Origin of the sequence: Kribbella monticola, from assembly GCF_003261635.1 — a bacterium.
GTDB classification, from domain to species: domain Bacteria; phylum Actinomycetota; class Actinomycetes; order Propionibacteriales; family Kribbellaceae; genus Kribbella; species Kribbella monticola.
The window spans coordinates 1-56,753 of the sequence record NZ_QFXK01000032.1; the positions used below are offsets into that span (position 1 = coordinate 1).

52 protein-coding genes and 1 pseudogene (1 of these 53 running past the window's edge) are annotated in these 56,753 nt (G+C 66.7%); 28 read left to right on the forward strand and 25 right to left on the reverse strand.

Annotation, left to right across the window (positions count from 1 at the left end):
• Positions 1–615: restriction endonuclease subunit S (locus tag DIZ26_RS22090; protein ID WP_198676224.1), on the reverse strand; the 615-nt coding region annotated here is incomplete at its 3' end.
• 91 nt (positions 616–706) lie between these two features.
• The gene (locus DIZ26_RS22095) at positions 707–2,623 is read right to left on the reverse strand and encodes a restriction endonuclease subunit M (RefSeq protein ID WP_112244532.1); all 1,917 of its coding nucleotides are present in this window, start codon (positions 2,621–2,623) and stop codon (positions 707–709) included.
• A gap of 355 nt (positions 2,624–2,978) precedes the next feature.
• On the opposite strand from DIZ26_RS22095, the gene DIZ26_RS22100 reads away from it, so the two are divergent.
• Positions 2,979–3,449, forward strand: coding sequence for a hypothetical protein (locus DIZ26_RS22100; protein WP_157979780.1), 471 nt, complete (start codon positions 2,979–2,981; stop codon positions 3,447–3,449).
• Positions 3,450–4,039: 590 nt separating this feature from the next.
• On the forward strand, positions 4,040–5,083 hold the full coding sequence (locus DIZ26_RS22105; protein ID WP_157979781.1) for an InlB B-repeat-containing protein: 1,044 nt from the start codon (positions 4,040–4,042) through the stop codon (positions 5,081–5,083).
• Positions 5,084–5,361: 278 nt separating this feature from the next.
• Here DIZ26_RS22105 and DIZ26_RS22110 read toward each other — a convergent pair whose 3' ends face one another.
• Complete coding sequence (locus DIZ26_RS22110) at positions 5,362–5,889, reverse strand: hypothetical protein (RefSeq protein WP_112244538.1); 528 nt, start codon at positions 5,887–5,889, stop codon at positions 5,362–5,364.
• Between the two features lie 22 nt (positions 5,890–5,911).
• The gene (locus DIZ26_RS22115; RefSeq protein ID WP_112244540.1) at positions 5,912–6,424 is read right to left on the reverse strand and encodes a hypothetical protein; all 513 of its coding nucleotides are present in this window, start codon (positions 6,422–6,424) and stop codon (positions 5,912–5,914) included.
• Between the two features lie 103 nt (positions 6,425–6,527).
• Here DIZ26_RS22115 and DIZ26_RS22120 point away from each other — a divergent pair, with 103 nt between their 5' ends.
• The 6 genes from DIZ26_RS22120 (at position 6,528) to DIZ26_RS22145 (ending at position 11,685) form a co-directional block, all read left to right on the forward strand.
• Positions 6,528–7,094, forward strand: a complete 567-nt coding sequence (locus DIZ26_RS22120; protein ID WP_112244542.1) for a TetR/AcrR family transcriptional regulator — start codon at positions 6,528–6,530, stop codon at positions 7,092–7,094.
• Positions 7,095–7,229: 135 nt separating this feature from the next.
• Positions 7,230–7,523: a hypothetical protein gene (locus DIZ26_RS22125; protein ID WP_112244544.1), complete on the forward strand. Its 294-nt coding sequence runs from the start codon at positions 7,230–7,232 to the stop codon at positions 7,521–7,523.
• A gap of 68 nt (positions 7,524–7,591) precedes the next feature.
• Complete coding sequence (locus DIZ26_RS22130; RefSeq protein ID WP_112244546.1) at positions 7,592–8,299, forward strand: GPR1/FUN34/YaaH family transporter; 708 nt, start codon at positions 7,592–7,594, stop codon at positions 8,297–8,299.
• Positions 8,300–8,320: 21 nt separating this feature from the next.
• Positions 8,321–10,651: a molybdopterin oxidoreductase family protein gene (locus DIZ26_RS22135; protein ID WP_112244548.1), complete on the forward strand. Its 2,331-nt coding sequence runs from the start codon at positions 8,321–8,323 to the stop codon at positions 10,649–10,651.
• Positions 10,648–11,136 carry a hypothetical protein gene (locus DIZ26_RS22140; RefSeq protein WP_112244550.1) on the forward strand — a complete coding sequence of 163 codons (489 nt, stop codon included), beginning with the start codon at positions 10,648–10,650 and terminating at the stop codon, positions 11,134–11,136. The genes DIZ26_RS22135 and DIZ26_RS22140 overlap by 4 nt, the downstream gene beginning before the upstream one ends.
• A 48-nt stretch (positions 11,137–11,184) precedes the next feature.
• Positions 11,185–11,685: a DUF2231 domain-containing protein gene (locus tag DIZ26_RS22145; RefSeq protein WP_112244552.1), complete on the forward strand. Its 501-nt coding sequence runs from the start codon at positions 11,185–11,187 to the stop codon at positions 11,683–11,685.
• 3 nt (positions 11,686–11,688) lie between these two features.
• On the opposite strand, the gene DIZ26_RS22150 is transcribed toward DIZ26_RS22145, so the two are convergent.
• A complete protein-coding gene (locus DIZ26_RS22150; RefSeq protein ID WP_112244554.1) occupies positions 11,689–13,281 on the reverse strand; it encodes an amidase in 1,593 nt (530 codons plus the stop codon).
• A gap of 135 nt (positions 13,282–13,416) precedes the next feature.
• Positions 13,417–13,674, reverse strand: coding sequence for a metal-sensitive transcriptional regulator (locus tag DIZ26_RS22155; RefSeq protein ID WP_112244556.1), 258 nt, complete (start codon positions 13,672–13,674; stop codon positions 13,417–13,419).
• A 119-nt stretch (positions 13,675–13,793) separates the two neighbouring features.
• On the opposite strand from DIZ26_RS22155, the gene DIZ26_RS22160 reads away from it, so the two are divergent.
• The 5 genes from DIZ26_RS22160 to DIZ26_RS22180 all read left to right on the forward strand — a co-directional run bounded on the left by DIZ26_RS22160 (position 13,794) and on the right by DIZ26_RS22180 (position 18,812).
• Positions 13,794–15,173, forward strand: a complete 1,380-nt coding sequence (locus DIZ26_RS22160; RefSeq protein ID WP_112244558.1) for an MBL fold metallo-hydrolase — start codon at positions 13,794–13,796, stop codon at positions 15,171–15,173.
• Positions 15,174–15,200: 27 nt separating this feature from the next.
• A complete protein-coding gene (locus DIZ26_RS37950; RefSeq protein WP_198676225.1) occupies positions 15,201–15,368 on the forward strand; it encodes a hypothetical protein in 168 nt (55 codons plus the stop codon).
• 560 nt (positions 15,369–15,928) lie between these two features.
• Complete coding sequence (locus tag DIZ26_RS22170) at positions 15,929–17,023, forward strand: HesA/MoeB/ThiF family protein (protein ID WP_112244562.1); 1,095 nt, start codon at positions 15,929–15,931, stop codon at positions 17,021–17,023.
• Positions 17,020–18,222: a PqqD family protein gene (locus DIZ26_RS22175; protein WP_112244564.1), complete on the forward strand. Its 1,203-nt coding sequence runs from the start codon at positions 17,020–17,022 to the stop codon at positions 18,220–18,222. Before DIZ26_RS22170 ends, DIZ26_RS22175 begins: the two co-directional genes overlap by 4 nt.
• Positions 18,219–18,812 carry a DUF3105 domain-containing protein gene (locus DIZ26_RS22180; protein ID WP_112244566.1) on the forward strand — a complete coding sequence of 198 codons (594 nt, stop codon included), beginning with the start codon at positions 18,219–18,221 and terminating at the stop codon, positions 18,810–18,812. The genes DIZ26_RS22175 and DIZ26_RS22180 overlap by 4 nt, the downstream gene beginning before the upstream one ends.
• Here DIZ26_RS22180 and DIZ26_RS22185 read toward each other — a convergent pair.
• From DIZ26_RS22185 to DIZ26_RS22205, 5 genes are read right to left on the reverse strand one after another with little or no spacing between them, the layout of a single operon-like run.
• Positions 18,809–19,333: a gamma carbonic anhydrase family protein gene (locus tag DIZ26_RS22185; protein ID WP_112244568.1), complete on the reverse strand. Its 525-nt coding sequence runs from the start codon at positions 19,331–19,333 to the stop codon at positions 18,809–18,811. The genes DIZ26_RS22180 and DIZ26_RS22185 overlap by 4 nt on opposite strands.
• Positions 19,334–19,335: 2 nt before the next feature.
• Positions 19,336–20,577 (reverse strand): MFS transporter, encoded by a 1,242-nt coding sequence (locus tag DIZ26_RS22190; RefSeq protein WP_112244570.1) that lies wholly within the window; start codon positions 20,575–20,577, stop codon positions 19,336–19,338.
• Positions 20,574–21,941: a GH1 family beta-glucosidase gene (locus DIZ26_RS22195; RefSeq protein WP_112244572.1), complete on the reverse strand. Its 1,368-nt coding sequence runs from the start codon at positions 21,939–21,941 to the stop codon at positions 20,574–20,576. Before DIZ26_RS22195 ends, DIZ26_RS22190 begins: the two co-directional genes overlap by 4 nt.
• Positions 21,931–22,542, reverse strand: coding sequence for a YbjQ family protein (locus tag DIZ26_RS22200; RefSeq protein ID WP_112244574.1), 612 nt, complete (start codon positions 22,540–22,542; stop codon positions 21,931–21,933). Before DIZ26_RS22200 ends, DIZ26_RS22195 begins: the two co-directional genes overlap by 11 nt.
• Positions 22,543–22,569: 27 nt before the next feature.
• Entirely contained in the window at positions 22,570–25,806 is a 3,237-nt protein-coding gene (locus DIZ26_RS22205) for a penicillin acylase family protein (RefSeq protein WP_112244576.1), read from the reverse strand.
• Between the two features lie 149 nt (positions 25,807–25,955).
• Here DIZ26_RS22205 and DIZ26_RS22210 point away from each other — a divergent pair, with 149 nt between their 5' ends.
• The 3 genes and pseudogenes from DIZ26_RS22210 (at position 25,956) to DIZ26_RS22220 (ending at position 29,332) form a co-directional block, all read left to right on the forward strand.
• The gene (locus DIZ26_RS22210; RefSeq protein WP_112244578.1) at positions 25,956–26,546 is read left to right on the forward strand and encodes a TetR/AcrR family transcriptional regulator; all 591 of its coding nucleotides are present in this window, start codon (positions 25,956–25,958) and stop codon (positions 26,544–26,546) included.
• Between the two features lie 84 nt (positions 26,547–26,630).
• On the forward strand, positions 26,631–27,734 hold the full coding sequence (locus DIZ26_RS22215; RefSeq protein ID WP_112244580.1) for an aminotransferase class V-fold PLP-dependent enzyme: 1,104 nt from the start codon (positions 26,631–26,633) through the stop codon (positions 27,732–27,734).
• Between the two features lie 423 nt (positions 27,735–28,157).
• Positions 28,158–29,332: pseudogene (locus tag DIZ26_RS22220) on the forward strand (IS30 family transposase).
• A gap of 71 nt (positions 29,333–29,403) precedes the next feature.
• On the opposite strand, the gene DIZ26_RS22225 reads toward DIZ26_RS22220, so the two are convergent.
• Positions 29,404–31,587 (reverse strand): DEAD/DEAH box helicase, encoded by a 2,184-nt coding sequence (locus DIZ26_RS22225; RefSeq protein ID WP_112244582.1) that lies wholly within the window; start codon positions 31,585–31,587, stop codon positions 29,404–29,406.
• A gap of 603 nt (positions 31,588–32,190) precedes the next feature.
• Here DIZ26_RS22225 and soxR point away from each other — a divergent pair.
• Together soxR and snpA are read left to right on the forward strand one after the other, a co-directional pair.
• Complete coding sequence (gene soxR, locus DIZ26_RS22230; protein ID WP_112244584.1) at positions 32,191–32,667, forward strand: redox-sensitive transcriptional activator SoxR; 477 nt, start codon at positions 32,191–32,193, stop codon at positions 32,665–32,667.
• A gap of 153 nt (positions 32,668–32,820) precedes the next feature.
• On the forward strand, positions 32,821–33,486 hold the full coding sequence (gene snpA, locus DIZ26_RS22235; protein WP_198676226.1) for a snapalysin: 666 nt from the start codon (positions 32,821–32,823) through the stop codon (positions 33,484–33,486).
• Between the two features lie 205 nt (positions 33,487–33,691).
• Here the strand turns inward: snpA and DIZ26_RS22240 are convergent, their stop codons facing one another.
• Entirely contained in the window at positions 33,692–34,714 is a 1,023-nt protein-coding gene (locus DIZ26_RS22240; RefSeq protein ID WP_112244586.1) for a LacI family DNA-binding transcriptional regulator, read from the reverse strand.
• Between the two features lie 231 nt (positions 34,715–34,945).
• Between DIZ26_RS22240 and DIZ26_RS22245 the strand changes: the two genes are divergently transcribed.
• On the forward strand, positions 34,946–36,025 hold the full coding sequence (locus DIZ26_RS22245) for an ABC transporter ATP-binding protein (RefSeq protein WP_112244588.1): 1,080 nt from the start codon (positions 34,946–34,948) through the stop codon (positions 36,023–36,025).
• Between the two features lie 108 nt (positions 36,026–36,133).
• On the opposite strand, the gene DIZ26_RS22250 is transcribed toward DIZ26_RS22245, so the two are convergent.
• Positions 36,134–37,123 (reverse strand): ABC transporter permease subunit, encoded by a 990-nt coding sequence (locus DIZ26_RS22250; protein ID WP_112244590.1) that lies wholly within the window; start codon positions 37,121–37,123, stop codon positions 36,134–36,136.
• Positions 37,120–38,052, reverse strand: a complete 933-nt coding sequence (locus DIZ26_RS22255; protein WP_112244592.1) for an ATP-binding cassette domain-containing protein — start codon at positions 38,050–38,052, stop codon at positions 37,120–37,122. Before DIZ26_RS22255 ends, DIZ26_RS22250 begins: the two co-directional genes overlap by 4 nt.
• A 185-nt stretch (positions 38,053–38,237) precedes the next feature.
• On the opposite strand from DIZ26_RS22255, the gene DIZ26_RS22260 reads away from it, so the two are divergent.
• Genes DIZ26_RS22260 through DIZ26_RS22280 form a run of 5 tightly spaced genes read left to right on the forward strand, consistent with a single transcriptional unit; the run spans position 38,238 to position 42,679 of the window.
• Positions 38,238–38,558 (forward strand): metal-sensitive transcriptional regulator, encoded by a 321-nt coding sequence (locus DIZ26_RS22260; protein ID WP_232828515.1) that lies wholly within the window; start codon positions 38,238–38,240, stop codon positions 38,556–38,558.
• A 31-nt stretch (positions 38,559–38,589) separates the two neighbouring features.
• Positions 38,590–38,808, forward strand: coding sequence for a heavy-metal-associated domain-containing protein (locus tag DIZ26_RS22265; protein ID WP_112244594.1), 219 nt, complete (start codon positions 38,590–38,592; stop codon positions 38,806–38,808).
• Positions 38,805–39,800 carry a hypothetical protein gene (locus DIZ26_RS22270; RefSeq protein ID WP_112244595.1) on the forward strand — a complete coding sequence of 332 codons (996 nt, stop codon included), beginning with the start codon at positions 38,805–38,807 and terminating at the stop codon, positions 39,798–39,800. The genes DIZ26_RS22265 and DIZ26_RS22270 overlap by 4 nt, the downstream gene beginning before the upstream one ends.
• Before the next feature lie 19 nt (positions 39,801–39,819).
• Entirely contained in the window at positions 39,820–42,063 is a 2,244-nt protein-coding gene (locus tag DIZ26_RS22275) for a heavy metal translocating P-type ATPase (protein WP_112244597.1), read from the forward strand.
• A 1-nt stretch (position 42,064) separates the two neighbouring features.
• Positions 42,065–42,679 (forward strand): DUF4396 domain-containing protein, encoded by a 615-nt coding sequence (locus DIZ26_RS22280; protein WP_112244599.1) that lies wholly within the window; start codon positions 42,065–42,067, stop codon positions 42,677–42,679.
• 47 nt (positions 42,680–42,726) lie between these two features.
• Here the strand turns inward: DIZ26_RS22280 and DIZ26_RS22285 are convergent, their stop codons facing one another.
• The 5 genes from DIZ26_RS22285 to DIZ26_RS22305 form a co-directional block, all read right to left on the reverse strand.
• Positions 42,727–44,274 (reverse strand): glycoside hydrolase family 13 protein, encoded by a 1,548-nt coding sequence (locus DIZ26_RS22285; RefSeq protein ID WP_112244601.1) that lies wholly within the window; start codon positions 44,272–44,274, stop codon positions 42,727–42,729.
• 24 nt (positions 44,275–44,298) lie between these two features.
• A complete protein-coding gene (locus tag DIZ26_RS22290) occupies positions 44,299–45,267 on the reverse strand; it encodes a carbohydrate ABC transporter permease (protein WP_112244603.1) in 969 nt (322 codons plus the stop codon).
• 8 nt (positions 45,268–45,275) lie between these two features.
• The gene (locus tag DIZ26_RS22295; RefSeq protein ID WP_112244605.1) at positions 45,276–46,199 is read right to left on the reverse strand and encodes a carbohydrate ABC transporter permease; all 924 of its coding nucleotides are present in this window, start codon (positions 46,197–46,199) and stop codon (positions 45,276–45,278) included.
• Positions 46,199–47,575, reverse strand: a complete 1,377-nt coding sequence (locus DIZ26_RS22300) for an ABC transporter substrate-binding protein (protein WP_112244607.1) — start codon at positions 47,573–47,575, stop codon at positions 46,199–46,201. The genes DIZ26_RS22295 and DIZ26_RS22300 overlap by 1 nt, the downstream gene beginning before the upstream one ends.
• A 236-nt stretch (positions 47,576–47,811) precedes the next feature.
• On the reverse strand, positions 47,812–48,819 hold the full coding sequence (locus tag DIZ26_RS22305; protein ID WP_112244609.1) for a LacI family DNA-binding transcriptional regulator: 1,008 nt from the start codon (positions 48,817–48,819) through the stop codon (positions 47,812–47,814).
• A gap of 108 nt (positions 48,820–48,927) precedes the next feature.
• On the opposite strand from DIZ26_RS22305, the gene DIZ26_RS22310 reads away from it, so the two are divergent.
• A complete protein-coding gene (locus DIZ26_RS22310) occupies positions 48,928–50,172 on the forward strand; it encodes a DUF4032 domain-containing protein (protein ID WP_112244611.1) in 1,245 nt (414 codons plus the stop codon).
• Between the two features lie 151 nt (positions 50,173–50,323).
• On the opposite strand, the gene DIZ26_RS22315 is transcribed toward DIZ26_RS22310, so the two are convergent.
• The 4 genes from DIZ26_RS22315 to DIZ26_RS22330 all read right to left on the reverse strand — a co-directional run bounded on the left by DIZ26_RS22315 (position 50,324) and on the right by DIZ26_RS22330 (position 53,045).
• Positions 50,324–50,722: a type II toxin-antitoxin system VapC family toxin gene (locus DIZ26_RS22315; protein WP_112244613.1), complete on the reverse strand. Its 399-nt coding sequence runs from the start codon at positions 50,720–50,722 to the stop codon at positions 50,324–50,326.
• A complete protein-coding gene (locus tag DIZ26_RS22320; RefSeq protein WP_198676227.1) occupies positions 50,722–50,994 on the reverse strand; it encodes a type II toxin-antitoxin system Phd/YefM family antitoxin in 273 nt (90 codons plus the stop codon). The genes DIZ26_RS22315 and DIZ26_RS22320 overlap by 1 nt, the downstream gene beginning before the upstream one ends.
• Before the next feature lie 135 nt (positions 50,995–51,129).
• Complete coding sequence (locus tag DIZ26_RS22325; protein ID WP_112244617.1) at positions 51,130–51,897, reverse strand: SDR family NAD(P)-dependent oxidoreductase; 768 nt, start codon at positions 51,895–51,897, stop codon at positions 51,130–51,132.
• Complete coding sequence (locus tag DIZ26_RS22330) at positions 51,894–53,045, reverse strand: acyl-CoA dehydrogenase family protein (RefSeq protein WP_112244619.1); 1,152 nt, start codon at positions 53,043–53,045, stop codon at positions 51,894–51,896. Before DIZ26_RS22330 ends, DIZ26_RS22325 begins: the two co-directional genes overlap by 4 nt.
• An 85-nt stretch (positions 53,046–53,130) precedes the next feature.
• Between DIZ26_RS22330 and DIZ26_RS22335 the strand changes: the two genes are divergently transcribed.
• The 3 genes from DIZ26_RS22335 to DIZ26_RS22345 all read left to right on the forward strand — a co-directional run bounded on the left by DIZ26_RS22335 (position 53,131) and on the right by DIZ26_RS22345 (position 56,416).
• A complete protein-coding gene (locus DIZ26_RS22335; protein ID WP_112244621.1) occupies positions 53,131–53,715 on the forward strand; it encodes a TetR/AcrR family transcriptional regulator in 585 nt (194 codons plus the stop codon).
• Positions 53,716–53,769: 54 nt separating this feature from the next.
• Complete coding sequence (locus DIZ26_RS22340) at positions 53,770–55,410, forward strand: DUF7800 domain-containing protein (RefSeq protein ID WP_112244623.1); 1,641 nt, start codon at positions 53,770–53,772, stop codon at positions 55,408–55,410.
• A 115-nt stretch (positions 55,411–55,525) separates the two neighbouring features.
• Positions 55,526–56,416: a S1 family peptidase gene (locus DIZ26_RS22345; protein ID WP_232828516.1), complete on the forward strand. Its 891-nt coding sequence runs from the start codon at positions 55,526–55,528 to the stop codon at positions 56,414–56,416.
• A gap of 50 nt (positions 56,417–56,466) precedes the next feature.
• On the opposite strand, the gene DIZ26_RS22350 is transcribed toward DIZ26_RS22345, so the two are convergent.
• Positions 56,467–56,753: the 3' portion of a type II toxin-antitoxin system VapC family toxin gene (locus tag DIZ26_RS22350; protein WP_112244625.1), read on the reverse strand. It continues 118 nt past the right edge of the window; only the last 287 of its 405 coding nucleotides appear in the window; the start codon falls outside the window, past its right edge — the gene reads right to left on this strand; its stop codon occupies positions 56,467–56,469.

Sequence of the window (56,753 nt, forward strand, 5' to 3'; positions counted from 1 at the left end):
ACCGACGGCCTTATAGAACGCCACATTGATAGCCTTCAACTCGGCTGCGGCATCTCGCTCTCGCGACTTCTTGGCTTTCAGCGCATCTTGGACAGGCCTAATTAGTCTGCGTTGCTCATCGACGGACGGCAACGGGATCTGCAAACTGCGCAATTCGGGAGGGCTGACATTCACCATGAGGATCGGTCGGGCGACGCGCTCGATCTGCAAGCGTCCCGCTGGCGAGTTCAGGAAGTACGCGAGGTACTCAGGCAAGATCCTGCGCTCGTCCACACGAACGCGAAGAAGGTAGGAGGCAAAGAGCCAGCCCCCGTCCAAATCGAAGACCGCCGCCTTCCCTACCAGGTTGATGGACCCGTTTGTTCGGTTGACCAACACGTCGCCGCGCTTAAGTTGCAGTGCAGCGACGTCCGCAGCCGGGACATCGAGGTACTTGACGTCGGCCGTGTCCCAGCCATGCATCGTCAGATTGTTCATACGCAGCACAGGGTGTCCAATGGCCTCTTCGGATAGCCGCTCTGAGGTCCCATATGCGATCGGCTCGACGAGCAGCTCGCCGAGCGCGACGAGAGGATATTTCGGCGACGCAAAGCGTGCAGCCATTTCGACCGACATCCGAAGATGTCTCGGATCGGCTCGCCTCACAAAGTGCCGCTGAGCTGTCGCCAGTACGCGCGCACCCGTTGCCGTAACGCCAACAGCGCCATCACTCATCTTCGAAGTCCTCATCTTCGGCGGCGGTCGCCTGCCCACCGAGCGACGGAATCTCGACAACGAACGGAGCAGGGTCGTCAACGAACTTGCGATAAGCCTCCAGGATCTCGGGAAGCTGATTCGGTCCCTCACGTCCCGTGGCGTCATAGCCGACGAGTGTCGCCTCGGCCAGGAAGAATGGCTTATCGTTCACTGGCTCCTCGGTATCTCCCAACTTTCGGAGGAAAACAATCGACGCCTTCACACCAGCGCCGTAGTGCATAAACGCGGCGACGGGAAGACTCACGACCGCCAGCACCTCGAAGCGATCAAAGATGAACTCGCGTACGTATCCAGTTCGACTGTTCGTAAGAATGCCGTCCGGCAGCACGACGGCGGCTCGGCCGGTGCCGGGCTTGAGTAGTTGCCAGACACGTTCAATAAACACAATCTCGCTCGACTGGCGCTTGCGTGGAGTCCCCTTGCCCCGTCGATTCCATGTGTTGCCCAAGACGAAGCCAGCGAGGAACGGCCTCTCGTCCAACCGAATCTTGGCTCCGAACGGCGGATTGGTGAGAACCAAATCGAAGTTGTTGAAGGCGAAAGCCTTATTGAGTCTTCTGAGGGCCTTCTCGTCGTCGAGCGCATCGTGTCGAACGATGTTCGTGTGGCCGTCCCCGTGAAGGACCATGTTCATCTTGGCAACACGAGCGATCTCCTCGTTGATCTCGATGCCAAAGAGGTTGTTCGTCGCGAACCCATGCCACATTGCGTAGTTCTCGGCCGAGCCAGGAGTGTAATAGTCGTCCGCCTTCTCACGCACCCGTTCCAGGGCGTGCAGGAGGAAGCCACCGGATCCGGACGCAGGGTCACACACCATGTCGGTTGAGTCGACATCGAGGAGGTCCACGGAAAACTTGATGAGTTCACGCGGCGTGAAGTACTGGCCGAAGTCGCCCTTAAAGAAGCTGTCCATGAACATCTCGAAGGCAAGACCTTTGACGTCCACATCGGTCCCCGCGAAACTCGTGGACTGCATGTGCTCGACGAGCAGCATCATCGTCGAGGGCTCGACAATCAACTCCGAGTTGAGGATGTCTGGCGACTTCCGCCGGTGCTCGTTGTAGAGCCGAGTCATCCGCTCCGAGAGTTGCTTCGGCGTCTCCCGGGTCCGTACTTGGAAGTCATACGGATCACCCGGCTTACGAGGTTTCAGCTCGTCGGCAATCTTGATGTAGAGCAACTTGCAGAGTTCGCCGAACGCCTGCGGCGGCGACAACTTCCCGCCGCCCCAGAGCGTGTCATGACACTTGCGCAGTGTCGCGATCATCTCTTCACGTGCGACGGCCTCGATGTCGATCGGTCCGCCCTTGTGGAACCGGTGATCAGCCGGAGTGCCGTACTGAACTGGGAGGTCCGCGATTACATTCTTGCTTCGCTCACCTATCGCGTAGTTCTTGACGTCGAGAACTCTGCGCGTCAGGCCAGCGACGACCATGACGTAGTCGGCGCGCAATTTGGACCAAGTGCCGTTGCCGACAGCTTGCTCGACGGCCTGCTCAAACTCCGCTGCCGTGACATCGTCTCGTTTGCACTCGATAATGATGTACGGGTTGGTCCGCGCGTCATCGCGGCAAACAGCCAAGTCAACGTAGTCGCCGGGAACCCGATCGGGAACAGGGACCTCGATCGCGATCCGCTCTTCGGGGTAGTCGTACTGATAGATCAGTTGAGCCCAGAAGTCGGCGCGAACCCACTCCTCCGGATCATCGAAGTTCTCGACAAGCCCGACTGCCTCATAGCGGATGCGACTCTTGGCGCCCTCTTGGAACAAGGTCGCCTTCCCGTCGGCAAGGGCCTTCGTGAGCCACTCACCGATGACGTTCCGCGGAGCCGTCTCGTTTCCCTTCCTGAGCGCGCGCTTAGCCATGCTTCACCGTCCGGCCTGTTCGAGTGTTCACGGCTTGAGCCTTTCACATGATCCGCGATCGACCGCGACCATGGACGCGTGGCGGCCAAATCGGGTGCGACAGGGACCGTCTATGGCTTTGCCGCCCGAGTTCGCAGCGAGGGGTATCGCCCACCCACCTTGGCCACCACTTGCATGGAAGATCAACGCAGAGCAGCGACGGCCTGCGAGCATCACCAATACGGCATACACCCAGTTCAGAAGACAGCTCCGCACCGGTCTGCGAGATGGCGCGGAAGCCCCGTCGCTCATGCGCCCCACCAAGGGGTCCCCGTGCCGGCTGTCCAGAACGACCCGAACCGTACACTCGATCGTCGTGGACTGGGTTGGTGGCGGTGGGCTTGTAGTGGGCGTGCTTGCACTCGTCGTAGCAGTGTTTGCGCTGGTCATTCAACGGCGCACGCATCGAGAGGCGCTGGAGGCCCAAGCGGTCGAGAGCCGCGAAGGCCGCCGGCTTGCGGAGATGGTTGCGCGTGAGGACCGCGAGCACGCGTTGGCGATGGCCAGAGAGGATCGCCTCTGGGCCCAGCGCGCCGATCTCTACTCCCGCATCGTGGAGGCTATGCGTAGTCGAGTCGAAGATCGAACGGACGGTCCGTCCGTGCCGCCTTCCGATGACCCCGGTCTCACGAGTCTTGTTACCCAAGCTCAGGTGCTCGCCAGCACCGCAGTGCGGGAGCTCTTGAATGAATTCGTGTACGCCGACGCAGGCTATGACGACCAAGTGAACATCTGGGACAACATGCAGACGCTCGTGAAGCACGAACTCGGTATTCCGCGCGACTAGGCACCGTGTGAACCGTCGCGGGCGGACTTGGTTTGTCAAGTTTCGGCCGGCGCAACTGGTCCGCGAGCCAGCAGGCCACACGGCCTGAGCCCCATGGTTTGGCCCATGCTTTTGAACGCGAAACAACGGGCAAGAGAGAGAGTTGACGCGTGCTGCCTCAGGCCGCAAGCCCAATACAGAAAGGGATCTGAGCACTAGCGGGCAGCAACGCGCAGCGAGTACGGAGAAAGCGGTGGTTAGGGGTTCGAGTCCCCTCGTCGGCTCCACCAGGGCATGAGCCGGAGGCATGAGCTTCGGGGCATAACTCATCGCTTTCGCTATCGAGCCGATGTCGAGAACTGAGCGAGGGCGACACGCTTGCCGTCTCGCCGGCGGGCGCGGGGACTCGCCTTCGTTGACCTTGCTTGGCCTTTATCGTGCGGTCAAGCGTGGCTTCGCAGGGAAGCGCGCGGCGAAGGGGCTTCATGGTTACTCGGTATGGGATCGGTCGGCTGGCGCGGGCGGTGGTTGCGCTTGGTGCTGCTACCGCGCTTACGATCGGTGGCGCGGTGACCGCGAGTGCTGCCTTGCCGAGGGTTACCGGTCCGACTGTGGCAGGGACCGCCAAACCGACCTCCGCCAAGTACACGGCGCTCAACGGCGGCGTTACCGACGGCACCTACTGGTACGCCGTCGTGTCGGAGCACGCCAAGTCCGGCACGAAGCTCTACGACTCCACCCAGCTGATCAAGACCAAGCTGTACGCGAGCAGCCCGACCAAGGTCGCGACCTTCCGGATCCGCTCCGGTCACCACACGAACCTGCTTGGCCACGGCAACGACGTGGCCTACAACGCCGACACCAAGCGGCTGCTGATCCCCGCCTGGACCAACGACGACTCGGTCCAGGGGGCCACCCAGGGGCGGGCGATCCGGATCATCAACCCCGGCACGCTCGCGATCGAGAAGACCGTGCTGTTGCCGCATACAACGACCGGGCTGTGCTACGACGCGGTCAACAACCGGTACGTCGGCGGCACGCTGAATCAGTACTACGCCTACAACAGCGCGTTCAAGCAGACCGGGAAGTCGGCGAAGCTGACGATGACCGGTACCGGGCAGGGCATCGATTGCGACCAGAGCTACGTCTACGTGATCACCAGCCCCAAGGGCGCGCAGAAGACGAACCGCATCTTTGTCTACAACTGGTCCTTCAAGCTGGTGCGCACCTACGAGTACGCCTCTGGGTCCGAAAGCGAACACCTCACCCACCAGCACGGCACCTACTACCTGGGCTTCAACATCGGCGCGGGCCGGCTATACCGCCTGGACGGCTTTCAGTTCACGGTTACGTACGCCGCCGCGGGTGGCAGGGGCTCGATGTCGCCCACCGTGGTCCTCTACGACCGGTCGACGGCCCTGCGGAAGAACACCTTCACCCGCTCCGGCTACACCTTCGCAGGCTGGACTGCGAAGCGGTCCTATGACAACAAGACCCGCTACCAGAACCCGAAGGACACCAGCAAGACCGGCTGGTACGCCGCCGGGCACCAGCCGAGTGGCTGGAAGCCGTACCTCTACAAGAACGGCACGACCGTGCTGCACACCACCCCGCGCGGAGCGGTCGCGCTCACCGCGGTCTGGCGCGCGGCGTAACACCAGCTTGCCTTCGCCGGCCCGTCGGTTCCTGGTCAGAGCCGACGGGTCGGGTTCGGAGCGGGAAGGCGAGGAACGGAACCACCCGGTCAGGTGGGGGGCGCGAAAGTTTCGTCGATCGGTCTCTCCGCGTGAGGCATCTGAGCTACCTCACGCGTCGGCTACCGCGATACCGACAGTGTCTCGGCATCGGTCAAGATCGCTTTGGGGGTGTCGTTGGCCGCTCAGTGGTACGCCGCGACTTGGCCCGCGGGAGCCGGCGGCTGCCGGGGCGATCGTTAGGGAAGGGTGCGGGAGGGGAGGGAGCGGCGGATTTCTTCGGTGGTGTGGGAGGCTCGGGTTCCGGTCGGCGGGTGGGTTCTTCCGCGGCCTGAGGTGAGGCTGTCGCTGGAGAGGTTGTTGCCGTGCAGCCGGATGATCGACAGCTGCCAGCGACTGTTGCGCGGGGCGGATCGGTAGATCATTTCGACGCTTGCGATCTCGGCGAGTGGGACCGCTAGGTGCGTGATGCCGCGACGGAGGTCGATAGTCGGGAGGTAGAGGTGCTCCGCGTCGATGCGGATCGGACGAGCGGCATTGATTCCGATGCACAGCCAGGACAGGGCTATCGCGTAGCCGATCAGGGACAGCACCAGGGCGACGATGGACCAGATTCGGTCGGTGGTGTTGGAGGCTGTGAGGCCGGTGGCGACGATCAGGACGTCGACTGCCAGCATCCCGGCGAGGAAGATCGTGCCGAGGATGATGTTCGACAGCGGGAAGAGCAAGCCGGCGTGGAATCGCCTGGCTGTGCGGGGGACGGACATGGTTCAAAGGGTGACACAGCGGTCAGTCGGATGTCTTGCGTAGACGGAGGGCCGAGAGCAGGAAGAAGATTCCGCCGAGAAGTGCGTAGCCGGCCAGGGGTTTGAGGGACGGGTTGTTGCCTGCGGCCATCAAGATGAAGCTGGTGCCGGCGAGGGTGGAGAGGGCGCCGCTGAGGATCATCGGCCATTGGGCGCCTAGGCGGTAGCGGAGGATCGCTACGGTCAGCTGGACGAGGCCGGCGGTGATGGCCCAAGTGCCCCAGATGCGGAGGACGGCGGGGATGCCGGAGGTTGCGGCGAAGGCGAGGGCGATCGCTGCGAGGAGGCTTAGGGCCATGTTGAGATACAAGGGTTTTCGGCCGGCGGTCGAAGTGCGGAAGTCCGTGACGGCTGCGGCCAGATCGACCAGTGGGTAGAGGACCAGGAGCGTGACGCTCGCCGGATTGAGGCTCGAGGCGGTCACGGTGAGGAGGATCGCCCAGATAACGGCGAACCCGAAACGGGCGTAGTACAGCTTGCGCAGTGCGGGAAGCATCAGCAACCCCTGTCCAAGAGAAAGAACGATCGGTCTACCTGACACTTCACCAAGAGACACCCAGATGTCAAGACCGATCGTTCTGTCTGCTAGCCTGCGGAGTATGTCGGAAGCACGGGCGCGGCTGCTCAGTACGGCGAGTGGGCTGTTCTACGCCGAAGGGCTCCACTCCGTCGGGATCGATCGCATCCTGAGCACAGCGGGGGTGACCCGGGCGACGCTGTACCGGCATTTTCCGAGCAAGGACGACCTCCTGGTCGCCTATCTGGCACAGGCCGACGAGGCGATGCGCGACCGGGTGGCTGCGGTTCGGGCGCAGGAAAAAACGGCCGACGAAAAGATCCGGGCAGTCAGCCAGTTGATTGCCGATGACATCCAAAGCACCGGCTTCCGCGGCTGTGCGTTTCTCAACGCTGCCGCCGAGTATCCCGAGTCCACCCATCCGGTCCACCAGGCGGTTCAGAAGCACCGGGAGTGGTTTCTGGCCACGATGACCGAGCTCTTCTCCGACACAGGGAAACCCGACGCGGACGCGGCGGCCCAGCACTTCGTCATGCTGCGCGACGGCGCCATGGCCGCCGGATGCTTGTCCGATCCGAAGCCCGTCTGCGAGACGTTCCAGCGCGGGATCGAAGGGCTTCTGAAGTACCGCAGCCGCCAGGCCGACTGACCCCCGCATATTCGGGCCCAGGCTGGGTACCGGTACTTGCTTTCGACAACGGCTACCGCCGGGTCGGGGCCTCGGCCTGTGGGGTTGCGACATCAGCCATCAGCAGCGGTCGAGGTGGCAAGAAAGAAGTGCATCATGTCCGACCGGGTTCTGACCGCCGCCCCGATCTGTGGCCACGGCCATCTGACCGCCCACGTCGCGGTACTGGATCAAGCGATTGCCGTCCTGATGGACTGGTACGAACTGCCGTCGCTGGAGGCGAAGATCCAGCTCTGCGCCTGGGCCGTACGTTGCGACGTCTCCGCCTGCGAACTGGCCGAGGCGCTCGTCGACGGCGTCTGTCTGGGCAAGGCAACCGGTTGCCGAGGCGTGGTCCGGGAGCTGGAACAGCTGCTCCGCGAGCTGCCGGCGCCGCAGACGTCTCGATGAGGTGAACGGTGGTTATCGGGCGTTCTGAGCGGGTACCGGCTCGCTGCCTTTCGACTCCGGGAGAGCAGATGAGCGATCGAACCGAGACCCCGGCGGAAGCCTCTGCCTGGGATGCGCTGCGCGAGCGGGTGGTGATCTCGCTCCGGCCGATCGGGGCTCCGACCTCGATCGGGCTGTACGGACTCGGCGCCGCGAGCTGGGTGCTGGCCGGCCTGCAGCTTGGCTGGATCCCGGCCACCGAGGGTAAGAGCGTCGCCCTGGTGCTGGTCGGCTTCGCGTCCGTCGCCCAGTTGCTCGCCTCCATCTTGGCGTTCCTCGGCCGGGACGGAACAGTCGGTACTGCGATGGGCGTGCTCGCGCTGACCTGGTTCGTCACCGGCCTGATCCTCCATGCGTCCTCACCTGGTGCCACCAGCGACGCACTCGGCCTCTTCCTGCTGTTCAGCGGTACGACGACGGTGCTGCTCAGCATCACCGTTTCGACCACCAAACTCGCCGTCACGGCTGTCTTCGCGGTGGCCGCAATCCGGTTCCTTGTTGCCGGAGGCTACGAGTTGACCGGCCGCACCGGTTGGGAGCACGTCAGCGGTGTTCTCGGCCTGCTGCTCGTGGTTCTGGCGTTGTACGCCGCGTTCGGTGCCGGACTCGAGGATGCGCTCGGGCGAACCGTTCTCCCGCTCGGCCGCCGCGGTGAAGGCAAGGTGGCGGTTCAGGGCAGCCTGCTCGAGCAGGTGCGGAAGGTGGGCAACGAACCGGGTGTGCGCACGAAGCTGTAGACACAAAGGAAGGAGACTTCGATGAGCGACCGAATCGCCGAAGTCTGGGGCAGTCGAACATCGTACCCGGCCGGCGGCGACTGGCCGGCGCGGGTCGACGAGTTCGTCGAGGACGGTGTCGAAGCGGGCGGTGTCGACTGGGTGCAGTCGGCCTGCGTGCTGTGCTCCAACGGCTGCGGGATGGACATCGGCGTTCAGGACGGCCGGATCGTCGGAGTTCGGGGACGGTCCGAGGACCGCGTCAACCACGGTCGGCTCGGTCCCAAAGGGTTGTTCGGCTGGCAGGCGAACAACTCTCCCGACCGGCTGACCACTCCCCTGGTACGGCGTGACGGCGAGCTCAAGCCGGCCACGTGGGACGACGCCATGAACCTCGTCGTCGATCGAAGCAGGCAGGTGCTGACCGAGCAAGGCCCACTGGGTATGGGCTTCTACACCAGCGGACAGCTGTTCCTCGAGGACTACTACACCCTCGCGCTCATGGTCCGCGGCGGCATCGGCACCCCGCACCTCGACGGCAATACGCGCTTGTGCACCGCGACCTCCGACTTCGCGCTCAAGGAGACGTTCGGCACCGACGGCGCGCCGGGCTCGTTGACCGACTTCGACAGCTGCGACACGTTGTTTGCCGTCGGCCACAACATGCCGGAAACCCATACGGTGCTGTGGTCCCGCATGCTCGATCGACTCCAGGGTCCGGACCGCCCGAAGCTCGTGGTGGTCGACCCCCGGCGTACCCGGATAGCGCAGGAGGCCGACGTACACCTTGCCTTGCGCAACGGTACGAACCTTGCCCTGCTCAACGGGATCCAGCACGAGTTGATCGCGAACGGCTGGGTCGACCAGAAGTTCGTGGATGCGCACACCGTCGGCTTCGAGAAACTGGCGAGCACCGTCGCGGCGTACCCGCCGGAGCGGGTCGCCGAGATCTGTGGGGTCGAGGCGGACGACATCCGGGCCGCGGCGCGCATCATCGGCGCCTCCGAGCGCCTCGTATCGACTTGTCTGCAAGGGGTCTACCAGTCGCACCAGGCGACGGCGTCGGCCTGCCAGGTCAACAACATCAACCTGCTGCGCGGCATGATCGGTAAACCCGGCGCCACCGTCTTCCAGCTCAACGGGCAGCCGACGGCGCAGAACACCCGCGAGACCGGCGCGAACGGCGATCTCACCGGCATGCGGAACTGGCAGAACCCTGCACACGTGGAAGAACTGGCGAAGCTGTGGAATCTCGAGCCGGCCCAGATCCCGAGCTGGGGACCGCCGACGCACATCATGCAAATCCTGCGGTACGCCGAGGAAGGCTCGATCCGGTTCCTCTGGATCACCGGCACGAATCCGGCCGTCTCGCTGCCCGAACTGCACCGGATCCGCTCGATCCTCGGCCAGGACCGGTTGTTCGTGGTGGTCAGCGACCCGTTCCTGACCGAGACCGCCGAGTTCGCGGACGTCGTCCTCCCGGCGGCTATCTGGGGTGAGAAGACCGGTACGTTCACCAACCACGATCGCACCGTCCACCTATCCGAGAAGGCTGTCGATCCGCCCGGTGAGGCTCGGCCGGACATGGAGATCTTCATCGATTACGCGGAACGGCTCGGCCTGAAGGACAAGGACGGCCGGCCGCTGATCAAGTGGCGTACTCCGGAAGAGTGCTTCGCCGCCTTCGGCGAGGCGACTCGCGGCCGGCCGTGCGACTACTCGGGTCTGTCCTACGAGAAGCTGCGCGGTGGAAGCGGCATCCAGTGGCCGTGCACCGACGAAAGCCCCGACGGCACCGAGCGGCTGTACTCCGACCACGTCTTCAACACCCAGACCGAGTACTGCGAGGACTACGGCCACGATCTGCTTACCGGCGCGGCCCACGAACGCAAGGACTTCACCGACCAGCAAGCCGACGGCCGCGCGATCCTCAAGGCCGCCGAGTTCTCCCCACCACACGAGCCACCCGACGACGACTACCCGATGCTGTTCACAACCGGCCGTACGGCGTACCACTTCCACACCCGTACCAAGACCCGCCGAGCACCTCAACTCCAGGCCGCAGCACCGGAAGCCTGGGTAGAACTCGGTACGACGGACGCCGAGCGACTCGGTGTCGCTGAGGGCGACTTCGTCCGAGTCGAATCCCGGCGCGGCTATCTCGAGGCCAAGGCGCGGATCGGCGGCGTTCGGGAGGGCGTCGTCTTCGCTCCCTTCCACTACGGCTACTGGGACAAGCCCGACCAGAAAGCGCCGACCGCGGCGAACGAACTGACCAGCACCGAATGGGATCCGGTGTCCAAGCAACCATTGTTCAAGGTCGCGGCGGTCCGGGTGACGAAGACCGGCCGGCCCGTGGAGGAACGGTCATGAAGATCGACGAGGCAATCCAGGACGTGCAACGGGCCGAAACAGAGTTGGCGAAGCGGCTTCGGCTGACCGGCGAACGCCATGCCGTCGAACACGATCTCTTCCACCTCGGCCACACGCTGGCTCGCAAGTGCGGCGAGCACCTGGACCGGTTGGCGACGGTGGCCGGCAAGTACGGCGTACAGGCGGAGTCGGCACCGGCCGCGGAGTCGCCAGGCCTGCTGGAAACCGCACGGCACAAGGCTTCTGAGCTCCTCGGCCGGTCGGAGATGACCGGCATGCTGCTGCTGCGAGATCTGCGCGAGCTGTATCTGCGGGCGCAGGAGGCCGAGATCACCTGGGTCATCCTGATGCAGGCCGCCAAGGCGTGCCGCGACACCGAGCTGCTCGAAATCGCCACGCAGTGCCATTCCGAGACGGAGCTCTGCGGGAAATGGCTCCGTACCCGGATCAAGGAAACCAGTCCCCAAGTCCTCGCCGTCGGCTGAGCCGGCGGCGCGGTCCAGCTCAACCTTGGAACACGCTCGGGAGAAACCATGAACGACCTCAATCAGGCCAAACAGCCCAAGAGCATCCTGGCCGGCCCGTACGGCCACCCCTTCCATCCGGTGATGGTGACCGTTCCGATCGGCGCCTGGGTGGCCAGCGTCGTGTTCGACATCATCGCGTTCGCCAGCTCCGGCGACGAGAGCGTGTTCAGCGAAGGCGCCTACTGGTTGATCCTCATCGGCATCATCGGCGCGGTGGTGGCTGCGCTCTTCGGGTTGATGGACCTGCTTGTGATCCCTCGCGGCACGCCCGCGTTCCGGACCGGGCTCACCCACATGGCAGCCAACCTCACCGTCGTGGTCCTGTTCATCGTGAACTTCGCGATCCGGGCCGGCCAGGGGTACGAGGACGCGAGTGTGGTCGGCTTCGTGATCAGCCTGATTGCCCTTGCTTTGCTGGGGTTCTCGGGCTGGCTCGGCGGCAAGCTGGCCTACCACTACGGTGTACGCGTTGCCTCGGAGGAGACCCAGCGCGAAGGGTTCCGGTAAACACTAGAGGCCGACGTCGCCAGGGCGGTAGGTCGGCGAACGCCGCGCGTGAGTGTGCTGTTCGAACGCGTAGGCGAGCCGTAGCAGCACCGGTTCCGACCACGCAGTACCCATGAAAGTGATGCCGACCGGCAGCCCGAAGGCGAATCCTGCGGGCACGGTGATCGCCGGATAACCGGCCAATGCAGCGGGCAGCGAACTACTGCCGAGATAGCTGTCCCCGTTGATGAGGTCGATCTTTCCGGGCGGCGCGCCGGTCGGCATCACGAGTGCGTCGAGGCGGTGCCGGCGCAGTACGGCGTCGATGCCTTCGGCCCGCGACAACCGATGATTGGTCGCCAACGCTGCGCGGTACTCCGACTCCGAGAAATCGAGCTGCTGAACAGCTTCGAGCCCGTCCTGTTGCACATAACGGAGTTCGCGGCCGCGATGATCGCGGTTGAAAGCGATCAGCTCGGCCAGGCTCCGCGGATGGTCGCCAGGCGTTGACGACAGGTAGCTGTCGAAGGCTCGCTTGACCTCGAACGCCTGCACCACAATGGATGTCTCGATGTCCTCGAGTTGCCGCGCGGTCGGAATGTCGGCCGGGTCGACGACAACCGCGCCGGCCCGCCGCAGCGTTTCGATCGCCCGCTCGGTGATCTCGTCGGCATGGTTGCTGTAGCCGAAGTACACCTCCCGCGGTACGCCGATGCGCGCGCCCCGCAAGCCGTTCGGGTCCAGAAACCGGGTGTAGTCGGTGTGGAACCGACTTCCCGCGGTGGCCGGATCGCGACTGTCCACACCGACGAGAGCGCCGAGCAGCACAGCGGCGTCGCGCACCGAACGGGCGATCGGGCCGACGCTGTCCTGACTCGGCACGCCCTGGATCATTCCGCCGCGACCGACCAGGCCCACGGTCGGCTTCACCCCGACGACCGAGTTGGCCGCCGCCGGATCGACGATCGAGCCGTTGGTCTCCGTACCGATGGCCGCGACACAGAGATCGGCAGCCGCGGCGACCGCAGACCCAGAGCTGGACTCGTTCGGCGACCTGTCCAGCTTGTACGGGTTGCGCGTCTGACCACCTCGAGCACTCCACCCCGCGTGATGCGTGAGCGACATACCACCGGCCCACTCACTGAGATTCGTCTTCCCCAGCAGTACTGCGCCGGCCGCGCGAAGCCGCGCCGCCACAGTCGAATCAACTCGCGGGCGCGCTCCCTCCAACGCATAGGAACCCGCAGTCGTGTGCATCCGATCAGCCGTGTCGAAGAGATCCTTGATCAGCACCGGCAACCCGTGCAACGGACCACGAACCCCACGACTGCGCCGTTCACCATCAAGCCGCCGCGCCTCGCGCAGCGCATCCGGATTGACCTCGATGACAGCCCGAAGCCCCGGCCCGCGCCGATCCAGCTTGTCGATCCGATCGAGGTAGTACCGGGTCAGGCTCTCCGCCGAGATCAGCCCGGCCGCCATCCGTTCGGCCAATTCCGCGATGCCGAGCTCGCCCGGCCGCGCCTGCGCTTCCGGCACGAACCAAGGTGCCGCCGCGGCAGCCGCCGCACCCACCAGTACGCCGCGCCGCCCAGCCGTGATTCCGTCCAGCCTCATGATCCACCTCTGTGTCGGGCTTCCAGCTCACCCGACGCCGGTGCACCAGCCCATCCCCCGCGCACCACGCCGCAGTAGCTCACAGGCTATTGACCAAAGACGGCATATTGACCAGCTCTGTCGGCGAGCGTGCCGTCAGGCCAGGGCGAGGAAGAGTTTCTCCAGTTTGGCCTGGTCGATGTCGGTGTCTTCGTTGGTCAGGCAGTGCTGCAGGCCGGTGGCGACGATGGCGTAGCCGGCGCGGGACAGGGCCTTGTTCACTGCAGCGAGCTGGGTGAGGACGGCCTCGCAGTCGGCGCCCTCCTCCATCATGCGGATCACACTGCCCAGGTGTCCGTGGGCGCGCTTCATCCGAGTGACGATCGGCTTGATCTCGGTGAGTTCGAGGTCCATCGAAGCCCTTCTTCCAGGTTGCAGTGCGACGGTGAGGCTATCCCCCTGGGGGGATATGTTACGGTCAGGCTATCCCCCCGGGGGGATACGGATCGGATCGTGGACAGTGAGGACCCTTGATGCGTGAACTCGACACCGGCCTGACGATCCGCAGCGTCGACACCGTTTCGCTGGGAGACCGTAGCTATCTCGTCCATGACGGCGAGGTGGCATTCGTCGTCGATCCGCAGCGCGACATCGACCGCCTGCTGGAGATGCTTGACGGCGAAGGCGTTCGGCTGACGCACGTTTTCGAGACCCACATCCACAACGACTACGTGACCGGTGGCCTCGCGCTGGCCCGAGCTGCCGGCGCGCAGTACCTGATCAATGCCGACGACAAGGTCTCCTTCGACCGAACGCCGGTCGAGGACGGCGAGCTCATCGCGATCGGCGACCGGATGCGCCTGCGCGCGATCCACACTCCGGGGCACACCTTCACCCACTTGTCCTATGCGCTCAGCGACGTCGCCGATCCGCTCGCGGTCTTCACCGGCGGCTCGCTCCTGTACGGCGCGACGGGCCGCCCAGATCTGCTGGGTCCCGAGCACACCGACACCCTCGTACGCCGCCAGCACGCCTCTGCGCACAAGCTGGCCGCCACGCTGCCCGACGCGACCGAGGTGTACCCGACGCACGGATTCGGTTCCTTCTGCTCCGCAACGCAGTCCGACGCGACCGAATCGACGATCGGGCAGGAGAAGCGAGCAAATCCGGTCCTGACCCAGGACGAAGAGCGCTACGCCCGTGAGCTGCTCGCCGGACTGAGCGCCTGGCCGGCGTACTACGCGCACATGGGTCCCGCCAACTCCGCCGGACCGGGCGCTCCCGATCTGTCCATCCCTGAGCGGGCCGACGCGGCCCAGCTACGCCGCCGCATCGACGCAGGTGAATGGGTCGTCGACCTGCGGACCCGCAAGGCCTTCGCGGCCGGTCATGCGCCCGGCACGCTGAACTTCGGTCTCGACGGCGCGTTTCCCACGTACGTCGGCTGGCTGATCGCATGGGGCACGCCAGTCACCTTGCTGGGCAAGACCGCGACGGAGGTCGCCCAGGCACAGCGTGAACTCGTTCGGATCGGGATCGACCGGCCTGCGGCGTACGCCACCGGAGGGCCGGGAAACTGGAGTCTCGGTACGCCGGCGTCCTTCCCAACCGCGACCTTCGCCGAGCTCGAGCAGGTCCGCCATCACCGCGAGGTCGTCGTGCTGGACGTCCGCCGGGCCGACGAGTTCGCCTCCGCTCGGATCGAGCAGGCGATCAACCTCCCGATCCACGAACTCCCCCGGCGAATCGATGAAGTTCCCCCCGGCGAGGTCTGGGTGCACTGCGCCGCCGGGTACCGCGCGTCGATCGCGGCCTCGTTCCTCGACGCGGCCGGACGCCGGCTCGTCGCGATCGACGACCAGTTCGACAACGCCGCGAAGGCCGGCCTCCCGCTCGTCGGATCGCAGCGCTGATCCAGCTCAACCAAAGGAGAAATCGGTATGTGCCGACCCGTCACCTGCAAGACCTGCGGCAAGACCACTTGGGCGGGCTGCGGGCAACACGTCGCCCAGGTCAAGGCGATGGTCCCGGCCGGGCAGTGGTGCCCGGGCCACCCGAAGGCCGAGCGGCAGGGCGGCGGCTGGCTCAGTCGGCTCCTCGGCCGCTGAGCGTTTGAAACAATCGCTCGAATCGGGTCGATGAAATACTCGCCATTCGATCGATAAACCGTCCGGTACCTATGAATACAGCGCTTGATACTTACATTCGACCGCTGGCAATGCAGCAAGAATCTGGGTAGTGATCACCCATACCGATCGAGCCGTTTGGGCTTGTCCAGCAGGGCATTCAGGCGGCAGACCGGTGCCGACGGCATCGGAGTACGTAGTTATTCGTTTGTTTAAAAACCTCTCCGGCAATACCCCGAAGAATGTCTTGGAATTCGCGGATCGTGGTGCTCTAATGACGGGGCGCGGACGGGCCCACCGCGCTTTCGGTTCCATCGATTCGACGGAGGAAGTCATGGACAAGAAGGACGTCAAGCCCGAACCCCGCAAGGTGCTCGTGCGCAAGCTCGAGAAGCTGGAGACCACCGTGCTGATCATCACGGACCCCGGCTGCCGCAACGCGGCCTGCGGCTGATCGTCGCGATCGGGGCGTGGAGCACCCGCGCCCCGATCGTCCGGCCGGCCGGTCAGCGCCGGCCGTACTTCCTGGGGAGGGGACAGACATGCGACGGCCACGGATCAAGGGCATTCACAAGCCGGTGCGGCTGACGCCCACGCTGATCAGGATCGGCGGCGCACAGGTCGGGATCGGTGCGGAGATCGACGACGAGGACGGCATGATCTGGCGGCTCCTCGCGCTGATGGACGGCAGCCGCGAGCGCCCAGAGATCGCCGCCGCACTCATTGCCGACCATCCCGAGCTGACCGAGGGCGAAGCCGAGGACGCGCTGCAGGCGATCATCGACGCCGGGTACGTCGAGGACGCCGCCGCGGAGCCGCCGGCCAACCTGAGTCCGGCCGAGATCGAGCGCTACGAAAGAGCGATCCGGTACCACGCGTGGGTGGATCTGACCCCGCGCAGCTCCCCGTACGAGGTCCAATCCCGGCTCAAGTCGTCCCGCGTCGTCGTCCTGGGTCTTGGCGGCACCGGATCGGCAGTCGCCTCATCCCTGGTGGCCGCGGGCGTCGGCCGGGTGCACTGCGTGGACTTCGACACCGTGGAAGCCGGGAACCTGACGCGCCAACTCCTCTACACCGAGGACGACATCGACCAGCCGAAGGTGGCGGTGGCGGTCGATCGACTCAGCCGCATCAACTCCCATACCGAGGTCACCGGCGCCGAGCTCCGGGTCGATTCCACCGACTCGGTCGCCGCGCTGATGGAGGACGCCGACCTGCTGGTGCTGTGTGCCGACCAGCCGATGTTCCTCATTCGCGAGTGGACCAACGAGGCCGCCCTGCGCACCGGCACGCCCTGGATGATCGCCCAGTACGCCGGTCCGATGGCCGTCGTCGGCCTCTACGTTCCGGGCGAAACCTGTTGCCCTGCTTGCCTTCCGAGTGTGGAGGACCGCCTCAAGGACAAGCACGGCACCGACCCGGAAGACCTGTTCCCGTTCGAGGGGCATGCCGTGATCGCGCCGACTGCCAACCTCACCGGACACCTCGCCGCCCTGGACGCCGTCTATCACCTGGGCGGAATCCCGACCAGCACGCGCGGCGGCATGTTCCACCTCAGCCTCACCGACCTGACGTACCACTACGTCGTCCGCCCGACCGCCGGCAAGAAGTGCGACACCTGTGGCTGGGTCGGATGATCACCCTCGACGCCGACAGCCGGCTCGCCGTCGGCCACCTCATCGTCCGGCAGGAGAACGAGGACGAGTACGTCGTGGGCGATCCCGCCACCGGCACCTTCGTCGTGGTCCCCGAGCTCGGCGCACGGCTGGTCGAGCTGTTCGCGGCCGGCCGGTCGGTCGCCGAAGCCGCGACAGCACTCGAGCAGGAGACCGGCGAGCCGATCGACGCGCTCGACTTCGCCGAGGTGCTCGTCGAGGCCGGGATCATCAGCGACCGGACCGAAGTGGCCAAGGCGAAGGTCTGGTCGGTGTCCCGGGTTCCTGCCTGGGTGGTGAAACCGCTGTTCGGCAAGGTGGCCTGGACGTTCTACGCCGGCTGTCTGCTCAGCACGCTGTGGATGTTCGTCGCCGAGCCGTCGCTGCGGCCGACGTACGAGGACACCTTCGTGTTTCCCGACATTGCGGCCAGCCTGTTGCTGACCAACATCGTGGTGGTGTTGCTGACGATCCTGCACGAGATCTGGCACGCCTTCGCCGGCGCGGCGGTCGGCGTACCGTCGCAGCTCCGGCTCGAGCGGCGTGGCGTGTTTCCCGTGCTGGAGACCGATCTGTCCGGGCTGTGGGCCTTGCCGCCGGCCAAGCGGTACGGGCCTTTTCTTGCCGGGATGGGGATCGACAGCGTCATCCTGTTCGCCGCGGTCGCCCCGCGGTACGCCTGGTCGCACGGCTGGATCGAGCTGCCACCGGGTCTCATTCGCATCCTCGCGATGGTCGTGCTCAGCCAGGTCGCGAAACTGGCCTTCCAGACGTTGGCCTATCTGCGCACCGACATGTACCTCGTGATGGCGACGGCGACCGGCTGCAACAACCTGCACCAGGTCACCCGGCTCTCGCTCAAGCGGCTGATCCGCAAACTGCGGCCTGAGGAAGCAACCATCCTGCGGGACGCGAACCCGCGTGACCTTCGAGTCGCCCGCTGGTACCGGCTGCTCTATCTGGCCGGCCTGATCTGGATGGTGTTCTTCGCGTGGGAGTTCGTGCTGCCGAGCGCGAAGGTGGCGCTCGGCTGGTCGCTGGGCATCCTGTTCGGCGCGCCGATCGCCAGTTTCTACTGGTGGGAAGGCCTGCTGCTGATCAGTTTCACGCTGCTGGACGTCACGCTGCCGCTGTTCGTGGTGGTCCGCAACCGGCTTCGGGCCCGGAGGGCAGTCGCATGAGTCAACCGCTGATCAACCGGCTGCGGCCGCGCCGGATGGGCCTGGCGATCGGCATTCTGGTCACCGTGCTCAGCGTCCTGACGATGTCGAGTCTGGCGTTCGGCGTACTGCTGAACCAGTTCGACGACAAGACCGCGCTACCGTGCGATCAGGTGCCCGGTACGCCGGAACCGTTCGAGGGCAACAACCACATCGCGTACCAGGGCGCGTCGCACGCGCCGTACAAGACGAAGCCACCCACGTCCGGGCCACACTCGCCGCGGGTCGTCATCCCCGGGATCTACCGCGAGCCGATCCCCGAGGAACTGCAGGTGCACATCCTCGAACACGGTCACGTGCTGATCCAGTACGCCGCTGACGTGGCGCCCGCCGACGTCGAGAAGATCGAGCGGATCGGCCGCCAGTACCCGCGAGACGCTGTCATCGCGCCGTACCCGACACTCGACCACGGCATCGCCGCCACCGGCTGGCAACGACTGCAGCGGTTCGACAGCTACGACGAAGACGGCATCACGAACTTCGTCACCAAGGTTGCCAACCGCTACAACCACGGCTGGCGCAACAAGGCGACCGACTGTGTGAGCCGTTAAGGCTCGACCAGTTCCACCGAGGCGGCGTGACGCCGGGCCAGGTGGTGGTACACGGTGGCGTTGTGGTCGACGAAGAGCTTGGCGGTGCCTTCGAGCGGGATGATCTTCTTGGCAGGGCTGCCTAAGGCAACTGATTCCGGTGGAATCACCGACCCCGGCGTGACCGTTGCACCTGCGGCGATCAGGGTCCGCTCGCCGATCACGGCGCCGTCGAGGACGATCGCGCCGTTGCCGATCAGCGCCTGCTCGCCGACCGTGCAGTCGTGCACCAGGCACTGGTGACCGACGGTGGCGTTCTTGCCGACCTCGCAGACACCGTCCCCGACGTGGATCACCGAGTTGTCCTGGATGTTCGCGCCTTCGCGGATGACGATCCGGCCGAGGTCGGCGCGGATCACCACGCCGTACCAGATGGAGGCGCCCTTCTCGACGACCACGTCACCGACCAGAGTGGCCGTCGGCGCGATCCAGGCTTCCGGGTGCACGGTGGGGCTGACGCCCTCGAACGAATACAGCGGCATGATCAGGAGACTATCCGGATCTTGCGGACCAGCACCGCGCCCGCGACGGTGACTGCCGCGGCCAGGCCGTAGAGGACCGGGTAGCCGCCGGCGTACTTGACCACCGGTGCGGCGATCGCCGGAGCGATCACCTGCGGCAGCGAGTTGGCGATGTTGATGACGCCCAGGTCCTTCGCCCGGTCGCGGGCGTTCGGCAGCACCTCGGTGAGCAGCGCGAAGTCCACCGACAGGTAGACCCCGAACCCGATCCCGAGCACGACGGCCGCGAGGATCGCGCCGGTCCAGGTCGGCCAGGCGGCGAACAGCACCACTCCGACGGCCATCACCGCACCGGACCAGGTGACGAAGATCTTGCGCCGCCCCAGCCGGTCCGACCACCTCCCGGATCCGACCGCGGTCAGCAGCACACACAGGCTGTAGATCGCGACCAGGATGAGCACGCCGGTGCCGGGATCGGCGTACCCGACTTCGTCCTGCAGATAGAAGAACAAGTAGAGCGTGCCGAGTGAGTTCCCGAGGTTGAGCAGGAAGCGGGTCATCCAGGCCCAGCCGAAGTCCGGGAAGCGGCGCGGGTCGAGCCAGAAGCCCCGCGCGAAATCTCGCCAGACAAGGGTAGGCCGCTCCAGCAGCCGTTGGTCGCCGCTGATCAGCAGGTACGGAACGACCGAGACGAGCAGGAAGATCGCGCAGGCCACGTAGCCGGTCCCGATGCCGCCGACGATGGTGGCCAGGCCAACGCCGGCCAGTCCACCGAGGGTCTGCGCCAGCGCGACCCAGCCACCGACGACACCGCGCTGCTTCCGCGGCACCCGGTCCGGTACCGCTGCCGTGACGGCCGCCAGCAACGCGTTGCAGAACAGTTGCACGAGGCCCCAACCGAGCAGCATCCAGGCCACCGCGCCGGCGCCGGCCAGGATCAGCAGCCCGACGACACCACCCACAGCACCGATCAGCACCCACGGCACCCTGCGGCCGAACCGAGATCTGGTCCGGTCGGAAATCGCCCCGAACAAGGGGTTCGCGAAGACCGACACCGCCGCGCCGACCCCGGTCACCAGTCCGAAGACGAACTCTTTGTTGCCCGGGGCAATCTTATCGGACTGCTGCGCGAGCAGCACCTGGATCGGTCCGACCCAGGCGGCGAACACGCCGACATTCGTCAGTACGACGGCAGCCGTCCACCGGCCGCGAACGGCGGCGATCGGCTCCGCGAGCGCCGCGGACACAGCCGGACCGGTGGTCATCCCCGGCTCTTGGTGATCAGGTCGCGGTACCAGTGGTACGACGCCTTCGGCGTGCGGACCTGACTCTCGAAGTCGACGTGGACCAGGCCGAAGCGCTGGGAGTACCCGGCGGCCCACTCGAAGTTGTCCAGCAGCGACCACTGGAAGTACCCGCGAACGTCGATGCCGTCGTCCGTCGCCTTCCGGAGCTCGCGGAGGTACCCGTCCAGGTAGTCGATCCGGCGCTGGTCCGCAACCTCGCCGTCGACCGGGCCGTCGTTGATCGCGCAGCCGTTCTCGGTGATGTAGAGCGGCGGTAACCGGTCGCCGTACCGGTCCTTCAAGGTGCGCAGGATCTCGCCGAACGCCTCGGGCACGATCGGCCAGCCGAAGTCGGTCTTCGAGTACTCCTCGATCGACCGCGGCTCGAACGGCAGGCCCTCGGGCAGCGGGAGACCATCGGTCGCGGCACTGTCCGGGTTGCCCGTCGGCGCGCCGACGCGGGTCGGCGAGTAGTGATTGAGCCCGAAGAAGTCCAGCGGCGTCGAGATCACCTCGAGGTCCTCCGCGACCGGTCCGGGCATCGCCTCGCCGAGACCCTCGGGGTAGCGCCCGAGCACGATCGGATCGGCGAACAGCCAGTTGATCAGGTTGTCGTAGAGAGCGGCCGCCTCGCCGTCCTCGGGGCTGTCGCTGGCCGGCCAGGTCGGGGCGTGGTTGGTGGCGATCCCGATCTCGGCGGCACCACCGGCCCGCAACGCCTGTACTGCGCGGCCGTGCGCGAGCAACTGGTGATGCGCCACCGGTAGCGCCTCGAACCCGAGCGCCTTGCCGGGCGCGTGGCCACCCATCGCGTACCCGACCAGCGTCAGCACCATCGGCTCGTTGATGGTCATCCACATCGGCACCCGGTCGGCGAACCGCTCGGCCAGGATCGAGGCGTAGTCGGCGAACCGCGAGGTGATGTCACGGGACAGCCAGCCGCCCGCGTCTTCCAGCGGCTGCGGGGTGTCCCAGTGGTACAGGGTCGGCGCCGGCGTGATGCCGGCGCCGAGCAACTCGTCGATCAGCCGGTCGTAGAAGTCGAGCCCGGCGGGATTCGCCGGGCCCTGACCGGTCGGCTGGATCCGCGGCCACGCGAACGAGAACCGGTACACGTCGACGCCGAGGTCCCGCATCAGCGCCACGTCCTCGGCGTACCGGTGGTAGTGGTCGCACGCCACTGCTCCGGTGCCGCCGTTCAGGATCCGGCCCGGTTCGGCGCAGAACGTGTCCCAGGTCGAGATGCCGCGACCGCCCTCGGTCACGGCTCCCTCGATCTGGTACGCCGACGCCGAGACCCCCCACTTGAAATCCGGGCCGAAAACGAGTGGCTCAGCAGTCATTCGCATCATCCTCATCGGGTTTGGCGGCAGGGGCGTCCTGCGGCCGTGGCGGCTCTACCTTCCGGACGATCACGGCGGTGCCGTACGCGGCCACCTCGCTCATCGTCTGGGCGATCTCGTTGCAGTCGAAGCGCATCGCGAGGATGGCGTTCGCGCCCATCTGCTGGGCCATCTGGCACATCCGCATCACCGCGACGTGCCGCGACTCGGCCAGCATCTGGGTGTACTCCGGTACTTCGCCGCCGCCGAGTGAGCGGAAGCTCGCGGTGAAGTTCGAGCCGAAGTCACGGCTGCGCACGGTCAGCCCGAACACCTCGCCGAACACCTTCTCGGCCGTGTACCCGGGCAGGTCGTTCATGGTCGAGACCAGCACCGGGTACGGCGAACCCTGCGGCGCCACGTGCGGCACGTTCGACTGCTGGGTCGGCTGGTAGCCGCCAGGCGCCTGGCCGTAGCCCGGTTGCCCGTAGCCCTGCGGCGGCGGGCCCTGCTGGTAACCGGGCTGCGGTGGCGGCGGCGCGTATCCGGGCGGAGGGCCCTGCTGGTAACCCTGCGGCGGGTACGGCGGCTGGTTCGGGTTCGGGGGAAAGTTCTGGTTCATGCCGTCATCTTTCCAGCCCACAGGTCGTCACAGGCGGAAGACCTGCAACTCGTACAGCGAGTATCCGTACGACGTCGCCCGCTTCGTGCCGGTGACCCGGACGTAGCGCGCCGGGGTCGCGCCGAACCGCACCACGTCCTCACCACCGTCCCCGTTGCTGGTGGCAAACACCTGCTGCCAGTTCACGTTGTCCCGGGACACCTCGACCCTGTACGCCGTGGCGTAGGCGGCCTCCCAGTTCAGCACCACCCGGCGGATGGACTGCTCGCTGCCGAGGTCCACCTTCAGCCACTGCGGATCCGACCAGTTGCTCGCCCACCGAGTCGCCAGATTGCCGTCGACGGCGTTCGGTGGTGGCGAGTTGAACCAGCCGGTCTCCGCACTGCTCGCCGTCGCCGTCTTCCCCAGCGCCAGGTTGCTGACGTCGTCGCCCCGGCGGGCCGGGAACTCGACCACCTGCTGGTACGTCGGCCGGTTGACCCATGCCATCCGGTCCTGGGTGATCCCGCCCATCGGCTGGTGGACGATCTGGTCGGCACAGAACTGGTCGCCCGCGGCACAGTCCGCCGTCGCCGGGTACGTCGTGGTCGCCGGCACCTTTGTTGCTGCCAGCAACGAGTCGGCCAGCACCGAACGACAGGCCGCCAACGAGCCACCGCCGCAGAACGTCACCGGCTGAGCGGTCTTCACCGGATCGCCGAGAACCTTGCGCAGATCCCGCTGGACGAAGCCCCACCAGCCGTTCTGGAAGGCGGACCCTTGCGCGCTCGGCCGCTCGTCGATCTTCTGGGTGTGCACCAACGCGTTGTAGAGATCCGGACCAAGGCCCTGGAACTCGGCCGGCACCAACAGCGGCCACCACGCGTCGAGAATGCGAATCGCCTCGGCATGGTCGTAGGTCTTGGACGCCTCGTTCGGCGTCTTCCGATGGCTCCCGGCCGCCTGCCAGGCCTGCAGTTTGGCGACAGCGTCCGCGACGGCCGGATCCGTGATCGGCGCGCTCTTCAGAACCCGGAGCAGGTACGGCAGTACCTCGTCGCCGCGCAGGTCGACCGTCGCCGCGCTCTCCATCGCCTCGACCAGCTTGCCGCGGGTGAACTTCTGCCCCGACGAGATGACCGACTTGATCCGGTCGTCCAGCGGCTGGCTGCGGTAGACCGAGTTGTAGCCGAAGTTGCCGTCGGCCGCGGAGAACCCTGGCGCCTGCTTGTTGTTCCAGCTGGTCAGGTAGTCCTGGTTGACCACCTGCGGATGCTGGGCCACCGGCGTGTACGTCGCCCGGTTCGTATCCGGGTTCCAGCCCTGCCACTCGTACTGCGGGTAGCCCCAGGTCGGCAGGTTCGGGTCGGCCCCGTCCGGGCGGACGGGGTTGTCACCGGAGTTGAAGTACGCGATGTCGGTCTTGTCCGTGTAGAACCAGTTGAACGTGTAGCCGATGTTGCTAGCCGCGCTCTTGAAGTCGGCCGCGGAGTGGATCCGGTCCGGGTCGTTCAGCTGCATGAATCCGAGCGCCGAGCCGGCCTCGTTCCCGTACGTCGAGCGGTTGCTGGTGAACAGCACCGGCCTGCCACCGACCGTGCCGCGATGCGTGACGATACCGAGTTTGGTGCGCTGGGCAACCAACGTGTACGAACCGGCCGGCTCCGACGAACCGAGGCTGGAGTACCAGGCGTTGTGGCGTTCGAGTTTCTCGATCGGAAGACACTGGCCGCGGAACACGTAGTACGTCGAGGCCTTGGTCGGTGTCGAGCCATCCGGCTCACACAGCGGTACGGCGTACGTGTCCGTGATGTCCTGGCCGGCCGAGGTGGCGCTCCAGGAGTAGTCGGCGCCGTGACCGATCAGCGTGTAGAAGTTCAGCCCGGCGAAGGCGATACCGCGTGAGCTGACACCTGGTCCCTGGAGTTCCTGGCGGAGCAGGAGTTGCGGCGCGAAGTACCCGGTCTGCGGTCCGTAGACGGCGATCGGGTTGCCGCTCTCGGTGTACTGGCCCGACACCATCAGCGCGTTCGACATTCCCTTGGGACCGAAGCCTTCTGGGAAGACGCCGCCGTTGAAGATGCCGCGCAGCGATTCCTTGCTCTGCGTCTTGTTCGGCGGCTTGACGCCGGTGCTGCTCTTCGGGGCAACCGTTGCGGTGGTCGCCGAGCCGGTCTGGTCTACAACCTCCGGCTCGGGCGTCACCGAACCACGGTCCGGCATCGCGCGGCCGGCCGGGTTCGCACTGGTTGTTCCGTACGGGAACGTGGTCCCGTTGTGCACGGTCGTCGGCGCCTCGGGGTCGTTCTGCGAACGGAACGACTCCCAAACCTTGGTGCCCTGGGCAACGCCGTACTTCGCCTGTGCCTCCAGCAGCGCGAGTGCTGAGGCCATCTCGCCGCCACCACCGGTGCCGAAGATGCCGGCCACGACCGCGGCCGTAGCGACCACGTCGGTCACCTTCCACGGTTGCGGGGTCGGCAGGCCGAGGGCGACGTACTCACCGGGGTACGCGATGCCGACCGTGTTGATGTAGTAGTTGACGCCGTCGACCCAGGCCTGGATGTCCTTCTGCATCTTGAGACCGTCGGCACCGTAGAGTTCGTCGGCATTGTCGAACTGCCGCTGCAGATCCGCTTCGGTGTACGGCGCGGTCCGCCAGAACTCCTGCTCGAACGCGCGGTTGGCCGCCGCACCACCGGCGAACGGGGTCAACTGGCCGCGACCGAGATGCCGGAACACGTCCATCACGAACAACCGGTCCTGCGCGCCGGCATAGCCCGCGCCGAACATGGTGCCCTCGCGGGTGGTCCCGGTGATGTGCGGGATGCCGCGCGACTTGTCCCGCACGATGGTCACATCCGGCCGCGGGCTGTAGGTGCTCGCGACGTCGTCCGGCTTCACGCCGAACGACGAGTCGTCGTAGTACGGGTCGAGGCCGTCGTCGGTCATGCCCTGGGAGTTCCACACCAGCCGCTCGTACGGCTTGACGGTGTCGCTGAAGTGCGCCGGGCGAGTGCCGAATCCCTTGAAAAGAAGGAGATCCGTGAAGGTCGCGTTGCCGTTCTGACCCGGCGGCAGGATGTCCGCGCACTGCCCGACGCAGTAGTCGGTGGGTCCCGCGGCTTGGGTCGCCAAGGGTTTGGCCTGGCTCGGCGTCGACAGTCCGAGCGCCAGCAGCGCACCGACGGCCAGGGCGGCGGTCGTCGTACGGGCTCTCGTCCTGCGGGCGGTGTGGCCACGGGCTGAGTGACTGCGAAGTGATGGGCGGGGCGGTCGCGTCACAGGGTCCTCCCTGGGGGATCGTCGAAAGGAGACGGCAGGGAACGTCTGGACCGACTGTGACTCACCAGTAGCATCAGGTCAAGAGTCTTGGACGCTTGACCTGGAAGACGTACTGTGTCAGCTCTGGCATTTCGTTGACGAGGAGTTGGATGGCGCGGGTAGCGGCTGACGTGCGGCGGGCGGAGCTGGTGCAGGCTGCCATCCGTGTCGCCACCCGGGAGGGATTGGCCGCGACGACCACTCGGCGGATCGCGCAGGAGCTCGGCATCTCGGTCGGCATCGTGCACTACTGCTTCCGGTCCAAGGAGGAGCTGCTGCACGAGGTGATCCGAGTGATCACCGAAGCTCAGATCGTCGCCGCGCGGGAGGCGATCGTGCCCGGCGCCGATCTCGCGTCGAGTGTGCGCAACGCGTTCCTCGGCTTCTGGCAGCTGGTCGAGGCGACGCCGGAGGCCCAGTTGCTGACGTACGAGCTGACCAGCTGGGCCTTGCGGAACGCCGAGACCGAACCGCTCGCCCGGGAGCAGCGCGCGAGTCAGCTGGCCGGGATCGTCGAGATCCTCGCCGAGGTGTCGAGCGCGACCGGCGCTCGGTGGTCCCTGCCGACCGAGCAGCTGGCCCGGATGACGTTGGCCATCACCGACGGGGTGACGCTGGGCTGGCTGGTCGACCGGGACACCAAGTCCGCGGTACAGGCGCTGGAGGCGTTCGCCGATCAACTGCTTGCTTCGGCCCTCTGAACCGCCCTTGAACTGATCGGGCGACACGAGTTTGATCAGATCTCTCGCCAGCGTCCGGTATCCGGGTCTAGGGTGATTTCCACCATGGGCGCTCGCGAGAGATATGGGCTGACTGAGGTCGTCAACGCGCACGGTACGTTCACGCCCCTGGGCGTGTCGCGCAGCTCGGCCGGCGTGGCCGCCGCGGTCGCGGAGGCGCTGCCCGAGTTCTTCGTGATGCACGAGCTCGCCGACCGGGCGGGTGTAGCGCTCGCCGCCGCGACCGGCGCCGAAGCCGGTGCGATCACTCATTGCACGGCGGCCTCGATCACGCTCGCCGTCGCCGCCGCGATGACCGGCACCGATCCTCGCCGGATCGCATTGTTGCCTGACGCAACGGATCTGCACAACCGGGTGGTCCTGCCGGCCGGTCACGTGGTGAGCTATGGGCAATCGATCCTGCAGGCGGTGCGACTCTCCGGTGCTTCGGTGATCCTTGCGGGATCGTCCGAAACCCGTTGTACGACAGCGGATCTGGACGATGCGCTGTCGGTCGACGATGTGTGCTGCCTGTTGCTTGTGTCATCGCGACTGGTGCACGGCGAGCCGGTCGATCTGGTGGCGGCGGTCAAGGCCGCCCATCGGCGTGGGGTGCCGGCAATCATCGACGGCGCGGCACAGTTCCCGCGAACGGCCGACCTGCTTGCCAGCGGCGCCGACCTGGTGCTGGTGAGTGGCCAGAAGTATTTGGCATCGCCGACGGCGGGACTTGTGGTCGGCAACCGGCGACTGGTCCAAGCGGTTCGGGCTCAGGAGAACGGCATCGGTCGCGGGATGAAGGCGACGAAGGAGGCCATGGTCGGCGTCCTGACCGCCCTCGAGGAATGGCAGGCGATGGACCGCGCCAAGTGGGAGGCCGACCAGGACGCGAAGGTGAGCACCTTCCTGGCCGCGGTCGACCAGCTGCCTGGGTTGACCGCCGAGGTACTGCCCGATCCGACCGGCCTGCCGCTCTCCAGGGTTCTTCTGAAGGTTGCCCCTGGCATCGATGCCGCAAAGCTAGCTGCCGAGCTTCAGACCGGCTCACCGGCCGTCTTCGTTCTGCCCCAGCCCGATGCCCTGGTTCTCGAACTGGTGCCGTTGGAGTCCGACGAAGTACAAACGGTCGTGAAGCGCCTCGCGCAGGCGCTGCAGGCCTTGCAGAACTGACATGCGAAAGGGCCCCCGGCTTGTTGGGCGGGTTCACGTGGTCGTCGCAACACCTTGATTTGAGGAGTTGCGGCGGCCATGTCGTTTGTGGAGGACTTTGAGCGTCACGGTGATGTGTTGTTGCGGTTGGTGGATTCGGGGGTCCCGGTCGCTGCGGCGTGCGAATCGTTGGGGATCACGCGTGCTCGGGGCTATGAGATCTTGCGGGCGCGTGGTCGTAGGTTGGGCCGGCGAACGGTCATCACCGACGCGTTGCGGGAGCATGTCATCGCGGTGTTCGGGCAGACGGCGAGTATCAGTCGTGCCGCCATTGCCAGCGGGTTGAGTCACAACGCTGCCCGGGGAATCGTGGTTGCGGCGGGGCTGGTTCCCGCGGCGCGGACCGTGCGGGGCAAGGCGCAGGCCAGGGTCCGGTTCACCGAGTTGATCGAGGCAGGCTGGTCGAACACCCGCGCGGCGCGGGAGGTGGGCGTGAACCGGCGCACCGGGCAGGACTGGCGAGCCGGGGTCCGCAAGGTGGGCAACACACGGATCCATCCTGACGGGCGGGTCGTGGACTCCGGCACCGCAACCCGGTATCTGACTTCCATGACTGGACCAGCCGATGGCGTGATCAGTGACCGTTATCTGTCCTTGGATGAGCGGCTGGCGATCGCCGACGGAGTGATCAACAAGCTGACTTTCACCCAGATCGCGGCCGGCCTGGGCAAGAACAAGTCCACGGTGTCGCGCGAGGTCCGCGCACACAGCATCGAAGGGATCTACCTGCCGCACCAGGCCCGCCGTGACGCGGCGACGGCCCGGGCCCGCCCGAAGGCCTGCAAGCTCGTCACCGACCCCGTACTGCGCGAGCAGGTCGAACGGGGGCTGGAGCGGAAGTTGTCACCGGAGCAGATCTGCCACAGGCTCGTCAAAGAGTTCCCCGATGACGAGAGCATGCGCGTGAGCCACGAAACGATCTACCAGGCGCTCTATTTCCAGGCCCGCGGCGGCCTCAAACGCGAAGTCCAGACCGCGCTGCGCACCGGCCGAACCAGACGCAAACCCCAACGCCGTCTCGATCAGCGCCAGCACCGGTTCGTCGACGACATGATCATGCTGTCCGAGCGGCCCGCCGAGGTCGACGACCGCGCGGTGCCCGGCCACTGGGAAGGCGACCTGATCATGGGTGAGGGCAACCGGTCCGCGATCGCGACCCTGGTCGAGCGCACCACCCGCTACACCCTGCTGGTCCACCTGCCCGGCGGCCACGACGCCGAACAGGTCCGCGACGGGCTCATCGCCACAATGCAGACCCTGCCCGACCACCTGCGCGGATCGCTGACCTGGGACCAGGGCTGCGAGATGGCCCGGCACCAACAGTTCACGATCGCCACCGACATCGCCGTCTACTTCTGCGACCCACACTCACCCTGGCAGCGCGGCACCAACGAAACACCAACGGACTGCTGCGCCAGTACTTCCCCAAAGGCACCGACCTGTCCGTCCACGGACCCGAAGACCTCGAACACGTCGCCCAAGAACTCAACGCCCGACCACGCAAAACGCTCGACTGGGACACCCCAGCCGAGCGTTTGCGTGATCTACTCACCACCTAGAAACCAAGGCGGTGTTGCAACGACCCCTTGAATCCGCCTTGCCGGGGGCCCTCTTCACTGCATGCGGTAGATCAGCGGGGCTCGAAAGTCCTGCCGTTACCGGTGCGCTCCGAACGGCCGCCGCGGTAACCGCCGCCGCTGCTGTTGCCACGGCCCTCGTAGCCACGGCCCGGACGGCTTCCGCCGCCACCGAACCGCTTGCCACCCTTGTTGAAGCCACCGCTGCCGCGCTGCGGCTTCGGGGCGGGCAGCTTGACCGGGTAACCGGACGGCTTGGTGCCGCCGGTCAGCTCGGCCACGTTCTCGTCGCCCGGGCGGACCCGGACCGGCTCGGTGACGACACCGGCCGACTCGGCCAGGCGCATCATGCCGCGCCGCTGGTGCGGCAGGACGAGCGTGACGACAGCACCCTTGCCGCCGGCGCGCGCCGTACGGCCCGCGCGGTGCAGGTAGTCCTTGTGGTCCGCCGCCGGGTCAGCCTGTACGACCAGGCCGACGTCGTCGACGTGGATGCCGCGAGCAGCGACATCCGTGGCGACCAGCACCGGGACGGAACCGTCCTTGAACTGGTCCAACGTGCGGTTGCGGGCGCCCTGGGTCAGGCCGCCGTGCAGCGCCGCCGCCATCACGCCGCGGTCGCGCAACTGGGTGGCGACGCGGTCGGCGCCCAGCTTGGTGCGGACGAACACGATGGTCCGGCCGTCGCGGCTGGCCAGCTCGGCCGTCAGCGACTGCTTGTGAGCCGGCTCGATGACGAGCAGGTGGTGCTCCATCGTGCTGACCGACGCCTGGCCGGACTCGGTCGAGTGCGTGACCGGGTCCTTCAGGTAGGTCTTCACGATCTTGTCGACGTCGTTGTCCAGCGTCGCCGAGAACAACAGCCGCTGACCGCTCGGCGGGGTCATGTCGAGCAGCGTGGTGACGGCCGGCATGAAGCCCATGTCGCACATGTGGTCGGCCTCGTCCAGGACCGCGATCTCGACGGCACCGAGGTCGGCAGCGCCCTGCTCGCACAGGTCGATCAACCGGCCGGGCGTCGCGATCAGCAGGTCGACACCCCGACGGAGCGACTCGATCTGCTTCGGGTAGGGCAGACCGCCCGCGATCAGCTTGATCGAGACACCCATCACGTGGGCGAGCGGCTCGAGGGCGTCGTGCACCTGCATCGCCAGCTCACGGGTCGGCACCAGCACCATGCCGCGCGGACGGCGCGACTCGGTGTGGCCACCGGCCAGCCGCATCAGCGCCGGCAGGCCGAACCCGAGGGTCTTGCCGGAACCGGTCTGACCGCGGCCGAGAACGTCCTTGCCGGCCAGCGCGTCCGGGATGGTCGCTTCCTGGATCGGGAACGGCGCGGTGATGCCGTCGCGAGCCAAACGCTGAACCAACCGCGGCGCGAGTCCGAGGGCTGCGAAACCGTTGCCCTCGGCCACCTCGCCGAGGTCGACCGGCATCTCGACCTGCTGCGGGCGAACACGCTCGTAGTCACGGTCCGGGTCACGCTGGTAACCACGGTCGCTGGCGCGGTCGTTGCGCTGGTAGCTGCTCCGGTCGTTACCGCTCCGCTCGCTGCTGCGCGGGTAGCTGGTGCGCTCGGGGCGATCCGCGCTCCGCGGGTAGCTGGTGCGCTCCGGGCGGTCGTTGCTGCGCGGGTAGCTCGTCCGCTCGGGACGGTCTGTGCTGCGCGGGTAGCTCGTGCGCTCCGGGCGGTCGAAGCCGCGGCTGTCGCGGTCCGTGCGCTCGTTGCGGTAGGCACCCTTGTCGGTCTTCGCGAACGAAGGCTTGTCGTACGAGCTCTTCTGGTACGAGCTCTTCGGGTACGACGTGGTCTCGGCGCGGGCATTCCGGTTCTCGTACGCCGGACGCTCGCTGCTCCGGTTCTCGTACGCCGGGCGCTCGGTGTTGCGGTTCTCGTACGCCGGGCGCTCGGTGCGGGACTGCTCGGCGGCGCGGTAGCCGCGCACGGGGCGGTCGTTGCCCCGGCGGTCGTCGCGCCGGTCGTTGTCACGGCGATCGGGGCCGCGGCTGCCACGATCGGAGTACTGGCTGGGTCCGCCGCGGCGCTCGACCTGGGCAGGCTTCTCCACCCGGGCGGAACTACGGTCCGTACCGGGAGTGGTGGGTGCGTCCAGCTCGGCGGCCATCCGCTCGCCGTACGACTGGGTCTGGAACTTCTTGTGCCGCGGCTTCTTCGCCCGGTCAGCGGCCTCGTTGCCGTCGGCGGGCACAAACTGGTCCTGGTGGTGCTGGGACACGCAATCTCTCTCTCAACGTCACGGCTCAATGCCGCATCGGAGCCGCACGCAAGTGCCGACCACCAAAAATGGCCGGATCTGACGTGCAAGGCAGGAGATAAGGCATCGACCTGCGGGTGCTATCGCGTTGCACCCATGTCGCCGGGGAATCATCAGCGGGATGCTGAAACCGACGGGTCGGAGCGCCTGGGAAATGCTCTGGTGACGCGACTCGCGCACCGACGCGAAAAAGTATACCCGACCCCGACGTCACCCTTGACCACCCACCACAACCGCCCCCGACATCACACCACGTTCTCCGACCCCAGCCCCAGCCCCAGCCCGACCACCCACCACAACCGCCCCGACATCACACCCACGTTCTCCGACCACACCCCGGCCACCCATCCCGACCACCCACCTCCAACCCCCTTCCACCTCGACCACCCACCTCCAACCCCCTTCCACCTCGACCACCTCCAGCCCTCCGGCGGGCACAACCTGGCCACCAGCAACGTTCTCGGCCGCATCTGCACGGCCTCAGCCGGCGCACCGTAGTACCGGTGGGTGTCGGGCAGGGTTCAAGGGAGGTTCAGCTCTTGTGTGCGGTTCTAGGGTGGCGACATGGCCGAGGACACCATTCCCAGCAAGGATCACTGGCTGTCGATCGGCGAGATCGCCCATCGATCCGGCGTCGCCGCGTCGGCCTTGCGCTTCTACGAGGAGCAGGGGCTGATCGCGTCCCGGCGGACGTCCGGCAACCAGCGGCAGTACCAGCGCAGTACGCTCCGGCGGATCGCCTTCATCCAGGCGGCGCAGCGCGTCGGTCTCGCACTGTCCGAGATCAGGTCGGCCCTGGACTCGCTCCCCGACGACCGCACGCCGACCCGCGCCGACTGGAGCAAGCTCTCCAAGTCCTGGCGCACCCGGCTCGACGAGCGCATCTCCGAACTCGAGCGCCTGCGCGACGACCTCGACGGCTGCATCGGGTGCGGCTGCCTCAGCCTGCAGCGCTGCAACCTGTACAACAAGGCGGACCGGCTGGCCGAACGCGGACCAGGCGCCCGAATCCTGAACGTCGGCATACCCGGCGAGCTATGACCGGCATAGGCCGCGCAGCAGCCGGCGAGGGTTAACCCCTGCCTTCTTCCCGATCTGGTGCGGAATTCTCCGCCGCTTGGCAACATCCCGATCTGTAGCGATCAGTAATCCGCCGGTCGCTTTCCGCCACAGATCACGGAGTGAGGCCCTCCCATGTCGCATCGCCGTATCCTGACGTCCCTCGCCGGACTCGCCGCCGCAGCCCTGGCAGTCCCCGGCATCGCCGCCGCCTCCCCGGCGCCGAGCGTCCCGAGTTCCGCCCCGACCCATGTGTCGACGTACACAGGTTCGCCACAGGACGAAGCCGCCACCAAGGCGTTCTACGACGCGGTCATGAAGTCCGCGCGCGCCAAGCAGGCCAAAGCCGGCAACAAACTCGCCGCCGTCACCGTCACCTACGCGGTCGACGCCCCGAGCTTCGCATCCCAGATCTCTTCCAGTACGTCGATCTGGAACTCCTCGGTCAGCAACGTCCGCCTGGTCGAGGGCAGCAACTACGACTTCTACTACACCGAAGGCAACGACTCCCGCGGTTCGTACGCCTCCACCGACGGCCACGGCAGCGGCTACATCTTCCTCGACTACGCCCAGGCCCAGGAGTACGACCCGGTCCGTATCACCGCCCACGAAACCGGCCACGTCCTCGGCCTCCCCGACCACTACTCCGGCCCTTGCAGCGAACTGATGTCCGGCGGCGGCCCCGGCCCGTCCTGCACCAACCCGTACCCCGACGCCACCGAGCGCTCCCAGGTCAACTCCCTGTGGGCCAACGGCTTCGCCGGCTTCACCACCAAGGCCGCCTTCCACACCTCGAGATAACCCCCGACCTTCGGCTCGGGATTGCCCGGCAGGGGACGATCCCGAGCCGAAGCACCTCGTACGCTCCCGCCGCCCCTGGGAACGTCCGAGGCCGCTGGGCGGATCGCCACGCCATCAGTGGGGAGATTTCCGACGCGACGAAGGTGGGCGCTGAGCGGCGAGCGGGCCCGCGGGTCGTAGTACTGATGGTGTGGGCGTCCGGGCGTCAGGCGTTGCGCGGTCCCGTGGTACCGCGGACGACCAGTTCCGGGCGGAAGAGGAATTCGGTGTGGGGAGTCGCGTGGCCGCGGACCTCCTCCAGGAGCGACTGGACAGCCGCCAAGCCCATGGCCTGGACGGGTTGGCGGACTGTGGTCATTGGGGGGTCGGTGAATTCCATCATGGGGGCGTCGTCGTAGCCGACGACCGAGATGTCGCCTGGGACGGAGAGGCCGCGTTGGCGGGCGGCTCGGATGACGCCGAGCGCCATCATGTCGGAGCCGCAGACGACCGCGCTGACGCCGAGGTCGAGAAGGCGCTGGGCCGCTGCGGCGCCGCCTTCGACGCCGAACATGCTCAGCGACACCAGCTCCGACACCTCGTCGTCGGACAGCCCGAGCTGGGCTTTCATCGCGGTGCGGTAGCCGGCCAGTTTCCGCTGGACGACGATGAAGCGTTCCGGTCCGGAGGCGAACCCGATCCGGCGGTGGCCGAGCGACACGAGATGTGTCACGGCGAGCTCCATCGCGGCGTACTCGTCGGAGGAGATGAAGGGCGCCTCGACGCCGGGCAGCCAGCCGTTCACGAACACCACTGGGAGGTGGCGGTCGACCAGCGACTGGTACCGCGCGTGGTCGGCGCCGGTGTCGGCGTGCAGACCCGAGACGAAGATGATCCCCGAGACGCCGCGCTCGAGCAGCATCTCGACGTACTCCTCCTCGGTCGCGCCCGAGGGCGACTGGGTGCAGAGGACCGGCGTGAAGCCGCGCTGCGACAGGGCCGACTCGATCACCTGGGCGAAGGCCGGGAAGATCGGGTTGATCAGCTCCGGCATCACCAGGCCGATCAGGCCGGCCGAGCGGCGTCTGAGCCGGGTCGGGCGCTCGAAGCCGAGCACGTCGAGCGCGGTCAGCACCGACTGTTTGGTCTCCTCGGCGACCCCGGGTTTGTCGTTCAGTACCCGGGAGACCGTCGCCTCGCTGACCCCCGCCTTGGCGGCGATGTCCGCCAGCCGCGCTCTACTGCTCACGGCGGCACCTTACCCAAGCGCCCCGAAATTGCAGCAAGATTGTGCAAGAAATTGCAGACTCAAGCGCCGGTCAACCTGCGCGTAGTTGTCCAGTCCGTGAACAGTTCGGACAGGTCACACGCCGTACACCTTGTCAGGAGCTGGTCGCCGGGCGAGGATGGGCGGACCCCCGCCTGGGGGCCTTTACTCGGATCGTCCGGCACGTTCCTGCCGGTGAAGGAAGGAAGCGTCATGGCTACTGTCTCGTTCAAGTCCGCGACCCGGATCTACCCGGGTTCGGAGAAGCCCGCCGTCGACAAGCTCAACCTCGAGATCGAGGACGGCGAGTTCATGGTTCTGGTCGGCCCGTCGGGGTGTGGTAAGTCCACCTCGCTGCGGATGCTGGCCGGCCTCGAAGAGGTCAACGAGGGTTCGATCTACATCGGCGAGCGCGACGTCACGCACAAGCCGCCGAAAGACCGGGACATCGCCATGGTGTTCCAGAACTACGCGCTCTACCCGCACATGTCGGTCGCCGACAACATGGGCTTCGCGCTGAAGATGCAGGGTGTCTCCAAGGAGGACCGCGCCAAGCGGGTCCAGGAGGCCGCCAAGCTGCTCGGCCTCGAGGAGTACCTGGACCGCAAGCCGAAGGCGCTGTCCGGTGGTCAGCGTCAGCGTGTTGCGATGGGCCGCGCGATCGTGCGTAACCCGCAGGTCTTCCTGATGGACGAGCCGCTGTCGAACCTCGACGCCAAGCTGCGGGTCCAGACCCGTACGCAGATCGCCGAGCTGCAGCAGCGTCTCGGTGTCACGACCGTCTACGTGACCCACGACCAGGTCGAGGCCATGACGATGGGCGACCGGGTCGCGGTGCTCAAGGACGGTCTGCTCCAGCAGGTCGACACCCCGCTGAACCTGTACGACAACCCGAAGAACCTGTTCGTGGCCGGCTTCATCGGCTCGCCCGCGATGAACCTGCTGACCGCGGACCTGGTCGAGGGTGGCGCCAAGCTGGGCGACTACACCGTCCCGGTCTCGCGCGACATCCTGGCCAAGGCCGGCAACGACAAGACCGTGTCGCTGGGTGTCCGTCCGGAGGCCTTCAAGGTCTCCGACAACGGCCTCCCGGTGAAGGTCGCCGTGATCGAGGAGCTCGGCGCTGACGCGTTCCTCTACGGCACCGCCGAGCACGACGGCAACCACCAGCAGATCGTCGCCAAGATCGGCGCCCGGATGGCCGTCGAGAAGGGCTCGATCATCCACCTGGAGGCGCAGCCGGACAAGCTGCACCTGTTCTCGGCCTCGACCGAGGAGCGCCTCACCGCCTGACCTTCCCAGCACAAAGGGAAGGAAAGCGGACAACAGCAAGTACTCCGTGACGCCGGCCCCGGGTGGTTCGTCCACCCGGGGCCGGCGTTCGTCCGGAGCCCAGTCGGCTCAGCTGATATCGCGCCGCTGGAAGACGCCGGCCCCGAGCGCGATCAGCACCACGACGACGATGCCGAGGTACCAGGCGCCGTGCTCGAAGCTCAGCGTCTTCTCGATCTGGGTGCAGAGGTAACCGCCGTCGGCCGTCGACCTGCAGTTGTCGACGAGGTACGTCGTGTCGTGCTTGATCCAGGCGTCGAAGTTCAGCCGCACCAGCCACGGCTGGGCCTTGGTCAGGAAGCCGCCGAAGACACCTTCGACCAGTACGAGGTACCCCATCGCGACCCCGACTGCCGCAGCGGTATGCCGCAGGAGGAGCGCCAGGACGCCGCCGAGAGCACCGGCCGCGGCAGCCATCAGGACCGCCCGCCCCGCGGTGCCGGAGAGGTCGCCCCAGACCTTGCCCGTCGTACCGGCGGTGGTGCCCAGCGCGCCGACGATCAGGTAGACGCCGGCCAGCAGAATCGCGAGCAGCACCACCGCGACCGGGAGCATTCCCGTCGCTGCCGCGATCAACTTGCTCCCGTAGACCCGGAGCCGACGCGGTTCGAAGGTGAGCCAGTTGCTGATCGATCCGCTACTGAACTCGGCACCGACGAAGCTCGCTCCGATCAGGAAAGCGCCGAACGCCAGCAGGTACGACGAACCGAGCAACAGGTCCGGCATCAGCTCCGTGAACTTCGCCATCGGCTTGCCGAACTGGTCGAGGGTCGGCGGGTTGACCTGGCAGAAGTCCTCGAGCTTCGGCTTCGGATCCGGCTGCGACTGGTAGTCCTGCAGGCACTGCTTCTTGTACTCCTCGCCGTGCTCCTGCCAGTCTTTCTGGGCCTGCTCGAAGTTCACCTGGGCGTTGCGCTGCTCCGCCGCTGACAGTGGTTTCGCGTTCTGCCAGGTGGCGACGAGCATGATCCCGGTGATCAGCAGCAGGGCGGCGACCCCGATCACGACGAGCCGGCGGGAGACCAGCCGGCGCAGTTCGACTCCGGTGAGCCGGATCATCGGGTGCCTCCCAGGCCTTCGTCGGCGGTGAGTTCGAGGAACACCGATTCCAGGTCGGCGCGCACCGGGATCAGCTCGGAGACGTACAACTCGTGCTGGGCCAGGCGTCTGGTGACATCGGCGGAGTACTCGGCGCCGTCCACCAGCAGATAGTTGCCGTCGGCCCGCACTGTCAGGCCGGCCGCGGTCAGGATCCGGGTCGCCGACTCATGGTTGTCGACGGCAACTTTTACCGTCGCCGCCGTACTGTTGCCGATCACTTCGGCGACCGTGCCGGAGGCCAGCAACCGGCCGTGGCCGATGATCGAGACGGTGTCGGCGACCTGTTCGACCTCGGCGAGGATGTGACTGCTGACCAGTACGGTCCGGCCCTGTTCGCCCAGACCGCGCATGGTCTCGCGGATCTCCCGGATCCCGGCCGGGTCGAGACCGTTCGTCGGCTCGTCGAAGATCAGCAGATCCGGCTCCTTGAGCAGTGTCGCCGCGATCGCGAGCCGCTGCTTCATCCCGAGCGAGTAGCTCTTGAACCGGTCCTTGCCGCGCTCCCCCAGCGACGTCTCGTCGAGTACCTCGCCGACCCGCTTGCGCGGTACGCCGATCGCGTCGGCGAGCAACTCCAGGTTCCTGCGGCCGGTGAAGGCCGGGAAGAACTTGGGCGACTCGACGATCGCACCGACCCGGCCGACCACGTCCGGCAGGTGCCGGGGTACCTCCTGGTCGAACACCGTCATCGTGCCCGCGTCCGCCCGGATCAGGCCGAGCAGCATCCGGATCGAGGTCGTCTTCCCGGATCCGTTCGGGCCGAGAAACCCGTGCACTCCCCCGACCGGCACGTCGAGATCGAGCCCTTGAACAGCGACCACCTTCCGCCCCCGCCGAGTGCGATACGTCTTCCGCAACCCCCGCGTACTGACCGCCAGCTCCGGCATGCCACCCCTTCCTCGACCCACTCCTCAGCTGAGGAGACGCACACCCTCCCACGTTGGTTGGTTCACGGCTCAGAAAAATTACCCCCACCGGGTATGGCTTAGAGCTTGCATTTGATACCCCTCGGGGGTAAGTTTTGGCTTGTCGAGATACCCCCATGGGGTAGCCAGAGAGAAAGAGCGCCGCCATGAGCACCGAACCGGACCAAGTCGAAGCCGCTGGACATGTGCACGGGTACACCTCGGAGAAGTCGAGCCATCTGAAGCGGCTGCGCCGGATCGAGGGTCAGGTTCGGGGGCTGCAGCGGATGGTCGAGGAGGACAAGTACTGCATCGACATCCTCACCCAGGTCTCTGCGGCGACGAAGGCGCTCCAGTCGTTCTCGCTGGAGCTGCTCGACGAGCACCTCTCGCACTGCGTGGTCGAGGCGGCCCAGAAGGGCGGCGCCGAGGCGGAGGAGAAGGTTCGCGAAGCCTCCGACGCCATCGCCCGCCTCGTCCGTAGCTGAACAACCCAGATTCCGAGCAAGGAGCATTGAGATGACCACCACGACGTACTCGGTGAACGGCATGACCTGCGGGCACTGCACCGCGGCGGTGACCGAGGAAATCAGCAAGCTGACCGGAGTCCAGCAGGTCAGCATCGACCTCAACGCCGGCGGCACCTCCGCCGTGCACGTCACGAGCGAGTCCGCCCTCGACGACGCCGCCGTGCGCGAAGCCGTCGACGAGGCCGGATACGAACTGGTCGCGTCATGACCCGGGCTGTCGCGCTCCGGCTCGGCGCGTACGCCGGTGCGCTGGTGCTGGCCTTCGCCGGCGCCTTCGCAGTCGGTTCCGCGGTCGACCCGATCGCGGCAGCCGACCCCGCAGCGAAGTCCGGGGACCAGCCGATGACCGGCATGGGCGACGAGGGCGGAACGCACGGCGCCGGACATCAGCTGGACGCTCCAGGCGCGCAGCCGCCCGGCCTCGCGGTCTCGCAGGACGGGTACACCCTCGCTCCGGCGACCACCTTCTTCCAGCCGGGCAAGCAGGAAACGCTGAAGTTCAGCATTCTCGGGCCGGACGGCAAACCCGTCACGCAGTACACGAAGACCCATGAGAAGGACCTGCACCTGATCGTCGTACGGCGGGATCTGTCCGGGTTCCACCACGTGCACCCGAGTCGGGACGCGAGTGGGGTGTGGAGCATTCCGTTCACCTTCACCGCGGGCGGCACCTGGCGGATCTTCACCGACTTCCAGCCGGCCGGTCACGGCAAGACTCTGACGCTCGGTAGCGACGTCAACGTCTCCGGGCTGTACGTCCCAGTACCGTTGCCTGCGGCATCGAGTGTGACCAGCACCGACGGGTACGACGTGACGCTCGCGGGCACCCCGGTCGCCGGCAAGGAGTCCGAGCTGACCTTCAGTGTCAGCAAGAACGGCAAGCCGGTCAGCGATCTCGAGCCGTATCTGGGCGCCTTCGGGCACCTGGTGTCGTTGCGCAGCGGCGATCTCGCCTACCTGCACAACCACCCGGCGCAGGAGGCGGAGCCGGGCACCAAGGGCGGTCCGCAGGTCAAGTTCGGGACGACCTTCCCGACGGCGAGTACTTACAGCCTCTTCCTGGACTTCCAGCACGGGGGCAAAGTGCACACCGCCGAGTTCCGCGTCGACGTGACCGGCCAGGCGATCGTGCCCACAGCCGAACCCACTCAGATGCCCGGCGAGACACCGGGCCATGAAGAGACGCCGCACGGCCACTGAGCCAGGAGAGGAGGACGCAATGACCAACCAACAACCGCCCAACTCCGTCGAACTCGTGATCGGTGGCATGACGTGCGCCTCCTGCGCCGCCCGGGTCGAGAAGAAGCTGAACCGGATGGAAGGCGTGACCGCGACCGTCAACTACGCCACCGAGAAGGCGAAGGTCACCTTCGCCGACGGCGTCAGCACCGACGACCTGGTGGCAACGGTCGAGGCGACCGGCTACACGGCCGCACTGCCGACGCCGCCGTCGACCGAGGCGGCCGCTGAGGCCCCGGACGAGCTGCGGCCGCTTCGCGAGCGGCTCTACACCAGCATCGCCCTCGCAGTACCGGTGATTGCCCTGGGCATGATTCCGACGCTGCAGTTCGATTACTGGCAATGGGCGTCGCTGACGCTGGCCACTCCGGTGGTCAGCTGGGCCGCGTGGCCGTTCCACAAGGCGACGTGGACGAATCTGCGCCACGGCGCCGCGACGATGGACACGCTCATCTCGCTCGGTGTCGTCAGCGCCTATCTCTGGTCGCTCTATGCCCTGTTCCTCGGCGAGGCCGGCGAGCGCGGGATGACGATGCCGTTCACGCTCATCCCTTCGCGCGGCGGCGGTGCCGAAGAGATCTACCTCGAGGTCGCGGCCGGCGTCACGACGTTCATCCTGGCCGGCCGGTACTTCGAGGCGCGCGCCAAGCGCCGGTCGGGTGCCGCGCTGAAAGCCCTGCTGGAGCTGGGCGCAAAGGACGTCGCCGTACTGCGGAACGGCGCGGAGGTTCGGATCCCCGCCGATCAACTTGCTGTTGGCAACGAGTTCGTGGTTCGCCCGGGTGAGAAGATCGCCACCGACGGCGTGATCGTTACTGGCAGCAGTGCTGTGGACGCGTCGATGCTGACCGGCGAACCGGTGCCGGTCGAGGTGAGCGAAGGCGACTCGGTTGTCGGCGCCACTGTGAACGCGGGCGGCCGGTTGGTCGTCCGGGCGACGCGGGTCGGCTCCGATACCCAACTCGCGCAGATGGCCCGGCTGGTCGAGGACGCGCAGAACGGCAAGGCCGCGGTACAGCGGCTGGCCGACCGGATCTCCGGGGTGTTCGTACCGATCGTGATCGGGCTTGCCGTTGCCACGTTGGCCTTCTGGCTCGGCAACGGGTCGCCGACCGAGGTGGCCTTCACCGCGGCTGTCGCAGTACTGATCATCGCTTGCCCGTGTGCCCTCGGGCTGGCTACGCCGACCGCGTTGATGGTCGGCACCGGGCGAGGCGCGCAACTGGGGATCCTGATCAAAGGCCCGGAGGTGCTGGAATCGACCCGGCGCGTCGACACCGTAGTACTGGACAAGACCGGCACCGTGACGACCGGGCGGATGGCGTTGGTCGACGTACTGCTGGCTCCCGGCGAAGAACGTGCCGACGTACTGCGATTGGCTGGTGCACTGGAGCATTCCAGCGAGCACCCGATCGCGCAGGCGGTGGCTCGCGGGGCTGCGGACGAGGTCGGCAAGCTGCCCGAGGTAGAGGACTTCGGCAACGTGGAAGGCCTTGGTGTGCAAGGGATTGTCGACGGACATGCTGTGTTGGTCGGTCGCACGAAGCTGCTGGAAGAGTGGAGCCAGTATCTGCCGGATGAGCTCGCGCACGCCAAGAAGCACGCCGAAGCCGAAGGCAGTACTGCGGTCGCTGTCGGGTGGGACGGTAAGGCGCGCGCGGTACTGGTTGTCGCCGACACGGTGAAGCCCAGCTCCGCCGAGGCGATCCGGCAATTGCGGGCGTTGGGACTGCGGCCCGTGCTGCTGACCGGGGACAACGAGGCGGTGGCGCAGAAGGTCGCGGCCGAGGTGGGGATCGACGAGGTCATCGCCGAGGTACTGCCGGCCGACAAGGTCGACGCGGTGAAGAAACTGCAGAGCGAAGGGCGGGTGGTCGCGATGGTCGGCGACGGCGTGAACGACGCAGCCGCGCTGGCTCAGGCGGATCTCGGGCTGAGCATGGGCACCGGGACCGACGTGGCGATCGAGGCCAGTGATCTGACCTTGGTTCGCGGCGATCTGCGCTCCGCTGCCGATGCGATCCGGCTGTCCCGCAGTACCTTGCGAACCATCAAGGGGAATCTGTTCTGGGCGTTCGCGTACAACGTCGCTGCCCTTCCGCTGGCGGCCGCGGGGCTTCTGAATCCGATGCTGGCCGGCGCCGCGATGGCGTTCAGTTCGGTCTTCGTCGTCACCAACAGCCTGCGGCTCCGCCGCTTCCAGCCACTCACCAACGGAAACTGAGATGACTGACAAACACACAGACCACGCAGCCCACACCGAGCACACCGGCGCCGCGCGGCTCGGGGAGCACGGGGAGTACGCGGAGCACGGCGGGCACGAGAGCCACGGCGGGCACGTGGAGCACGCCGCCGGGCACGCGGGGCACACCGCGCCCACCGCGCATGAGGGGCACGGCGCTGGGCAGAGTCTTACCCGGCAGGCGATCTCGGCCACGCTGCACTGCCTCACCGGGTGTGCGATCGGCGAGATCCTCGGGATGGTGATCGGTACCGCGGCCGGGTTCCACAACCTGGCGACCGTGATCCTCTCGATCGTGCTGGCGTTCTTCTTCGGCTACTCGCTGACGATGCGTCCGGTGCTGGCCGCCGGCATCCCGTTCCGCCAGGCCCTCAAGGTCGCCCTGGCCGCCGACACCCTGAGCATCGTCACCATGGAGATCGTCGACAACGCCTTCGTCCTCGCCGTCCCCGGCGCCATGGACGCGGGCCTGTCCTCCTTCCTCTTCTGGGCCAGCCTGCTCGCCTCCCTGGCCATCGCCTTCGCCCTCACCGTCCCCGTCAACCGCTGGCTGATCGGCCGAGGCAAAGGCCACGCGGTCATGCACGCCTACCACTGACCAACCGACGGGTACGGCCACCTTCACCGGTGGCCGTACCCGTTTGGTCAGCGCACCCAGGCTGTGGTGTCGGTGGGGAGTTTGCCGTTCTCCAGTGGGTTGCTGGTGAGCAGGAGGTCGGTGTGCGGCGGTAGGTCGACCGGGGCGGGGCTGAGGTTGGTGATGCACTTGAGGCCCGAGTCGCGGGCGAACAGCAGGACGCCCGGGTCAGCGTCGAGCCAGGTGAGGGTGCCGTCGCCGAGTTCCGTACGCCGAATGCGCAGGCCGTTGCGGTAGAGGGTGAGCATCGAGTTCTGGTCGTCGTGCTGGGACTCGACGGTGAGGTTCTTCCAGTCGGCGGGTTGCGGCAACCACGGCGTACCGGAGCCGAAGCCGAACGGGGGCTCCTGGCCCGACCACGGGATCGGGACCCGGCACCCGTCCCGGCCCCGATCGGTACCGCCGGAGCGGACCCAGAGCGGGTCCTGGAGCAGTTCGTCGGGCAGGTTCTCGACCTCGGGCAGGCCGAGTTCCTCACCCTGGTAGACATACAGCCCACCCGGCAAGGCCATCGCGAGCAACGCGGCCGCGCGAGCCCGGCGCTCACCCAGCACCGGATCGGTCGCCATCCCGTGCTTGCGATCCTGGTGTGAGAACGAAGTATCCGGACGCCCGTACTTCGTGACTGGTCGCGTCACGTCGTGGTTCGACAGCACCCAGGTCGGCGGCGCCCCGATCGGCACGTGGGTCGTCAGTGTGAGGTCGATCGAGGCGCGCAGTTCGTCGGCGTCCCACGGCCGGGACAAGAAGTCGAAGTTGAACGCGGTCTGCATCTCGTCCGGGCGTAGGTAGAGCGCGAACCGCTCCTGGTCCGGCATCCACATCTCACCGACCAGGAAGCGCCCCTCGTACGAGTCGGTGATCCGCCGCCAGCCGCGGTACACGTCGTGCACCTCGTCGTGGTCGGTGTAGGACTCCTCGACGCTGTCCAGGTCCTTGAACAGCACCGCCGCACTGTCGATCCGGATCCCGTCCACGCCGCGATCCAGCCAGAATCGCAAGATCGAGTGGAACTCCTCGACCACCTCGGGGTTGCGCCAGTTGAAGTCCGGCTGCTCCGGCGCGAAGAGATGCAGGTACCACTCGCCGTCGTCGACCTGCGTCCACGCCGGACCGTTGAAGATGGACTGCCAGTCGTTCGGCGGCAGCCCGCCGTCGCGGCCGGGCCGGAAGATGAACCGCTCCCGCTCGAGCGAACCAGGACCCGCCGCCAGCGCCGCGACGAACCACTCCTGCTGGTCCGAGCCGTGGTTCGGGACGATGTCGATGATGGTCCGGATCCCCAGCGCATGGGCCTCGGAGATGTAGTCCTCCGCCTCGGTCAGCGTGCCGAAGCTCGGTTCGATCGCGCGGTAGTCGGCCACGTCGTACCCGCCGTCGGCCATCGGCGACGGGTACCACGGGTTCAGCCAGATCGCGTCGACACCGAGCTCGGCCAGGTAGGGCAGCTTCGCCCGCAGCCCGGCCAGGTCGCCGATCCCGTCACCGTTGCCGTCGGCAAAGCTGCGGAGGTACACCTGGTAGATCGCGGCTCCGCGCCACCACGTATCCGACATTGCTTCTCCTTAGGGGGTTGGGGATCAGCCTTTGAGGCTTCCGGCGGTGAGACCCGCCATGATGCTGCGCTGGAACACGAAGAAAACAAGGATGGTCGGCAGGCTGGCGATCACCAGCGACGCGATCAGCACGTTCTGCGGCATCTGCGCCGACAACGACGCGATGCCGACACTGATCGACATCTTGTCGGTCTCCGGCAACACCAGCAGCGGCCAGACGAAGTCCTTCCAGACCGTCACCACCGACAGGATCGAGACGACGCCCAGGATCGGCCGGGAGACCGGCAGGACGATCGACCACAGGATCCGCATCGGCGACGCGCCGTCGATCTCGGCCGCCTCCAGCAGTTCGCGCGGGATCGAGTCGAAGAACCGCTTGAGCAGGAAGATGAAGAACCCGTTCGCTGCTGCCGGCAACCAGATCGCCCAGGGAGTGTTGAGCAGATCGAAGTGGAACAGCGGCACGTCCTTCGCGACCAGATAGGTCGGCAGCAGGAGCACCATCGGCGGGATCATCAGCGTGGCCAGCATCAGCCCGAGGATCAGCTTGCCGAAGAAGGGGCGGAGCTTGGACAACGCGTACGCCGCGGTCACGTCGACCGCGAGCGTGAAGAGCCAGGCGCCGCCGGCGTACAGGGCGGTGTTCTTCAGGAAGACGCCGAGTTGCAACTGGTCCCAGGCGTCGGCGTACACGCCGAAGTCGAAGTGCTTGGGGAAGAAGCTCGGCGGGATCTGCGCCAGCTCCTCCGGCGACTTCAGCGCACCGGTCACCATCCAGTAGAGCGGAAACACGAAAGCGAGCGTGAACCCGATCACTACGACGACGAGAATGGTCCAGTAGATCACCTTGCCGCGCAGGGTCTGCAACGACATCGGCGAGACCAGGCTGCGGGTCTCGTAGCCGCGTTCCTTCTTCCTCCTTCTCGTACTGCGGGGCGCCGGTGCCGGCGTGGTTGCCTTGAGCAACGGTGGTGGATTGAGAGTGGTGGTCATCGTCGCTCCTAGGTCTGGTTGTCCCGCGAGACCCGCAGGTAGATCGCGGAGAACACCATCAGCACCACCATCAGCATCAGGCCGAGGGCACCACCGCCGCCGAAATCGCCGAAGTTGAAGGCGTACTGGTACATCAGGTAGGCGACCGTGACGGTCGCGTTCTCCGGTCCACCGCCGGTCAGCAGGTACGGCTCGATGAACACCTGCATGGTGGCGACGACCTGCAAGAGCAACATGACTAGCAGGATCAGTTTGGTCTGCGGCACCGTGACGTGCCAGACGCGGCGGAACAGCCCGGCACCGTCCAGCTCGGCCGATTCGTACAGTTCACCCGGAATGCTTTGCAAAGCGGCGAGGTAGATCAGGGTCCCCGTGCCGAGGTTCATCCACGTCGACACGATGACCAGCGAGATCAACGCAGTACTGGTCGAGTCGAGCCAGCTCAGTGGTGGGATCCCGAAACCGTGCAGGATCTGGTTGAACAGGCCGGCGCCCGGATCGTAGAACCACTTGAACAGCAGCACGCCGACAGCCGGTGGGAGCATCACCGGGAGATAGACGACGAAGCGCAGGTATGCCTTCGCGTGCCGGAGTTCGTTCAGGACGACGGCGAGCACGAACGGTACGGCGTACCCGACGACCAGGGCCAGGCCGCTGAATGCGGCCGTGTTGAGCCAGGCCGAGCGGAAGGCCGAGTCGGCGAAGACGGTCCGGAAGTTGTCGAAGCCGACCCACTTGGCGGGGTCGACGAAGTTCGTGCTCTGGAAGCTCAGGATGATCTCGCGGATCATCGGATACCAGGAGAAGAAGGCGAAACAGATCAAAGCACCGCAGAGGAACCCGTACGCCGTGAGGTTCCTGCCGACCGCGCGGCGCGCCGCTCCCTGGGGAAGGGAGCGGCGCACCGGCGGTTTCGCGGTCAGTACCGCCATCAGCTGTTCTTGGCGAGAATCTTGTCCGCCTTCGAGGAGGCGTCCGCCAGGAGTTTGTCGATGTCGGCGTCCTTGCGGGTGAGGACCGCGGACATCGCCACGTCGAGGACGGCGTACAGCTCCTGGGCCTTCGGCGGCTCGAGCTTGTTGGTGATGCTCGCCTGAGCCGTCACGTACGGCGTGAAGTGGTCGACCGGCACGGTCGCGAACTGCTTGCGCAGAGCAACGATCTGCTTGCCGGGCGCCGAGTCGCCGAACAGGTCCGGGATCGGCAGGCCGACCGGGCGGCCCTGCGCCTTGGCCCGCTCGTAGTTGAACTGGCCCTTGCCCGGCGTCAGCTCGTGGAACTCCAGCCACAGCAGGCCGGCCTTGATCTTCTCCGGCGTGGCCTTCGGGTTGAACATGTACCCGTCGCCGCCGCTCAGCGAGGCCTTGCCCTCGGACTCCGGCACCGCGGTGACGCCGTAGTCGTCGAACTTGCCCTGGAAGTCGTTGTTCACCGACTGCACGACGTCGGGCGCGCCGATCATCATGCCGAGCTTGCCCGAGCCCATCATCCGCATCAGGTCTTCCCACTGCAGCAGCTGCTTGGTGCCCATGCTGTTGTCGTCCCAGCGCATCTGCTTGAGGTTCTCCAGCACGGCCTTGCCCTCGGGGCTGTTGAACGCGGCGCTCTTGCCGTCGTCGCTCACCATCGAGCCACCACGTGCATACAGGGACGCGGCGAAGTGCCAACCGCCCGTGTTGCCTGCGCTGTATTCACCGAAGCCGGTGTAGCCGGCGCCGAGAGCGGAGATCTTCTTGGCCGCCTCGTGCACCTCGGCCCACGTTTTCGGCGGGGCGTCCGGGTTGAGCCCGGCCTGGGTGAACAGCTTGCGGTTGTAGACCAGGCCCATGTTGTAGTTGTTGCGCGGGATGCCGTAGCTCTTGTCGCCGTCTTGGAAGACACCCTTGACGTCGGGCCGGACATCGGCGAGTGCCTTGACGCTACCGACGTACGGCGTGATGTCGGCGGCCTGCTTCGCCTTGATGATCTTCTGGACGTCGGTGTAGTAGACGTAGAAGACGTCCTCCTGCGTCCCGCCCGCCAGCTTCGCCTGGAACGTGTCCGGGTTGATGCAGGGGAAGGCGTCCTTGCTCTCGATGGTGATGTTCGGGTGCAGCTGCTGGAACGCGGTGACGTCCTCCTCCCAGCCGGCCCGCTCCTTCGGGTTGCTCTTCGGCGGCTCGCAGCCGACCGTGATGGTCACCTTGGCGTCGGCTCCCCCCGAGCTCTGCGCCGCCGGCTTGTCGTCCGATCCACAGGACGCGGCCGCCAGGCCAAGCCCTGCCACGAGCAACAGACTCAGCGCCCTGCGGTGGCTCGTAGTCCTCATCGATCTGCCCTTCTGCTGGCGAGGGCGACATCCGTCCCGCCCCTCTGATGTGGGCCACACCGTAGGCAACCTGACCAGATCAGCGCAATACTTCAACCTCAAGTTGCAAAAACGTGACTCCTCATCGGAACTTGCGGGTATAGCAAAGGGCCAGCGCCGCTCGAACGCGGCACTGGCCCTTCGTAGTCAGTTGGTGACAGGTCGTACTTCGCCGTCGCGCGGCATGTCTGTCGTTGTCAGGTCGCGGCGACCGACGTCCTCACTCGAGCCGTCGAGGCGCGGACGACCAGCTCCGGCTCGAACAGGAGCTCGTCGGCCGGGACCGCCGCACGCTCGATCAAGGCGACCAGCATGTCGACCGCCGCCCGGCCCATCGCGTCAATCGGCTGCCGGACCGTGGTGAGTGGCGGGTCGGTGCAGTTCATCATCGCGGAGTCGTCGTAACCGATCACCGAGACATCGTCGGGCACCGAGAGACCGGCCCGGCGTACGGCGCGGATCGCACCGAGCGCGAGGATGTCGCTCGCGCAGACGATTCCGGTGACGCCGTGTTTCACCAGCCGAGTCGCGGCGGCGTGGCCACCCTCGAGCGAGAACATGGTGTGCTCGACCAGCTCGGGATCGGCCTCCGGCGAAGCCAGGAACGCGTCGAGCTTGCGGCGCGAGGGGATGTGGTCCCGCGGGCCGAGCACCATGCCGATCTTCTGGTGCCCGAGCGCGCGAAGATGCCCGATCGCCATCTCGGCCGCGACCACGTCGTCCGACGACACCTGCGGGAACCCGAGGTGGTCGACGGCCGCGTTGACCAGGACGGTCGGCAGCCGGCGCTCCTGGATCAGCTCGTAGTGCGCGTGGGGTGCGTCGGCCTGGGCGTAGAAACCACCGGCGAACACGACCCCCGAGACCTGCTGCTGCAGGAGCAGATCCACGTAGTCGGCTTCGGACACGCCACCGACGGTCCGGGTACAGAGCAAGGAGGTGAAACCTTGCTGCGCGAGCGCGCCGCCGACCACCTCGGCGAAGGCCGGGAAGATCGGGTTCTGCAATTCCGGCAGGACCAGGCCGACCAGCCTCGCGCGATCGCCGCGCAGCTGGGTCGGGCGCTCATAACCGAGCACGTCGAGCGCGGTCAGCACGGCCTCGCGGGTCGCCTCGGACACCCCGGGCTTCCCGTTCAGCACGCGACTCACCGTCGCTTCACTGACCCCGACCTTCTTCGCCACCTCAGCAAGTCGTCGCGTCATAGCGCAAACACTACGCCATAATCCGCAAGAATTTGCGTCCGCTTGCGCTCGGCTGCCGAACCGCTGAATCCTCAACATTCTGCCGGAGGAAGCTGACACACTGGTCGGGTGCCTCGTTTCGTCGCGACCCGCCCTGACACCGGCCTGCTCTCGCTCCCGTGGGACATCCCGCTGGAGGACTGGCCGGAGGACCAGTTGGTCGCGCTGCCGCGCGGTATCTCGCGACATGTCGTCCGCTTCGTCCGCGTCAACGGCACCGTCTACGCGATCAAAGAGGTGATGGAACACCTCGCGATGCACGAGTACCGGTTGCTGCGCGATCTCGAACGACTCGACTCCCCCTCGGTCGAACCCGTCGGCGTGATCACCGACCGGGTCGACCGCAACGGTGAGCCGCTCGACTCGATCCTGGTCACCAAGCACCTGCAGTTCTCCCTCCCGTACCGCGCGCTGTTCTCCAGCACGCTCCGGCCGGACACGGTCAACCGGTTGATCGACGCACTGGTCGCGCTGATCGTGCGACTGCACCTGCTCGGGTTCTTCTGGGGCGACTGCTCGCTGTCGAACACGTTGTTCCGGCGCGACGCGGGTGCCTTCGCGGCGTACCTGGTGGATGCCGAGACCGGCGAGCTGCACCAGGACATCTCCGACGGTCAGCGCGCGCACGACCTCTACACCGCCGAGATCAACCTGTTCGGTGAGCTGTCCGACCTCGAGGAAGGCGGGCTGCTCGACGCCGACATCGATCCGCTGGAGACGATCCACTCGATCACCGCGCGGTACGAGGCGCTCTGGAAGGAACTCACCGCGCCGGAGGAGTTCCACACCGACGAGATGCACCGGCTCGACTCGCGGATCCGGCGGCTGAACGAACTCGGCTTCGACGTGGCCGAGATCGACATCATCACCGACTGGGACGGCAGCCAGGTCCGGATCCAGCCGAAGGTCGTCGACGCCGGTCACCACAGCCGCCGGTTGCTGCGGCTGACCGGTCTCGACGTCGAGGAGAACCAGGCGCGCCGGCTGCTGAACGACCTCGACTCCTTCGCGGCCTCGACCGACCAGCAGAACGAGGACGAGGAGATCGTCGCCCACCAGTGGCTGACCGACGTCTTCGAGCCGGTGGTCCGCTCGGTCCCCCGCAACCTGAACCGGAAACTCGAGCCGGCCGAGGTCTTCCACGAAGTCCTCGAACACCGCTGGTTCCTGTCCGAACAGGCCGGCCACGAGATCGACACGATGCAAGCGGCCCGCTCGTACGTCGACACCGTCCTGTCCGCAAAGCCCGACGAGAAGCTCACCCTCCCACCCGCACCCCCACCCGGCAGCACAGTCGACCCCGACCTCGACTGACCAGCCCTTCCTCCGCCGCTGACGCCGGTCTGCGGCTGTTGAACTCCCCGCCGCAGGAGCACGAGCAACAACGAGCGCGGTTTTCCCCACCGCCTGGACCACCGCCCAGCCACCCACGTCTGCTGAGTAAGCAACCCGAGCAGCATCTCCGTCAGCTGCCAGGTGCTGCCACCGGTAGACCCAACTTCTCCGCGACGGCGAGCAGGCGACGGTCGTAGGTTACGAATGCCGTCAGATCTTCGCCCAGCACGGCATCCGCGGTGGCTAGATGGATTGCGTCGAGTGAACGAAGGAGCGGTTCGTCATAGGCGGCCGCGGTGGTTCGAACCACCTCGTCGATCTCGTAGATGGCGATCCGGCCGAGCATTCCCGCCACATTGGCGAGCAGAGCCGGTTCAACTCGTCGTACGGCGCGCGGAACCTCGACCTCGGCTATCGCCGAGGAGATCAGGAGTTGGTCCGCGTGGTCCGCGATCCAGTCCACGAGCGCATCCGACTCCGCCTCATGGCAGACCAGTTTCACCAGGGCCGCCGTATCGAGGTAGATCATCAGTACCGCTCGTCGGCGCGCATCTCTGCCAGCACCTCATCGGTTTGCCGGCCGGTGCGCAATTCGCCCCGGGGGTGTGGCATCGGGCCGGACGTTCGCGGCAGCCGAAGCTTGCCGGACTCCAGCAGCCGCGTAACCGGCGACGGCTTCGCGGGCACCAGCCGTGCGATCACCGCGCCTCGCTCGGTGATCTCGATCTCTTCGCCCTGCTTCACCCGCGACAACACCTTCGCGGTCTCCTGGTTCAGCATCCGCACCGGAATCTCAGCCATGGCATTATCGTAGTACATATTTGTCAGACATCCTCTCTGCGCCAAACTCTAGTCGGTTCGGCAGAGAAGTTATCCGTGGCACGACCCTGATCAGCGGCTGTCCACAGGGCAATTTCGAACGGCCCCGGAGGGGAACTAACGCGGCGGCATGCGTAGCGCGCCGTCGAGGCGGATGACCTCGCCGTTGAGGAGTTGGTTGGAGACGATGTGGTCCACCAAGGCGGCGTACTCCGACGGGCGGCCGAGGCGGGCTGGGTGGGGGACCTGTTGTTCGAGCACCTTGCGGGCGTCTTCGGGGAGGCCGGCCAGCATCGGGGTCTCCATGGTGCCGGGGGCGATGGTGACGACGCGGATGCCCTTGTCGGCCAGGTCGCGCGCCGCGGTCAGGGTGAGGCCGACGATGCCGCCCTTGCTGGACGCGTACGCCGCCTGGCCGATCTGGCCGTCGTACGCCGCGATGGAGGCGGTCATCACGACGACGCCGCGGTCACCGTCCTCGTCCGGCTCGAGGGCGATCATCCGCTCGGCGGCGAGCCGGAGCACGTTGAAGGTGCCGATCAGGTTGACCTCGATCACCTGCCGGAAAGTTGCCAGCGGCAACGGTCCCTTGCGGCCGACGACCCGGCCAGGCGTCGCGATCCCGGCGCAGGTGACGACCAGGCGCAGAGCACCCAACTCGGCGGCCACATCCAGCGCGGCGGCCACCGCAGCTTCGTCGGTCACATCGGTCGGCACGAAGCGCACCCGCGGGCCCAGTTCCTCGGCGATCGCCTTGCCGGCCGACGACGGCAGGTCGCAGATCACCACGCCGGCGCCGGACGCGGCGAACCGGCGTACGGTCGCCTCTCCCAGGCCGGAGCCACCACCAGTGACGAGAGCGACGTCGGACGGGCCAAGCTTCATCGAACGCTCCTGAGAAGGTCACGGCTGATCACGAGCCGCTGGATCTGGTTGGTTCCTTCGAAGATCTGGGTCACCTTGGCCTCGCGCATGTACCGCTCGGCCGGGAACTCCCGGGTGTAACCGTAGCCGCCGAGCACCTGGACCGCGTCCGTCGTCACCTTCATCGCCGCGTCGGTGCAGACCAGCTTGGCGATCGCCGCCTGCTGGGTGAACGGCCGGCCGAGATCGCGCCGACGGGCGGCCTGCAGGTACGTCGACCGGGCGGCCTCGGTCGCCGCGGCCATGTCCGCCAACAGGAACTGCAGGCCTTGGAAGTCGGAGATCGCGTGGCCGAACTGCTTGCGCTCCTGCGCGTACGACGCCGCGAGCTCGAGCGCCGCCTGGGCGAGGCCAGTCGCACAGGCCGCGATGCCGAGCCGGCCGGAGTCGAGGGCGGACAACGCGATCCGCATCCCGGCGCCCTCTTCGCCGATCAGGTTCGCCGCCGGCACCCGGACGTTGTCGAAATTGACCGTCGTCGTGGTCGATCCGGTCAGGCCCATCTTGCGTTCGGGCGCACCGAAGCTGAGCCCCCCGGACGTGGCCGGCACGTGGAAGGCGGAGATGCCATGTTTCGGGTCGGCCGAGGTCCGGGCGAAGGTCGTGTAGAAGTCCGCGTGCGAGCCGTGCGTGATCCATGACTTGGTGCCGTTGAGCACGTAGTCGTTGCCGTCACGGACAGCTTTCGTTGTCATCCCACTGATGTCCGAACCGGCCTGCGGCTCCGACAGCGCGTAGGCGCCGAGCAGGTCACCGCCGACCATGTCAGGAAGCAGCAGCTCGCGCTGATCCGGCGTACCGAAGGTTGCGACCGCGTAGCTCGTCATGGTGTGTACGGACAGGCCGACGCCGACCGTCATCCAGGCGGCGGCGATCTCCTCGAGCATCTGCAGATAGACCTCGTACGGCTGCTCGGCGCCGCCGTACTGCTCGGGATAGGGCAGGCCCAGCAGGCCGGCTCGTCCGATGGTCCGGAAAGCGTCGCGCGGGAACGACTCGGTCTCCTCGGCCTTGGCGGCGTACGGCGCGAGCTCGTGCTCGCACAGGTCGCGGACCAGGCTCAGCAGGTCGGTGGATTCCTCGGTCGGCAGCAAGCGGTCGACAGCCATTGGACACCCCTCTCAAGGCTCGTCGAAATGATACTCGTATTGATACTGAAGACCAAAGCTCCGTATCGTTCTATGCTGTCTCGATATGACAACAGTCGTCCCCGGGCGCCGCACGCGCAGGCAGTCAGAGCTGCTCGACCGGCTCCTGTCCCTGTTCCTCACCCAGGGCTTCAGCCGGTTCACCCTGGACGACCTGGCCGCGGAGCTGCGCTGCAGCAAAACGACCCTGTACGCGCTCGCGCCGAGCAAGGAACAACTCGCCGTCGAGGTGGTCAAGCACTACTTCAAGAATGCCACCGCCGAGGTGGAGTCCGCGGTCGCCAAACAGACCCGGCCGGACCGCCGCATCGCGGCGTACCTGGGCGCGGTGGCCGATGCGCTGCGACCGGCCAGCCGGACCTTCCTGGACGACGTGGCCACTTTTGCGCCGGCAAGGTCCGTGTACGAGCGGAACACCCGGATCGCCGCCGACCGGGTCCGCTCGCTGATCGAGGACGGGATCGCGGGGAAGGCGTTCCGGCAGGTCGACATCGGGTTCGCCGCCGAGATGGTCGCGCACACCATGCAGGCGATCCAGCGCGGCGACATCGCCCGCCGGACCGGCCTGAGCGACGCCGAGGCGTACCGCGAACTGGCCTCCTTCGTCCTGCACTCCCTCCGCCACGACTGACCGCCGACTCGCAACCGCTCGGCCCTGGTTGCCCCGGTCGATAGCGTGGGGCGGGTGCAGCTGAAGTTGGGGCCGTTGCTCCGGTACGTCGACGAGACGCGGGCGACCGTGTGGGTCGAGACCGACGGACCGTGCGACGTCGAGATCCTCGGACACCGCGCGCCGACCTGGTCGGTGCACGGTCATCACTACGCCCTGGTGCTGATCGAGGGACTCCAGCCGGCCAGCGAAACGCCGTACGAGGTACTGCTCGACGGCACGCAGGTCTGGCCGCTGCCCGACAGCCCGTACGGGCCGAGCTTGATCCGGACGCCACGCGCGGACGGCAGCTTCCGGCTGGCCTTCGGATCCTGCCGACGATCGGCGCCGTTCGACAAGCAGGGGTTCAAGGACTTCGGCCCGGACGCGCTCGTCGCGTTGGCCGAGCGGATGGGCGGCGACGACGCCGAACGACCGGACGCCTTGTTGCTGCTGGGCGATCAGGTGTACGCGGACGACCCGTCAGACGCAGTACTGGCCAAGCTCCGCGCGGCGCACGGTGGGCGGCAGGACTCCGAGGTAGCCGACGAGATCGGCAACTTCGAGGAGTACACCTGGCTGTACGACGATGCGTGGCTGACCCCTGCGGTGCGCTGGCTGTTCTCGACGGTACCGGTGTGCATGCTGCTCGACGACCACGATCTGCGGGACGACTGGAACACCTCGCTGACCTGGCGTCGCTGGGTCACCTCGCAACCGTGGTGGCACGACCGAGTGGTGGGCGCCTACGCGTCGTACTGGGTCTACCAGCACCTCGGCAACCTCTCGCCGGAGCAGCTCGAGAAGGACCCGACGTACGCCGCGATGCGCGCGCTGGAGGACGAGGACGAGCGCAGTTCGTACCTGGACGCGTTCGCGTGGGAGGCGGACGATGACCCCGCCTCCACTCGCTGGAGCTTCTACCGCGACTTCGGTGCTCGCTCCAAGGGCGTCCGGCTGCTGGCGGTCGACTCACGGTGCTCCCGCGAGCTCCAGCCGTCCAGGCGGGCGATGGTCGATCAGCACGAGTGGGAATGGGTACGCCGGCATACGGTCGGCGCGACACAGCCGATCAATCACCTGCTGTTCGCGTCGACGCTGCCGTTCCTGCTCACGCCCGGCCTGCATCACCTGGAGGGCTGGAACGAGGCGGTCTCCTCCGGCGCGTGGGGACGTCGCGCTGCCGGGGTCGGCGAGCGGATCCGGCAGGACATGGATCTGGAGCACTGGGCGTCGTTCCGGCGGTCGTTCGACGACGTGACCGACCTGCTGACCGATCTGGTCCGCGCCGAGAACCCGCCGGCCTCGATCCTGATGCTCTCGGGCGACGTGCACTGCAGCTACTTGTCCGAAGCCGAGCTGACCACCGTGGACCACCCCGGTACGGCGATCCGCCAGCTCACCATGTCGCCGTTCCGGAACCCGATCGGCCGGCCCATCCAGGTGGCGAACAAGGTGCTGGATACGCGCTGGATGACCGCCTTGCTGCATCGGCTGGCCCGGTCGGCCGGGGTACGCGACGTCGCCGCGCGCTGGCGTACGGCGTACGGGCCGTGGTTCGGGAACGGGGTGATGACGGTCGTACTGACCGACGACCGGTGGCTGGTCGAGGTCGACCATGCCGAGCTCCGCGGCGGCCGCCAGGTGCTCCGGCGGACCGTCGAGCACGGAGGATAACCCTTACCCTCCGGATTGAGGCATTTACTTTGTGACAACTTCCGGTAGGTTTCATCACGGTTAAGTCAAGGGCGCACCCGCCCCGAGCGCGCCCTCATCGTGAGGAGGCTGAACCGTGAAGTTCATCCACATCCGCCGTACCGTCGCCGTCCTGGCCACCGCCGGCCTGGCAGCAACCACCGCCATGCTGGGCACCCAGGCGACGGCCGCCCCCGTCGACCTGTCGAAGGTGTCGGCGGGCAGCATCACCTCCACGCTGAGCAAAGAGGCCTCCATCCCGGGCACCGCCTGGGTGACGCTTCCCGACGGCCGGATCATCGTGTCGTACGACGACACCGTGACCGGCGCCAAACTCAACTCGCTGACCGGCGTCACCAAGCAGTTCGGCAGCCGGATCACGCTGGAGAAGATCTCCGGCAAGCTGAGCAAGCGGATCGCCGGTGGCGACGCCATCTACGGCGGCCAGTACCGCTGCTCGCTCGGCTTCAACGTCCGCAACAGCGCCGGCGTCTACTACTTCCTGACCGCCGGTCACTGCGGCAACATCGCCTCCAGCTGGTACTCCAACTCCAGCCACACCACGCTGCTCGGAACCACCTCGGGTTCGAGCTTCCCCGGTAACGACTACGCGATCGTGAAGTACGCGAGCTCGTACACCAACCACCCTGGCACGGTCGACCTCTACAACGGGTCGTCCCAGGACATCACCACGGCGGCCAACGCCTTCGTCGGTGAGTCGGTCAAGCGCAGCGGCAGCACGACCCACGTCCACAGCGGCACGGTCACCGGTACCAACGCCACGGTGAACTACGCCGAGGGCACGGTCACCGGTCTGATCAAGACCAACGTCTGCGCCGAGGGTGGCGACTCCGGCGGCTCGCTGTTCGACGGAACGAAGGCCCTCGGCCTGACCTCCGGCGGCAGCGGCAACTGCTCCTCCGGCGGCACCACCTTCTTCCAGCCCGTCACCGAACCCCTCTCCGTCTACGGCGTCAGCGTCTACTGATCCACAGAGACGACCCGAGAACCCCCTGCTCCGGCAGGGGGTTCTCGGCCTCAGACGGGCGCGGTCACCGGGTATCCGAGTTCCTCGGCGGCACCGGCCAGCTCTCGGTCATACGTGATGAACTCGGCGAGATCCGGCCGGAACGGCTCTGCACTCGCCAGATGGATGGCATCGAGGGAGCCGAGTCGAGGTGTCCGGTACGCCATTGCCCGTGCCAGCACGGTGGTGGTGAGATCCACCAGGTAGATTCCGCGGATTGCCTGCGCAGCGAAGTAGGGCACCTGCTGATGATCCACACCGGCCCGCAACAACGTGCGAGTGATCTCCAGCCTCGCCA

Coding starts and splice junctions, on each gene's coding strand:
- DIZ26_RS22095 (WP_112244532.1), bottom strand. CDS start 2,623: ATGGCTAAGCGCGCGCTCAGGAAGGGAAACGAGACGGCTCCGCGGAAC.
- DIZ26_RS22110 (WP_112244538.1), bottom strand. CDS start 5,889: ATGTCCGTCCCCCGCACAGCCAGGCGATTCCACGCCGGCTTGCTCTTC.
- DIZ26_RS22115 (WP_112244540.1), bottom strand. CDS start 6,424: ATGCTTCCCGCACTGCGCAAGCTGTACTACGCCCGTTTCGGGTTCGCC.
- DIZ26_RS22120 (WP_112244542.1), top strand. CDS start 6,528: ATGTCGGAAGCACGGGCGCGGCTGCTCAGTACGGCGAGTGGGCTGTTC.
- DIZ26_RS22125 (WP_112244544.1), top strand. CDS start 7,230: ATGTCCGACCGGGTTCTGACCGCCGCCCCGATCTGTGGCCACGGCCAT.
- DIZ26_RS22130 (WP_112244546.1), top strand. CDS start 7,592: ATGAGCGATCGAACCGAGACCCCGGCGGAAGCCTCTGCCTGGGATGCG.
- DIZ26_RS22135 (WP_112244548.1), top strand. CDS start 8,321: ATGAGCGACCGAATCGCCGAAGTCTGGGGCAGTCGAACATCGTACCCG.
- DIZ26_RS22140 (WP_112244550.1), top strand. CDS start 10,648: ATGAAGATCGACGAGGCAATCCAGGACGTGCAACGGGCCGAAACAGAG.
- DIZ26_RS22145 (WP_112244552.1), top strand. CDS start 11,185: ATGAACGACCTCAATCAGGCCAAACAGCCCAAGAGCATCCTGGCCGGC.
- DIZ26_RS22150 (WP_112244554.1), bottom strand. CDS start 13,281: ATGAGGCTGGACGGAATCACGGCTGGGCGGCGCGGCGTACTGGTGGGT.
- DIZ26_RS22155 (WP_112244556.1), bottom strand. CDS start 13,674: ATGGACCTCGAACTCACCGAGATCAAGCCGATCGTCACTCGGATGAAG.
- DIZ26_RS22160 (WP_112244558.1), top strand. CDS start 13,794: ATGCGTGAACTCGACACCGGCCTGACGATCCGCAGCGTCGACACCGTT.
- DIZ26_RS37950 (WP_198676225.1), top strand. CDS start 15,201: ATGTGCCGACCCGTCACCTGCAAGACCTGCGGCAAGACCACTTGGGCG.
- DIZ26_RS22170 (WP_112244562.1), top strand. CDS start 15,929: ATGCGACGGCCACGGATCAAGGGCATTCACAAGCCGGTGCGGCTGACG.
- DIZ26_RS22175 (WP_112244564.1), top strand. CDS start 17,020: ATGATCACCCTCGACGCCGACAGCCGGCTCGCCGTCGGCCACCTCATC.
- DIZ26_RS22180 (WP_112244566.1), top strand. CDS start 18,219: ATGAGTCAACCGCTGATCAACCGGCTGCGGCCGCGCCGGATGGGCCTG.
- DIZ26_RS22185 (WP_112244568.1), bottom strand. CDS start 19,333: ATGCCGCTGTATTCGTTCGAGGGCGTCAGCCCCACCGTGCACCCGGAA.
- DIZ26_RS22190 (WP_112244570.1), bottom strand. CDS start 20,577: ATGACCACCGGTCCGGCTGTGTCCGCGGCGCTCGCGGAGCCGATCGCC.
- DIZ26_RS22195 (WP_112244572.1), bottom strand. CDS start 21,941: ATGACTGCTGAGCCACTCGTTTTCGGCCCGGATTTCAAGTGGGGGGTC.
- DIZ26_RS22200 (WP_112244574.1), bottom strand. CDS start 22,542: ATGAACCAGAACTTTCCCCCGAACCCGAACCAGCCGCCGTACCCGCCG.
- DIZ26_RS22210 (WP_112244578.1), top strand. CDS start 25,956: ATGGCGCGGGTAGCGGCTGACGTGCGGCGGGCGGAGCTGGTGCAGGCT.
- DIZ26_RS22215 (WP_112244580.1), top strand. CDS start 26,631: ATGGGCGCTCGCGAGAGATATGGGCTGACTGAGGTCGTCAACGCGCAC.
- soxR (WP_112244584.1), top strand. CDS start 32,191: ATGGCCGAGGACACCATTCCCAGCAAGGATCACTGGCTGTCGATCGGC.
- snpA (WP_198676226.1), top strand. CDS start 32,821: ATGTCGCATCGCCGTATCCTGACGTCCCTCGCCGGACTCGCCGCCGCA.
- DIZ26_RS22245 (WP_112244588.1), top strand. CDS start 34,946: ATGGCTACTGTCTCGTTCAAGTCCGCGACCCGGATCTACCCGGGTTCG.
- DIZ26_RS22250 (WP_112244590.1), bottom strand. CDS start 37,123: ATGATCCGGCTCACCGGAGTCGAACTGCGCCGGCTGGTCTCCCGCCGG.
- DIZ26_RS22255 (WP_112244592.1), bottom strand. CDS start 38,052: ATGCCGGAGCTGGCGGTCAGTACGCGGGGGTTGCGGAAGACGTATCGC.
- DIZ26_RS22260 (WP_232828515.1), top strand. CDS start 38,238: ATGAGCACCGAACCGGACCAAGTCGAAGCCGCTGGACATGTGCACGGG.
- DIZ26_RS22265 (WP_112244594.1), top strand. CDS start 38,590: ATGACCACCACGACGTACTCGGTGAACGGCATGACCTGCGGGCACTGC.
- DIZ26_RS22270 (WP_112244595.1), top strand. CDS start 38,805: ATGACCCGGGCTGTCGCGCTCCGGCTCGGCGCGTACGCCGGTGCGCTG.
- DIZ26_RS22275 (WP_112244597.1), top strand. CDS start 39,820: ATGACCAACCAACAACCGCCCAACTCCGTCGAACTCGTGATCGGTGGC.
- DIZ26_RS22280 (WP_112244599.1), top strand. CDS start 42,065: ATGACTGACAAACACACAGACCACGCAGCCCACACCGAGCACACCGGC.
- DIZ26_RS22285 (WP_112244601.1), bottom strand. CDS start 44,274: ATGTCGGATACGTGGTGGCGCGGAGCCGCGATCTACCAGGTGTACCTC.
- DIZ26_RS22290 (WP_112244603.1), bottom strand. CDS start 45,267: ATGACCACCACTCTCAATCCACCACCGTTGCTCAAGGCAACCACGCCG.
- DIZ26_RS22295 (WP_112244605.1), bottom strand. CDS start 46,199: ATGGCGGTACTGACCGCGAAACCGCCGGTGCGCCGCTCCCTTCCCCAG.
- DIZ26_RS22300 (WP_112244607.1), bottom strand. CDS start 47,575: ATGAGGACTACGAGCCACCGCAGGGCGCTGAGTCTGTTGCTCGTGGCA.
- DIZ26_RS22305 (WP_112244609.1), bottom strand. CDS start 48,819: ATGACGCGACGACTTGCTGAGGTGGCGAAGAAGGTCGGGGTCAGTGAA.
- DIZ26_RS22315 (WP_112244613.1), bottom strand. CDS start 50,722: ATGATCTACCTCGATACGGCGGCCCTGGTGAAACTGGTCTGCCATGAG.
- DIZ26_RS22320 (WP_198676227.1), bottom strand. CDS start 50,994: ATGGCTGAGATTCCGGTGCGGATGCTGAACCAGGAGACCGCGAAGGTG.
- DIZ26_RS22325 (WP_112244617.1), bottom strand. CDS start 51,897: ATGAAGCTTGGCCCGTCCGACGTCGCTCTCGTCACTGGTGGTGGCTCC.
- DIZ26_RS22330 (WP_112244619.1), bottom strand. CDS start 53,045: ATGGCTGTCGACCGCTTGCTGCCGACCGAGGAATCCACCGACCTGCTG.
- DIZ26_RS22335 (WP_112244621.1), top strand. CDS start 53,131: ATGACAACAGTCGTCCCCGGGCGCCGCACGCGCAGGCAGTCAGAGCTG.